Here is a 55,468-nt window from a genome sequence, read left to right as displayed (position 1 = left end):
CGTCGGCCGCCGCCTTGAACCCGGGCCGCTCGATATTCTGAAGATCGGCCAGATCGTCGACGAGGCCGAGAAGGTGCCGCCCCGCATGCGCGATATCGCCGGCATAGCGCGCATAATCGGCGCGGATCGGACCGTCGAACTGTCCTGAAATCGTCTCCGCCGTCGCGATGATGCGGCTCAGCGGCCCGCGCAGCGCGCCATCGATGCGGCGGCCGAATTGCGGGTCGGACAGCGGGAGCGATCCGAATGCCGGATCGACGAGCGTTCCACCGTCCTTCGGCTCGGCGGGCGCCTGATCTTCGGCGACGACCGCAAGCCCCCGAAAACCCGTGAAGCGCCCCGTGGCGTCGAACAAGGCTTCGCCCGCCAAGGTCATCGCGATCCCCGCCGCCTGCACGCGCTGGCTTTCAAAGCGCGACTGGCGTGCCAGCGCGCGCAAGACAGGAAAGCGCCCGTCTTCGTCGGGCTGGAGTTCGAACAGCTCCGACAGCGAGCGGCCTTCCCAACCGCCCGGAATGGCGGGCGCATCGGGCGCGGCGTGCAGTGCGACCAGGCGGAGCTGCTGGTCGCATTCCCACGTCCAGCTTTGCGGTACGGCGGCGCTGTCGGCAATCACAGGCACCTGCGGCTGCATCACCGGGCGCGTGCGCCAGTCGCTGATCTCGAGGCTCGCGCCGTCGGCATCGGGGGTGATGCGGACAAGCGCGTGGATGTCGCTGTGATCGTCGGCGGCATATAGCGGGCGGCTGATATCGCGGTGAAGCCGCTGCGCCAGCGTGACGAGCCGCGCGAGGTGCGGCAGCGCGAGCGGCTTATCGAGCCCGGCGCCCGCACGCTGTTGCAGGCGCAACAATGGCGCATCGGCGCTGACGAGCGCGCCCGACCGGTCGACCCGGCCCCGGATGATACGCTCACTCATCGTTGCTCACATCGGCCACCGCGCGCGCAGGCAGCATCACCAGCGAAGCCTCGAGCGGCGCCAGCGCCGCGTGATCGAGGCGCAGCGGTGCGAGCAGCGACGGCAGCGCGACGGTTTCGGCGGTCAGGAGCGTGATCGCCATATCGTCATAGGCGCGGCGGTGCGCCGACGCGGCGAGCGCGATCAGCGTCGGCCAATTGTGGCGTGCGATCGCGGCAGCGGCCGCGCCGGGCAACGCCGCACCCAAAATCTGGTAATAGGCCTGTCCTGCGTGCGACATGCCGGTTTCGCTGGCCTGCCGTTCGATCGCGACGCGCACCGCGTCGCCCAGATCGGCGGCGCGGCGCTTGTCCCCGCTCACCTCGGCCAGCCGCCACGCGGCGATATCGAACAACAGCGCACGGAACGTTTCGCCGTCGAGATCGGCGACCGCGAGCGCAGGGTTGCCCAGCGCATCGAAGCGGCGGCGGTCGGCGATCTGCAGCGCGAGATAGGCACGATCGACATCGGACAGCGGCACGCTCTCCGCTGGCGCATCCGCATGCGCCGTTTCGGGCTCGGACAGCACCGGCGGCGGGCTGGTTCGCTGCCCCGATTGCTCGCGCCAGCGATGCTCCTCGGCGCGCGCGAAACAAACGCCCGCGAGCCGCGCCGCGCTCGGCAATCCGCCGCGCAGCCACTCGCCCCACAAAAGGCCCGGATCGATACGGGGATCGAGCCGTGCCGCGACATCGACGACCAGTCGGCGCGCGACGCCCAGCGACAGGGCGCGCTGCTCCTCGGTCAGCCGTCCCGCCGCCGGCGCGGCCAGATAACCCGCCAGCTCGCGCAGGCGCGCCGACAGCGTCGGCGACGGCGGATCGATGCCGGGAGAGGAGACGGATTCACTCATGCGCATCCGCCAATAACAGCATGGCGTTAATAGGCCTTAAACCTTCAAGGCCATTGTTCTAGCGCCCTTCCGGGCGCCGCGCGAGCCGCAGCCAGAGCAAGATCTGGAGCAGCGCGAGCAGCGGCAGGATAGCGAACATCAATGGGGCGACCCCGAACAACAGCGCGGGGGCGAGCATGATCCACGCCTGGTCGGCGTCGGGCAGTAGCCAGTGGAACCGGCGGCGCTCGCCCGAATCCTCGTAAAGCCAACGTGCGAGCAGGATTGTCGCGGCGAGGCACGGCGCGAGCGCGGCCTCCGAAAACGGCGGCATCCGGTGCTCCGGCCCGGCAAGCGACAGCAGCCACGGAAAAATCGCGAGTAGCACCCATGCAAAGGTGCGGATCACCTCGCGCGTCCGGTCCTGCGTCGCGCTTTCGGCGCGAAACGCCGACAGGAAGCGCATCGCCGCGAGGCCAAGCCCGCCGAAGATCGCCAACAAAGCGCCTGCGGCGGCAAGCCCGGTCGCCGCCAGCAACCCGACGATCACCCACAGCAGCGCTGTGACATAGGGCAGATAGCGCGCGGTGGCAGGCGATTTGACAAGCAATGGGCCGGCAAGCCGGATCAGCGGCATCATGATCGCCGAACGGCCGAGCCCCATGCCGCCATATTCGACCTGTTGCAGGCTCGACTGCTCGATCAGCGCCGCGGTGGGACGATCGGCGACGATCGCGATCTCGCCCTGCTCGAACAGCGCTGGCTCGCAATAGAGCCGCCGTGCGCCCGATTGCACCGCGAGGCGCAGCAACGTCAGCATCATGTCCCATTCGCCGGGCATTGCGGCGAGTTCGGCGACCATCGGTTCCGAAATGCACGCGAGCCCGCCCCAGCGCCGCGTCGCGTCGATGCGTTCGAACCCCTGCGTCAGCGGCGTATCACCGGTGACGAGGATCGCCGGCGACCCGGGCCGGGCGATCGCCGCATAATGCGTCCCGCCCGCGCGAAGGCCGTCGGCGACGAGGATGATACGGTCGTCGGGCTCGACCAGTCCCATCAGGTCGGCTGCGGCGCGTATCGCGGTCACCTTCAGCCCGCGGCGACGGATGCGGTCGCACGTGGTCAGCAATTCGGCGGGGACCGCGCCGACCGCAACCGCGATATGCGTCACGCCGACGTCGGAAAGGCGCGCCGCCTGCCGCTCGATCAGCGTCTCGCCCGCCACGGTGACGAGCGCGCGGAGCGACCCGTCGGGCAGCGTTTCGCTGGCGCCGACCAGCGCAATCAGGGCCATCGGCGCCGAGGGTATTGAACAGCGGTCATCGGCGCGCAGCTTTAGGGACGACGAAGCGATTGGCAAGCCCCGCGATCGCGCCCGCTGACGTCACGCCTTCACCCCATTTTCCCGCGCTTTACGCGTCATTTCTGCGCGCAAAAAATTAGCGGAAAAATGACCGAATCGCTGGCCTTTCCGCCCACCATCGGCTAGGAAAAAATCATCTCCCGAAAAGCAGAAAAAAGGCCGGGTCTTGACCGAAGAAAATACGCCTACGCCGCCGTCCGAGGATGGCGTTTCGCCGATCAACATCGTCGACGAAATGAAGACTTCGTATCTCGATTACGCGATGAGCGTGATCGTCAGCCGCGCGCTGCCCGACGTACGCGACGGCTTGAAACCGGTACACCGCCGCATTCTTTACGCGGCGCAGGAAGGCGGCTTCATTCCGGGCCGCCCGTACAAGAAATCGGCGAAGATCGTCGGCGACGTGATGGGTAACTATCACCCCCACGGCGACAGCGCGATCTATGACGCGCTCGCGCGCATGACGCAGGACTGGTCGCTGCGCGTGCCGCTGATCGACGGTCAGGGCAATTTCGGCTCGATGGACCCCGATCCGCCGGCGTCGATGCGATACACCGAAGCGCGCCTCGCCAAGACCGCGATGGTGCTGCTGAACGATCTCGACAAGGATACGGTCGACTTCCAGCCCAACTATGACGCAAGCCGCGACGAGCCGACGGTGCTCCCGGCGCGCTTCCCGAACCTGCTCGTCAATGGCGCCGGCGGCATCGCGGTCGGCATGGCGACCAATATCCCGCCGCATAACCTCGGCGAAATCATCGACGCGACGCTCGCGATGATCGACCGCCAGCTCGCAGGCGGCGAACCGGTCACGCTCGAGGAATTGATGGCGATCGTCCCCGGCCCCGATTTCCCGACCGGTGCGATGATGCTGGGCCAGGGCGGCGCACGTAACGCTTATGCCACGGGCCGCGGCTCGATCATGATGCGCGCGACGCATATTATCGAAGAAGGCCGGAATGACCGCCAATCGATTGTTCTGACGTCGATTCCCTTCCAGGTCGGCAAGTCCGGGCTCGTCGAGAAGATCGCCGAGGCGGCGCGCGACAAGCGCATTGAGGGCGTCGCCGACATTCGCGACGAATCGAACCGCGAGGGCGTGCGCGTTGTCATCGAGCTGAAGCGCGACGCGACCGCCGAGGTCGTGCTCAACCAGCTCTGGCGCCACACCCCGGCGCAGTCGAGCTTCCCCGCGAACATGCTCGCGATCCGCGGCGGACGTCCCGAAATGATGGGGCTGAAGGACATTCTTTCGGCCTTCATCACCTTCCGCGAGGAAGTGATCACCCGCCGCTGCAAGTTCGAGCTCGCGAAGGCGCGGGACCGCGCGCACATCTTGCTCGGCCTCGTCGTCGCGGTCAGCAATCTCGACGAAGTCGTCCGCATCATCCGCGGCTCGAACTCCCCCGCCGCCGCCCGCGAAGCCCTGCTCTTGCGCGAATGGCCGATCGGCGAAATCGCTCCCTACATCCGCCTCGTCGAAGCGATCGAGGGCGAGATGGAGGAAAGCGCGACCTACCGCCTGTCCGAAGTCCAGGTGAAGGCGATCCTCGACCTACGGCTCCACCGCCTGACCGCGCTTGGCCGCGACGAAATCGGCAAGGAACTCGGTGAGTTGGCGACCGAGATTGAGGAACTGCTTTCGATCCTCGCCGACCGCGTCAAACTTTATGGCGTGATGCGTGAAGAGCTGGTCGCGGTACGCGAGGAATTCGCGACCCCGCGTCGCACCCTGCTCGCCCCCGCCGCCGACGGCATCGACGACGAGGACCTGATCGAGCGCGAGGAGATGGTCGTCACCGTCACCCTCGACGGCTATATCAAGCGCACCCCGCTCGACACCTTCCGCGCCCAGCGCCGCGGCGGCAAGGGCCGCGCCGGCATGGCGACGAAGGACGAGGATGTCGTCACCGAGCTGTTCGTCACCTCGACGCACACGCCGGTGCTCTTCTTCTCGACCGCGGGCAAGGTGTACCGCATGAAGGTGTGGCGCCTGCCCGAAGGCGGACCCGCGACGCGCGGCCGACCGATGATCAACCTGCTGCCGCTCGCGCAGGGCGAGACGATCTCGACCGTGCTGCCGCTTCCCGAGGACGAGGCCGAATGGGGCAAGCTGCACGTCATGTTCGCAACCGCGAAGGGCAGCGTTCGTCGTAACAGCATGGACGCTTTCACCAATGTGCCCTCGAACGGCAAGATCGCGATGAAGTTCGAGGGCGAGGACGAGGACGATCGCCTGATCGGCGTCGCCTTGCTCGACGAAAGCGACGATGTGCTGCTCGCGACGCGCCAGGGCAAGGCGATCCGCTTTGCCAGCGACGACGTCCGCGAATTCCAGAGCCGCAATTCGACGGGTGTCCGAGGCATGCGGCTCGCCGAGGGCGACGAGGTGATTTCGCTCTCGATCCTCCACCGCGTCGGCACCACCGGCGACGAGCGCGAAGCCTATCTGCGCGCCGCGCCGTGGAAGGATAATGAGAACGAACCGACGCTGGGCGGCGAGCGCATGGCCGAACTGGCCGCGCGCGAACAGTTCATCCTGACCATCTGCGCCAACGGCTATGGCAAATTGTCGTCGGCCTATGAATATCGGCGCACGGGGCGCGGCGGTCAGGGGATCACCAATATCGACAATATCGCGCGCAACGGCCTTGTCGTCGCCAGCTTCCCCGCGACCAAGGTGCATCAGCTGATGCTGGTGACCGACCAGGCGAAGCTGATCCGCATGGGCCTCGATTCGATGCGCGTCATCGGACGCGGATCGGCGGGCGTACGCCTGTTCGACGTCGCGAAGGACGAACATGTCGTCTCTGCGGCGCTGATCGAGGAAAGCGACGAGGAAGAGGTCGAAGGCGCCGAAGGCGAAGCCGCGGCACCCGAGGCCGAAGCACCGACCGAGGCGGCACCCGAATGACCGCCGCGACGGCCTTCAAGGTGCTGACCCAGCATCAATGGGCCGATTTCGAACGCGAACGCGTGTTCCGCGGCGCTCCGGTGGATATCGCCGATGGCTATATCCACCTGTCGACCGCCGAGCAGCTTGAAACGACGATCGCCAAATATTTTGCAGACCAAAGCTGCCTGATGATCGCCGAGGTGGACCTGATCTGCCTCGGCGACGCGGTCCGCTGGGAACCGGCGCGTGGCGGCGAACTGTTCCCGCATATCTATGCGGAGCTGCCGATACACGCGGTGGTCGGGTTGCAGAAACGCGACCAATAATCGGCGTCCCACGAAAGGGTGCGACTGTTAGAACGCGAGCGGCACCCTTTTGATCGAACGCTCGTCGGCGTTGGTCGCATCTTGCTTCGCACACCGAAAAACTCCTACCAGTGTCGGGCTTTGCACCGTCCGTGCATGGGGGAGATAGAAGATGCGCCTCGTTTTGATTGCCGCCCTGCTGGCCTCGGCCGCATCCGGTCCGGTTTATGCGCATGAAACCGCCGCCCCCGTCGCACAATCGAAACCCGTGCCCAAGGAACAGTTGCTGAAGCCGCCCGCCGACGCGGTGCAGTATGTCGTCGTGTCCGAAGCGGGCCAGCACGGCAGCCAGTGGCGCTGGCAACTCCCCGACGGCCGCACCGCCTATCGCTGGTCACAGGAATTGCGCGGCTGGATCACCGAGATGGATCAGGTGACGACCTTCGGGCCGGGCGGCGCGATCAACGCGCTGACCGTCCGCGGCGTCACCACCTCGGGCGACGCCGCCGAGGAGTTTCGCGTCGCGAACGGCCGCGCGAACTGGAGAACGGCGAATGATTCGGGCGAGGCGCCCTCCGGTGGCTGGTATATCCCCGCCGGCGGCGTCGGCATCGCGAACGCCCCGCTGATCGACGCGCTCGCGGAGGCGGGCGATGCCGGGCTGAATTTCCTGCCGAGCGGCAAGGGACGCATGACCTTCGGCCCGGTGCAGACGATCCAAGGACCCGGCGGCCCCAAGAAGGTTCAGCTCGCCTTCGTCAGCGGTATCCTGCCCTCGCCGCTCCCCATCTGGCTCGACGAGAACAAGCGCTATTTCGCCGACATCAGCTATATCTCGGTGATTCCGGCGGGATATGAGGGCGCGCTGAAGCAGCTGCGCAACGCGCAGGAAGCGGCGACCGCCGAAGCGGTTTCGGGCATCGCCAAACGCTTCCTTTCGCCCGCCGCGAAGGCCCCCGTGCTGTTCGACAATGTCCAGCTGTTCGACGCCGACAAGGGCGTGTTCCTTCCCGCCCGCGCAGTGCTCGCGCAGGACGGCAAGATTGCTGCTGTCGGCGCGGCGGGATCGCTGAAAGCGCCTCCCGGAGCGCGGGTCATCGACGGGCGCGGCAAGACGCTGGTGCCGGGCATCTGGGACAGCCATCTCCACATCGGCGATGATTGGGACGTGCTCTCGAACATGGCCAACGGGATCACCAGCTTCCGCAGCCCCGGCACGACCTTCGACCGCGCGGTCGAGGCGACCAAGCGCCGCGCCGACGGCAGCCTGCTGATGGGCGAGCCGTTCATCTCGGTCATTATCGACAAGAAAGACCCGCTTGCGGCGCAGGGCGCCGAAGTCGTCAGCAGCGCCGACGAAGCCGTCGCCGCGGTGCGGCGCGTCAAGAACGCCGGACTGTGGGGCGTCAAATTCTACACCTCAATGAATCCGGCGTGGATCGCGCCCGCCGCGGCGGAGGCGCACCGGCTCGGCCTGCATGTCCACGGCCATGTGCCCGCGACGATGAAGCCCAGCGAAGCCGTCGCTGCGGGCTATGACGAGCTCACCCACCTCAACTTCGTGGTGATGGAATCGATGCCGCGCGAGGTGATCGACAAAGCCAACACGCGGCAACGCGTCGAAGGGCCCGCGCGATATTTCAAGGATGTCGATCTCGACGGACCCGTGATGTCGCGCTTCGTGGCCGACCTTGCGGCCAAGAAAACGCTCGTCGATCCGACGATCGTCATTTTCGAGGGCATGCTCACGCAGGACGGCGGGAAACCCCAACCTGCCTACGCACCCTATATGGGCATCATTTCCCCCGTCCTTGAACGCTCGACGTTCACCGCCGGCGGCTATCCGCTGGTCGAAGGGCTGACGCGCGACGATTACCGCAAGAGTTATGCGAAAATGGTCCAGTTGGTCGGCAAGCTGCACAAGGCGGGCGTGCCCATCGTCGCCGGCACCGACGGCTGGGGGATCGAGCTGATCCGCGAACTCGAAATCTACCAGCAGGCCGGCTTCAGCCCCGCCGAAGCCATCCAGAGCGCCACCATCGTCCCCGCGCGCGTCGTCGGCGCCGACAAGCGCACCGGCTCGATCGCGGTGGGCAAGGAAGCCGACCTGGTTTTAGTCGACGGCGACCCCTCGACCGACCTCGGCGCGCTCCGCCGCGTGGTGACGGTTGTGAGCGACGGCTATGTGATGGACGCAAACGAACTGCGGAAAGCCGCGGGTTACAGCGGCACCCCAAAGTAGCGGCTGACCGCTATCGACGCCCGAACCCAAATCAGCGCTGCCGGGCCTTCCACGCGCGAACCGCCGCCATCGTCTTTTCGACATGCGCCTGCGGCTTGCTGTCGGTGTAGCTCAGCAGGATCGTTCCGTTCGGCGCGATGACATAGGATGTCCGGTTGGAAAGCGTCGTGCCGTCGGGGCGCCGCATCGTTGAATCATATTTCGCGGCGATCTTCGCACCCGGATCGGCGGCGACGGCAAATTTGTCGCGGCATTCGGATTTGGAAAATTCGGCGACGCGTTCGATGTTGCCGGCGGTGACGCCAACGACGCGGGCGCCCAGCCGGTTGAAATCGTCGCTCGATTCGGCAAACAGATGCGCTTCCATCGTACAGCCCGGCGTAAAGGCAGCAGGGAAGAAATAGAGCACGACGGGCCCCTTCTTCAGCGTCTGTTTCAATGACAGGACGAAGGGTTTGCCGCCCTGCGCAGCGTTCAGGGTGAAGTCGGGCGCCTTCGCGCCCTGCTGGAGGGCAGCGATACCCTGCGCCGGAACGACCGCGAGTGACAGACCAAGGCCAAACGACATCGCAATCTTCATCAGGGTTTTCATCTGCGGTTCTCCACCTTGGGCAAGCGCTGCCAGTGGCTCAGGATGATGGATAAATGCGGCGGCGTCTACACCGATCCCCGCCTGATCGCCGCGCCCGATTGACCCCGCGCCCCGATCGGCGCAGCATTGCGGCATGACGCTAGCCATCACCCCCAGCGGTCAGGCGTGCGGCGCACGCGTGACCGGCGTCGACCTGACGCAGCCGCTCGCCCCCGAAACCATCGCCGAAATCCGTGCGGCGTGGCTCGACCATCATGTCCTGGCCTTTCCCGATCAGAAGATGAGCGATGATGATCTGGAGCGTTTTACCGGCTATTTCGGCGGCTTCGGCGACGACCCGTTCATCCGCCCAATCGCGGGCCACGAGCATATCATCGCCGTGAAGCGCAAGGCCGACGAGACGGCGCCGCTTTTCGCCGAAAACTGGCACAGCGACTGGAGTTTTCAGGCGCGGCCGCCCGCGGGCACCTGCCTGTTCGGCATCACCGTCCCGCCGGTCGGCGGCAACACCGAATTTTCCAACCAGCACGCCGCGCTCGACGCGATGCCCGCCGACCTTCGCGGGCGCATCGAGGGGCTGCAGGCGATCCACAGCGCGCGCGCCGGCTACGCCCCCTCGGGCATGTATGGCGCGAACGACAAGGATCGGAGCATGGATATCCGATCGGGCGAGGAGGCGCTCGACACGCAGCTTCACCCATTCGTCCGCGCCCATCCCGAGACGGGTCGCCTGGGGCTGTTCGGCTGCGCGGGATATATCATCGGCTTTGACGGCCTCGATGATAGCGAAGGCCTGCCGCTCCTGTACGAAATGATCCAGTGGCAGGGGCGCGAGGAATTTCGCTACAGCCACATATGGGAACCCGACATGTTGATCATGTGGGACAATCGCTCGGTGCTTCACCACGCGACCGGGGGCTACGACGGCTACGATCGCTTGCTCCACCGCACGACGATCGCGGCGTGGGACGGATAGCGAAACTTCCGCGATAGCCCATGCGTTGCTGTCTTGAAGAAGGAGCAACAGCATGACCCTCGCCCCCAACACCCTCGTCCTCGTCGCCGATGGCCGCAAGGCTCTGTTCCTGCGTAATGAAGGCGACGCGCGGCAGATCGACCTGCGCACGACCTCGCATCAGGAACGCGAAGACCGCAAGGACAGCGACATCAAGACCGACGCTTCGGGCCAGTCGCCCGCCCCTGCCGGGACCGGCCTTCCCGGCGGCACGATGGGCGAGCCCGATTTCCACCAACAGGAGGAAGACCGCTTCGCGCGCGACCTTGCCGAAAAGGTCAACGCGATGGCGCTCGCGGGCAAGTTCGACGCGCTGGTCGTGATCGCGCCCGCGCGCACGATGGGCGAACTGCGCCCGCTCTGGCACAAGGAGGTGAGCGCCCGCCTTGTCGGCGAGCATGTCAAGGCCATGACCGACCGCCCTGTCTCGGACATCGAAGCGCTGCTCGTCGGCGAGGCGGCGCCGCCCTCCTGATCAGGCGCGCGCTTCTTTCGCCAGCGTGCTGACCACGCCCCATGCGATCAACGCCTGCCCCGCGAAATAGAGCGGCCAGACGAGCCACATCGTGACGTCCTTGGACAAAACCCCGCCCTCGCCCGCAAAGATGAAGAGATCGCTGGCAAGGAACAACATCGCGCCGATCCCTGTGCGATAGCGCGGAAAGCGGCTGGTCCATGCGGCCGCGGCCATCGCGGCGACGAACAGCGAATAGACCGCGGCATGCCACCAGCCCGGCGCGGGGCTCAGCATGCCCCAGACGATCGCCAGCGTCGCGGGCATGGTCAGCCAGCCCAGCAGCCGCTGCGACGGCGTCATCTGTGCCCGCCGGTTCATCAGATAGAGGGTGATCGCGATGACATGTCCCACCACGAACGCCACCGCACCGGTCTCGAGCCCCTTCGCATCGAGCAGATAATCGCCGAGCGCACCGAAACCGAGCGCGGCTGCGATCAGCCAGCCGTTCTTTTCGCGCGCATTCGCCGCCGCCCAAACCGCCAGCAAGCCGACGCCGCTCGTCTTCCACGCCCAGATGACCGGGCCGTCGAGCCGCAGATAGGCCGCCACGAAAAAGCTGATCCCGCCGGCCAGTGCCAATAGCCACAACCAGCGCGCCCGATCCCACCCTCTCTCCCCGCTCATCGTCATCCCTTTGCATCTTGCTTTCAACCGGCCTAGTGCGCGGCGCACGCAGGGCAAGTCAACGGATACGGTAAATGACATACGATATTCACATCATCGGCGGCGGTCTCGCCGGATCCGAGGCGGCATGGCAGCTCGCCGAGGCGGGGTTTCGCGTTCGCCTATCCGAGATGCGCGGGGGCGGCGACATGACCCCGGCGCATCAGGGCGACGCGCTCGCCGAAATGGTGTGCTCGAACAGCTTTCGTAGCGACGATGGCGACAGCAATGCCGTCGGCCTGCTCCACCGCGAAATGCGCACGCTCGGCTCGATCATCATGCGCGAGGCCGATTTCCACAAGGTGCCCGCGGGGTCGGCGCTCGCGGTCGACCGCGACCTTTTCTCGGGCGGCGTTACCCGCGCGCTCGAAAACCATCCGAATATCGTCATCGTCCGCGAACGCATAGACACACTACCGACCGAGGGGCTGACCATCGTTGCGACAGGCCCGCTCACCGCTGCCGGCCTCGCCTCGAGCATCGGCACCGCGACGGGCAAGGACGCCCTCGCCTTCTTCGACGCGATCGCCCCTATCGTCTACCGCGAGAGCATCGACATGGACATCGCGTGGATGGCGAGCCGCTGGGACAAGGTCGGGCCGATCGGCGACGGCAAGGATTATATCAACTGCCCGATGGACAAGGACCAGTATCACGCCTTCGTCCAGGGACTCGTCGACGGCGACAAGACCGAGTTCAAGGACTGGGAAAAGGACACGCCTTATTTTGAAGGCTGCATGCCGATCGAGGTGATGGCCGAGCGCGGTCCCGAAACGCTGCGCTTCGGCCCGATGAAAGGCGTCGGCCTCGATAATCCGCGCACCGGGCGCTGGCCCTATGCGGTCGTCCAACTCCGCCAGGACAATGCGCTCGGCACGCTCTGGAACATGGTCGGTTTCCAGACCAAGCTCAAACATGCCGCGCAGGTTGAGCTGTTCCGCACCATCCCTGGTCTCGAAAAGGCCGAATTCGCGCGCCTCGGCGGCCTCCACCGTAACAGCTTCATCCGCTCGCCCGAATTGCTAGACGCGCAGCTCCGCCTCAAATCGGCGCCGTACATCCGCTTCGCGGGGCAGATCACCGGCTGCGAAGGCTATGTCGAAAGCGCTGCGATCGGGCTGATCGCCGCGCGCTTTGCCGCCGCGGAGCTCGCCGGACGCGACCTCGCACCGCCGCCGCCCGAAACCGCACTCGGCGCGCTGCTTGGCCACATCACCGGTGGCGCCGATGCCGCGAGCTACCAGCCGATGAACGTCAATTTCGGTCTTTTCCCGCCGCTCGCAGAAGATGTGCGCAAGAAGGACCGCAAGCTGGGCTACACCGCGCGCGCCGGTGCTTCACTCGCGGCGTGGATCAAGCAGGCCGACGGCGTCGCTGCCTAGCAACTACACTTGGGTTTCGCCGCCTGCTTCGGCGCTGTCGTCGAGAATTCCGCGCGCGTCAGATCGCCCGACTTGTCGCCGTCCGCCCCGGCAAAGCGTTGCCCCGTCGCCGCCGCCCATTCCTCGAAGGTCAGCAGATTATTGCCGTCCTTATCGAGCTTGCGGAAGGCCGCGGTGCGCGACGACATCAGTTCGACGCGGCTGATCCGGTCGTTGCGGTCGCGGTCGAAGCGATTGAAACGCCTTTCCTCGCGCGACGCCTCCTTGGCCGCCGGTAGCGCCGGCGGTGCGGGCCCGCGCTTGGGTGCTCCCGCTGCCGCGACCGGGATCGCCGGCAAGGCGGGCGGCGGATCGGGTAGCACTTCTTCCTCGACGATCTGCGTATAGCCCTTCCACATGAAGAGCCCGCCGGTCAGCAACAGCGCGCTTGCGACGCCGCCAATCAGAAAACGGGAAACTGCCATCCGCCCCTCCGCGCCGGTTGATCGGGAATAGCTATCACGGCGACGCGGAAAACGACAATAAACGCCGCCATTATGGCCACGAATTTTAATCGGCAAACTTGTTCAAAACCGCCTCAATAATTGCTACATCCGATCAATGCACAATTACCTCCCCTCGCTGAAACAGATGCAATATCTCGTCGCGCTCCACGAACATGGCCATTTCGGCCGCGCCGCCGACGCCTGCAACGTCACCCAGTCGACGCTGTCGGCGGGCATCCGCGAGCTTGAAACGCTGCTTGGCCAGACGCTCGTCGAACGCACCCGCCGCGTCGTCCGCTTCACCGGGCTCGGCAACGCGATCGTCGAAAAGGCACACCGCGTGCTGCGCGAGGCCGAGGAACTGGCCGACATGGCCGCCGCCGCGGCCGCGCCGCTCGTCGGCGAACTGCGGATGAGCGTCATTCCGACGATCGCCCCCTTCCTCCTTCCCGGCCTCTTGCCGCGGCTTCGCAAGGAGCGCCCGTCGCTCAAGCTTTTCCTCCGCGAGGAACCGAGCGCGCAGGCGTGCGAATCGCTGCACCACGGCACCGTCGATTGCGTCCTGCTCGCGCTCCCCTACGCGTGCGGCGACGTCGAGGCTGAGAATTTGTTCGACGATGCATTGTTCGTCGCTTTTCCGGGCGACCAGTCGGAGGACCTGCCCGCGATGGTCAGCGCCGACCAGATCGACCCCGCGCAGATGCTGATGCTTGAGGATGGCCATTGCCTGAAAGACCATGTCCTCGCCGCGTGCAACCGCCCCGAACTGCGCGCCGGTGCGCGGATGATGGGAACCTCGCTGCATACACTGGTGCAGATGGTCGACAATGGGCTCGGCATCACGATGCTTCCCCAAATGGCCATCGAGGCCGGCATCCTCGACCACACCGACATCGACACCCGCCCGCTCGATTCGGAGCACGACTGGCGCACGATCGCGCTGGTGTGGCGCAAGGGCAGCCCGCGTGCCGAGGAATTCCGGATGCTCGCCGACATTTTCCGCAAACATCAGGCGGATTAAGCGCCCCATTTCTCCGCGCGCGCCTGATCGCCTTCGCGCGGTTCGACCCACTGAATGCGCCCGTCGGCAAAGGTCTCACGCTTCCACAGCATGACGTCGGTTTTCAGCCGGTCGATCAGGAACTCGCACGCCGCCAACGCCTCGGCGCGGTGCGCGCTGCTGGCGAGGATAAACACGATCGTCTCGCCCGGCACCATTGCGCCGACGCGGTGGATCAGGGTCAGCGCCGAAAGCTGCCAGCGATCGGCCGCGGCATGCGCCAGATCGGCCAGCCCCGTCGCGGTCATCGCGGGGTGATGATCGAGGAACAGCTCGGTCAGATCGCCGTCACCGCGCACCCGCCCGATAAAACTGGCGCTCGCGCCATGCCCGCCCGCATCGTGCAGGTCGAGTTCGGTGGCGATGTCGATCGCCGCCGGCTGGACCGCCACGCGGATCATCCGCCCGTCACCGGCGGAAACAGCGCGACCTCGCGCGCGCCGGCGAGCGGCGCGTCGAGGCCCATCATCACGCCGTCGATTGCGGCGCGGATGCGCTGTGGTTCGGCAAAAGCGACTTGCCCGCGCGCATCGCGCGCCGCAAGCCATGCGACCAAAGCGCCGACATGCGTGACGTTCGCCGGAAGGTCGACCGTCTCATCGGCCAGTCCCATGCGTTCGCGCACCCAGGCGAAATAGGCGATCTCCAGCGACATCCGATGTTCAATCCATATGCTTCAGGCCAACGCGCAGATAGTCCCAGCCCGTGATCAGCGTCAGCACCGCGGCGCCCCACAGCGAGGCAAGCCCGACGGTCTTGATCCACGCCATTTGCGGCAGCGCTCCCGCGAGGATCAGCGCGCCGAACGCGACGAGCTGGAACGTCGTTTTCCATTTGGCAAGCTGCGTCACGGGCATCGATACCTGCAGCGTCGCGAGGAATTCGCGGAGGCCCGACACGATGATCTCGCGCAGCAGGATCATCAGCGCCGCGATGACGTGATAACCCGATATGTCGCGCGTAAAAACAAGGAGCAGGATCACCGCCGCGATCATGATCTTGTCGGCGATCGGATCGAGGAAGGCCCCCAGCCGCGACACGATCCCGCGCGAGCGTGCAACATAACCGTCAAAATAATCGGTAATGCCCATCAGGCAGTACAAGCCAAAGGCGAGCGCATAGTCGATCGGCTTCGGCTGGTGCGACCCTTCGACCACCCCGGGCCACAGCAGAAACAGCAGGATCGGCACCGCCAGGATACGCGATAATGTCAGGATGTTGGGAAGGCTGAGCATGATCGCTGTCGGCATGTCCTTCAAATCGGCTTTGACCCCGAATGCCCTAACCGATAAGCCCCCCCGGCGACAACCGAATTGCCTGAGGCGGCAGCCGGTGTTGACATGTCGGGCTGTAAAAATGGATTTTCAATGACCGGTTCCTTTGCGCTGCTGAAACAACGCAGGTTCCTTCCGCTCTTTGTCACGCAGCTCCTCGGTGCCTTCAACGACAATCTGTTCAAGAACGCGATGGTGCTGTTCGTCGTTTACGGCGTGTTCAACGACGAAGCGTCCGAAACATTGTTCAGCGCGGTCGCAACCGGCCTGTTCATCCTGCCCTTTTTCCTGCTCTCGGCGCTCGCCGGGCAGCTCGCCGACACGCGCGACAAGGCGCGGATCATCCGCATCGTCAAATTCTGCGAGATATTGATCATGCTCGTCGGGGGCGCCGGGCTGGTGCTCGCGTGGCTGGGTTTCGCCGTCCACCTGATCGCGATCCCGCTGATGATGCTCGCGCTGTTCGCGATGGGCATCCACTCGACCTTCTTCGGCCCGATCAAATATGCGATCCTGCCGCAGCATCTGAAAAGCGACGAAGTCCTCGCGGGCACCGGGCTGGTCGAGGCCGGCACCTATATCGCAATCCTCGCGGGCACGATCCTTGCCGGGATCATCGACGTCGAATGGGCCGCGCTCGGCGTCGTGCTCGTCGCCGCGATCGGCTACTGGACCGGTCGAAAGGTGCCGCCCGCCCCGCCCGAACATGAAGAAACCGGCATCGACTGGCATATCGTCCGCTCGTCGATCACGCTCGTCCGCGGCACGATGCACATCCCGCGCCTCTATCTCGCGATCCTGTCGATCAGCTTTTTCTGGACGATCGGTGCGGTGCTGTTCATCCAGTTCCCGCCGCTGGTGAAGAACATCCTGCACGCCGACAAAAGCGTCGCCAGCCTTTTTCTCGCGATCTTCTCGATCGGCATCGCTATCGGCTCGGTCGCGGTGAACCGGCTGCTGAAGGGGCAGGTATCGGCGCGATACAGCCCCGCCAGCGTCATCGTCATGGGCGTATTCGTCGTCGCCTTCTATTGGGTCTGCCGCAACTGGGGCGCAGCGCCTGAAACGATACTCCTTGACGCAGCCTCTTGGGCATCGACCATAGCCGGGGCCCGGCCACTCCTCTACGACATCGGCGGTTTCCTCGGACACAAGGAAGTCATCCCACTCCTCGCGAGTCTGCTCGGCATCGCAATCAGCGGCGGCATGTTCGTCGTGCCGCTCTATGCCTTTCTGACGACGACCGTGCCCAAGGACCAGACCGCGCGCACGGTCGCCGCGAACAATATCGTCAATTCGGGCGCGATGGTCGGCGGATCGCTGCTGGCGCTCGGGCTCAGCATATTCGGCGTCGGCGTTGTCGACCAGTTGTTGATGAGCGCCGCGATGTGCCTGGTGTCGGCGTGGCTCGCGCAGAAGCTGCACCGCGCCTGCGATTGATCGAATTCAGATCAGAAACATCATCGTCGCGGTAAAGAAGATCGCGAAGCTCTGAAGAAACAGGCGGAAGTCATTGGCCGAAAAGATCGTGACGGGCTCACGATGTGCCGCCAGCGCGGCGCGGAGCTCGCCCTCCCAGTCCACCGGCGCGCTGAGCCGTGCGATGATCAGCTGCCGCTTGCCATGATCGCGAACGCGGCCGCGAATGTCGATTTGATCGCTCGAGTCCATGCAGGCGAAGCTAGGACCATGTTAACGAGTCGATAAGGTTAAAAGAGAGTTAACGCGGGGCCGTCCCGCGCTGGCACGCTTTGCCGGATCAGCCTTAACGCGCGGGCATCGGTCGAACGCGGATCTGGCGACCGTCTTTCGCCCCGGTCTGGAATGGCTTGCATCTAGTGGGCTTCATGCGCGGCCCCAGGCACAGCCGCACCTCGTTCAGCCATCCCTGCCGGTCGACCGACACGGCGATCATCGGCGCAGTCACCCCCGGATTGACCGCAGAAAAGGCGCGGCGAACGCTGGCTGCGGTTTGCGGCTTGGCGGCGAGTGCCTGCATGTCGGGAAAGCGCACCGCCCGGAAAATCATTTCGGCCGAGCGAAAATAGGCCGCGGGGTTCGGGCTCATGCATGTGCCGTGCTTCGCCCATTCGTGCTGGAGCAGCTGTGCCGACGGCGTCATGCACATATGCTTTTTCAGCACCGGCTGCGGCACGATTTTCGCCGGGCGGCACCATTGCGGATAGCCCGGACTATCGGTTTCGGGCCACAGTCCGTGCAGCACCCAGCCGAAACGGCCATTCTCGCCCGAACATTGAAAGCGGTCGCGCGCATCGCGCGGATTACGAACATCGGTGCAATGCTGGGGCGACCAGCTCATGGCTAACAGATAGCCGGTGATCGCCGGCTTGCGGACGGCTTCGCCGCGCTTCGGCTGTTCAAGGCGTGGAACAGGAATGCGATCGGGCAGCGAGCACGCGAGCGATTGCGCCTGCGCCGCGACCGGCATCAACGCCAGCGCGGCGGCGCTAAGCCAGCGCAAAATCGAGCCCGATGTCCGCCGCCGGCGCCGACTGGGTCAACCGTCCGACCGACACATAGGTCACTCCCGTCGCGCCAATGTCGCGGATGGTATCGAGCCGCACCCCGCCCGACGCCTCGGTCGGCACCTTGCCGCCGACCAAGGAGACGCATTCGCGAAGCTCGTCGAGGCCCATATTGTCGAGCAACAGGTGCGTCGCCCCGGCGCTCAGTGCGGGCTCGACCTGCGCGACACGATCGACCTCGACGATGATGCTTTCAATCCCGGCGGCAACCGCACGGCGCACGGCTTCCTCGACCGATCCCGCCACCGCGACATGATTGTCCTTGATCATCGCCGCGTCCCACAAGCCCATGCGATGGTTCGTCGCGCCGCCCATGCGCGTCGCATATTTCTCGAGCACGCGCAGACCCGGGATCGTCTTGCGCGTATCGAGCAGGGTCGCGCCGGTGCCGGCGAGCGCGTCGACATATTGCCGCGTCATCGTCGCGATGCCCGACAGATGCTGGACGGTATTGAGCGCCGACCGTTCCGCCGTCAGCATCGCGCGCGCGTTGCCCGACAGGCGCATCAGGTCGCTTCCCGACGCAACCTGCGCGCCCTCCTCGACCAATATCTCGATCTCCATGCCGGGTTCGAGCGCCCGAAAGAATCGCTCGGCGATCGGCAAGCCAGCAACTGTAATCGCGTCTCGGCTGTCCATCACCCCGCCAAAGCGCGCCTCGGCGGGGATCGTCGCCATCGAGGTAATATCGCCCCCCACCCCCAGATCCTCGGCCAAAGTGGCGCGGACGAAGGCATCGAGGTCGAAATCGGGCAGGGAAAATTGGGCCATGGGTCTGCGATAATCCGCCCGCCCAGCAAATCAACTTGACGTTTACGTCAACTGGCGCTGACATGCGCATAAATAAACAAATTGGAGAGGTTCCCCATGCAATCCCCGATCTGCGCAATGCTCGGCATCGAATTTCCGTTGCTCGCCTTTTCGCACTGCCGCGACGTCATCGTCGCGGTGTCGAAGGCGGGGGGCATGGGCGTCTTTGGCGCCGCCGCACTGCCGCCCGAGCGGCTCGAGGAAGAGCTCGCATGGATCGACGCACATATTGGCGGCAAGCCTTATGGCGTCGACCTGATCGTCCCCAACAGCTTCGTCGGCAAGGGTGAGGCGCCCTCCTCCGCCATCGCGAAAGTGCCCGAGACGCATCTGAACTTTGCCGCCGGTTTGCTCGAAAAACATGGTGTCGATCCAGCGGGCTTGTCAGAGGCGATGGCGGGACGGCAGAGTTTCGGCGACAATATGCACGAGGACGGCGCCGCCAGGTTGCTCGAGGTCGCGTTCCGTCACCCGATCGCGCTGATCGCCAACGCGCTCGGCGTGCCCCCGCCGTTGATGCTGGAACTCGGCAAGCGCCACGGCGTGCCCGTCGCGGCGCTCGTCGGGACGCGCGATCATGCGCTGACACAGGTCCGCGCCGGGGTCGATATCCTCGTCGTCGCGGGCGGAGAAGCGGGCGGCCATTGCGGCGAGGTCGCGACGATGGTGCTGGTGCCCGAAGTCGCCGCGGCGGTCGAAGCCATCGGCGCGAACACGCCGATCCTCGCCGCGGGCGGCATCGTCACCGGGCGGCAAATGGCGGCGGCGATGGCGATGGGCGCGCATGGCGCCTGGACCGGTTCTGTGTGGCTCACCACGGCGGAGGCCGAAACCAATCCGGTTGTGAAGGAAAAGATGCTCGCCGCGTCGTCGCGCGACACGGTGCGATCCAAGAGCCGCACCGGCAAACCCTCGCGCCAGCTTCGCTCGCCATGGACCGACGCATGGGAAGCCGAAGACGCGCCCAAACCGCTGCCGATGCCGCTGCAATCGCTGGTCAGCGAACCCGCGCTGCGCAAGGTCGATAAATTGTCCGAAGGCGGCCACGAAGGCGCGAAAGCGCTCGCGACCTATTGGGTCGGCCAGGGCGTCGGCCTGATGAACGAGGCAATGGGCGCCGGGCAGGTCGTGCAGGAGTTCAAGCAGGACTGGGTTTCCGCCTGCGAGCGGCTCAACGGCTTTATCGGCGACTAGGCAAAAAAAATCCCCGCCGAAGCGGGGATTTTCTTGGATCAGCTGACGGTCGCCTTGACGATCTTGCCGGGCTCGCGCGGCGGCTCGCCCTTGGGCAGCGCATCGACATTGTCCATGCCTTCGATCACTTCGCCCCAGACGGTGTACTGGTTGTCGAGGAAGCGCGCGTCGTCGAAGCAGATGAAGAACTGGCTGTTCGCGCTGTTCGGGTTCTGCGCGCGCGCCATCGAGCAAACGCCGCGGACGTGCGGTTCGCTGCTGAATTCCTGCGGCAGGTCGGGAAGCGGGCTGCCGCCCATGCCGGTGCCCGTCGGGTCGCCGCCCTGCGCCATGAAGCCCGGGATCACGCGGTGGAACACCACGCCGTCATAAAAGCCTTCGCTCGCGAGGCCGGTGATGCGCTCGACATGCTGCGGCGCAAGGTCGGGACGGAGGCGGATGACAACATCGCCGGTCGACAGCGAAAGGGTGAGAGTGTCGGACATGGTAGAACTCCTGCGGTCTGTGTTGGCGGTCCCATAGCCGGGGCGGCGGCCAAAGCCACGCATTAAATCGCGAAAAGCTACTCGCGACGTTGCCATCCGCGGGCCGCAGCACTAGGGGAAAGCTCGGACGCCGCAACTGTCAGGGAGGACCGCGCGATGGACAAACGCGAAGAATCCCTGCCGCCGGAAGATGTTGTCATCACCGACGATCGCGACCGTGAACAACCGGCACGCGAAACCGACACCGAACTCGACGAGGACGACCGGCTGAGGCCCGAATTCGTGCGCGACGTGATCGAGCTGGCCGAAGCCGGCGAAGGCGAAGCCGCTCGCGAACGCATCGGCCGCCTCCACCCCGCCGACATCGCCGACCTGTTCGAACTCGCGCGCGCCGACGAGCGTCCGATGCTCGCCGCGGTGCTCGGCGACATGCTGTCCGCCGACGTGCTGGCGGAAATGAACGATTATGTCCGAGAGGAACTGATCGATCTTCTCGCGCCGGAGCAAGTCGCCGAACTCGCGTCCGAACTCGATACCGACGATGCCGTCGCGATCATCGAGGATATGGAGGAGGACGAACAGCAGGCCGTTCTCCAGGCGATGGAGCCCGAAGATCGCGCCGCGATCGAGGACGCCCTCTCCTTCCCCGAGGAATCCGCCGGGCGCCTGATGCAGCGCGATCTGGTCGCGGTGCCCGAACATGTGACCGTCGGCGACGTGATCGACCGGCTGCGCGAAGATGCCGACCTCACCAGCGACTTCTGGGAAATTTACGTCGTCGACCCACGGCACCGCCCGGTCGGCACATGCCAGCTGAGCTGGATCCTCCGCACTCCGCGCGACATTGCGATCAGCGACGTGATGAAACGCGAACAGACGCTGATCCCGGTCGACATGGACCAGGAAGAGGTCGCGCTGCGCTTCCAGAAATATGCGCTGATCTCGGCCGCGGTGATCGACAAGGGCGGGCGGCTCGTCGGCATGATCACGGTCGATGACGTCGTCCACATCATTCAGGAAGAGGCAGGCGAGGACATTTTGCGCCTGTCGGGCGCCGGCGACGGCGACATCAACGAACCGATCCGCGAGACGTACAGCGCGCGCGTTCGCTGGCTGATCGCTAATCTCGGCACCGCGCTGCTCGCCTCTTCGATCGTCGGATTTTTCGGCGGCGCGATCGAGCATATGGTCGCGCTGGCGGCATTGATGCCGATCGTCGCGGGTGTCGGCGGCAATGCGGGCACGCAGACGCTGGCGGTCACCGTGCGCGCGCTCGCGATGAACCAGCTCACCGATTCGAACAGCTGGCGCGCGATCTGGCGCGAAATGAAGATCGCGCTGCTCAATGGCGGCACGATCGCGTTAATCGCGGGAACCGCAACCGCGTTGTGGTTCGGCAATCCGCAGCTTGGCGCTGTCATCGCGGCGGCGATGGTCGTGAACATATTTGTCGCGGGTGTGGCGGGAGTGGCGATCCCCTTGCTGCTCGATCGGCTCGATCAGGATCCCGCCGTCGCGAGTTCGATATTCGTCACGATGACGACCGATTCCATGGGGTTTTTGGCCTTCCTGGGCCTCGCGGTGCTCAGCGGATTGACCACACTCTGAGGGCAAGCCCCTGAAATTCAAGCGATTCAAAGCGCTCCGAAAAAAAATTCATTACTGCAATTTTTTTTCGGAACTTATCCGCCGCTTTGGTCGTTTCCCATTCGAGCAGCGGTCATCGCCCCCCCGCAGCGCTGCTCAGCAACATTGGCCCGGCCCGCATTCCCTCCCCCCCCTCGAAAGCGTGCCGGGCCATTTTGCACAAAACATCCTGAGAGGTAGAAATATGACGAGTTACCGCGCAATCCTTCTCGCCCTGATGGCAAGCTTTCTGGTCGCTGGCTGTAACACGGTAAAGGGTGCCGGTCGCGACATCGAATCTGTCGGTCAAGCTGGCAGCGATGCCATCGACTAATCGGGACTGAGACTAACTTACCCTAAGCCTCTTCGAGAGGCTCGACAGGCGCCTCTTCGGCGCCTGTTTTGCGTCGGCGCTGGGTGAACCAGATCGCGAGCAGCGACATTTCGTACAGGAACACCAAAGGCACCGCGAGCAACAGCTGGCTCAAAATATCGGGCGGCGTGAACACTGCGGCGATCGCGAACGCGGCGACGATCATATAACGCCGCGCCGACACCAGCTGCTCGCGCGTCACCAGCCCCGACCGCTCGATCAGCATCAGCAGGATCGGCAGCAGGAAAGCGATGCCGAACGCCATGATGAACTGCATCGTGAAACTCAGGTAATTGCCGACCGAGGGCAGCGCCTCCTGCGTGATCCCGCCGACATTACCCTGATATCCGAGCAGGAATTTGAGCGCGATCGGGATGGTGATGAAATAAGCGAAGCTCGCACCGATTGCGAACAGCACCGGCGTCGCGATCAGGAAAGGCAGCAGCGCACGCTTTTCCTGTTTGAACAGCCCCGGCGCGACGAACTTCCACAGCTGGTTCGCGATCACCGGAAAGGCGATCATCATCGCCGCGAACAGCGCGACCTTGATCTCGACGAAAAACGCCTCGAACAGCTGCGTATAGATCAGCTTCCCCTGCCCCGCACGAACGAGCGGCTGAACGAGAATGCCGAAGATCGGCTTGGCGTAATAAAGGCATATGCCAAAGGCGAGGCCGATCGCGATCAGCGATTTCAGCAGGCGCGAACGCAGTTCGATCAGATGATCGAGCAGCGGCATCTTGCCGCCGGCGCCGTCCTCTTCCGTCGTCACCTCTTCGGTCACGGCAGCGGGCCGTCCTTCGGCGGTATCGCATGCGTTTCGGGCGGATTGGCAGCTGCCGCTGCGTCGACCTCGGTTTCCGTCATGGGTTCGGTCTTCGTCGGCTCGGTCGAAGCAGCCTTCGCCGAAGGCGTCGCGGGCGATGCGTTCACATCGTCGATGCGCGGGAATTCGCGCATGATGGCGTCATTCTGTTCGCGCCACTGCTTTTCGAGTTCTTCGAGTTCGGCTTCGCGCATCATCGTGTCGAGCCCGGAGCGGAAATGGCGCGCCATGCCGCGCGCCTTCGCCATCCATTTGCCGACAAAGCGCATCGCTTTGGGCAGGTCCTTGGGGCCGATAACCACCAAGGCCACCACCACGACGAGCAGCAACTCGGTGGGCGCGACGTCAAACATGACCTAAAACTTCCCCCGCAGGCTGACGGCGATCAGAGCTTGTCGTGCTCGGCAGTCGGGGTCGAAATCGGGGTGGCATCGGGCGCGCGCTGACCCTCGATATGCTTGGGGGCGGGGGTCGTCGGCGCGTCGTCTTCCGACATGCCCTTCTTGAAGCTTTTGATACCCTTGGCGACATCGCCCATCATGTCCGAAAAACGGCCCTTGCCGAACAGCAGCAGGACGAGAATCCCGACCACGAGCCAGTGCCAAATGCTGAAGCTACCCATCTCAAATTCTCCTTGAGGCCGCTATCTAAGCTTCCTCGCCGTCTTTTACTAGGTCCAGTTCGCCCATCGCTTCCTCGAAAGCGAGATCGACCGGGTCGAGCAGTCCTGCCGCACGCAAATCATCGATTCCCGGCAGGTCCTTGCGGCTCGTGAGGCCGAAATGTTGCAGGAACGCGTCGGTCGTCTTGTAAATCAGCGGCCGCCCCGGCACCTCGCGCCGCCCCGCGGGCGCGATCCATTCGGCCTCCATCAGCACGTCGAGCGTGCCCTTCGACGTCTGGACGCCGCGGATCGCCTCGATTTCGGCGCGGCTGACGGGCTCATGATAGGCGACGATGGCAAGCACTTCGGCCGCCGCGCGCGACAGCTTGCGCGGATCGTCGCGTTCGCGGCGAAGCAGGTGCGCCAGATCGGCAGGCGTCTGGAAATGCCAATGCCCGCCGCGCTCGACGAGTTCGATCCCGCTTCCCGCATGGCGCGCCGCGATCGTCTGTATGATCGTACGAATCTCGCCCGGCGTCATTTCATCGCCCAGCCGCCCCGCAACCTGCCGCGCGTCGAGCGGCGTGTCGCTCGCGAACAGCATCGCTTCTATCGCGCGTTCGAGATCGTCGATCATGCTCCGGCTGCTTTCAAATAGAGAGGTTCGAACGCGCCTTCTTGCTTCAGGTCGACGCGCCCCTGCCGCGCCAGTTCGAGCGCGGCGACAAAACTCGACGCGATCGCCGAGCGGCGCAGCGGGCCGTCATAATCCGCGGGCAGGAAATCCGAAAGTTCGGCCCAGTCGAGCTTTACGCCGATCATCCGCTGGAGATGATGGAGCGCCGCGTCGAGCGTGATCACCGGGCGCCGCGACACCATATGCACGACGGGCTCGGAGCGCAGCTTGACCTGCCCATAGGCCGACAACAGGTCATAAAGGCTGGCGTCCCAGCGCCGCACCTTGATGTCGCGCAGCCCCTCGGGCTTTACCCGCAGGAAGACGTCGCGGCCGACGCGATCGCGCGCGAGTAGCCGCGCCGCGGCCTCGCGCATCGCGGCCAGCCGCTGCAACCGCAATTGCAGGCGCAGCGCCAGTTCGTCGGGCGACGGATCCTCGAGCGGATCCTTCGGAAGCAGCAGCGCCGATTTGAGATAGGCGAGCCACGCGGCCATCACGAGATAATCGGCCGCGACCTCGAGCTTCAGTTCGCGCGCTTCGGCGATGAAGGTCAGATATTGCTCGACCAGCCCCAGGATCGAAATCTGCTTGAGATCGACCTTCTGGCTGCGCGCGAGCGTGAGCAAAAGGTCGAGCGGGCCTTCCCAGCTTTCAAGCGAAAGCTGCAGGGCATCGTCGCGCTCGGGCGCTGCCGGTACGATTTCGAAATCGAGCGGCAATTCCTCCATCGGCGATCAGCCCGTCGCCAGCAGCGCGTCGCGCTGATCGACCAGCGTCGCGAACGCGCGTGCGTCGCTATCACCCGAAATCCGGTCCATCGCGCCTTCAAGGCGCGCGCGCGACACGGTGCTGATCGGATCGAGCGCGTTGGCGATGCCAACCATATCGTCCATCTTCGCCCAGCAATTGAGCGCGATGTCACAGCCAGCGGCAATCGCATCGGCGGCGCGCGAAGGCACGTCGCCCGACAATGCCTTCATGTCGAGATCGTCGGTCATCAGCAGGCCGTGAAAGCCGATCCGCTGGCGGATGACGCTGTCGATCACGATCGGCGACAGCGTCGCGGGCCGATCGGGGTCCCACGCTTCGAAGATGACGTGGCACGTCATCGCCATCGCCGCATCGCGCAGCGCCGCGAAGGGCGCCAGATCGGTTTGCAGATCGCGGTCGGCCGCCGTGACCGTCGGCAAGGCTTCATGCGTATCGAGCAGCGCGCGGCCGTGGCCCGGGATATGCTTGACGATGCCGACGACGCCGCCGGCCTGCAATCCGCCGAGGATCGCGCGGCCGAGCGCGGCAACGCGCATCGGCTCGCTGCCGAGCGCACGGTCGCCGATGACATCGCTCGCACCCGGCTGGCGCACGTCGAGCAGCGGCAGGCAGTCGACGGTAATCCCCACCTCGGACAGCATCGCCGCAAGCGCCATCGCGTTCAGCCGCGCCGCCTCGATCGCGCTGGCGGGGGCACGATCATACAGCGCATCGAACGCCGCGCCGCTCGGGAAGAGCGGCCATTCGGGCGATCGCATGCGCGCCACGCGCCCGCCCTCCTGATCGATCAGGATCGGCAGATTGGCGCGCCCGTCGAGATCGCGAAGCTCATCGGTCAGCCGCCGCAACTGCTCGCGGTTTTCGATGTTGCGGCCGAACAGGATATAGCCCGCGGGATCGCTGTCGCGAAAGAAGGCGCGCTCGTCGTCGGTGAGGGTCAGGCCCGACAGGCCGAAAATTGCCGGTATCATCGTGCATCAAACTCCATCGATCGCCGACCCCTCAGGCGATGACCAGGCGACAACCATGCCATGGCGGCGGATTTGCACCAACAGAGTCTGCGGCCAAGCGGGCCGAATCAGCGAACGACGACGCAATTTTCACCGGCAACGCGCAATTTTCCGCACAAATTCGCGGCGTTGGCCGCCGTTCCCGCCGACACGCGCAGCCGGTAAACGGTGCCGTCGCCGACTTTCGCGGGCGAAACCGATTTGTTGAGTTCGGCAAGGTAGGCAAAGCGCTTCGACAGGTTCGTCCATGCCTTCGCCGCAGCAGCGTCGCTGCTGAACGCGCCGAGCTGGATCATCGCCGCCCCCGATGCCGGCGCGGCTTTGGGAGCGTCAGCGGTTTTCACCGGAGCAGCCACAGGCTTGGCCTTGTCCGCCGGCGCCGCTTTGGTGGCAGCAGCTTTCGTTGCGGTGGCCTTGTCGGCCGCGACTTTCTTCGCCGCGGCTTCGCGTTCTGCGGGCGTCACCGCAGGCTCTTCGGGCATGCGCGTCGGGTCGACCCGGCCTGCGGGCTCGGCGCCTTCGCTGGCGGAGAAACTGGCATCGCCTTCGCCCTCGAACGCCTTGGCGCCATCATTCTTCGGCGCGACCTTATAGTCGCCCTCCTGCGCCGCGATCAGTTCGCCGTCGCTCCGCGTGCCGCCGTTCTGAACCCACCACAGGCCGCCGAGCACCACCCCGATCAGCAAGAGTCCGCCAAGCACCATCACGAGCAGACGCGCGGGCGAGACCTCGCCATCTTCCTCGAATCCGTCGGCGGCCTCTAGCCAGGGCAGACGGTCCTCGTCTTCGAGACCGAGACCTGCATCCCCCTGCTCTGCATTCTTGTCCCCGGCCATCAGTTCATCTCCTCGATCGCCTCTACCCCCATCAGGGACAGCCCATTACGGATAACCTGCCCGATTCCGTCGGCCAAATAAAGGCGCGTCGCGGTCAATTCGGGGTCATTGTCGAGAACGATGCGTGAAGCCGGGTCATCGTTGCCGAGATTATACCAGGCGTGGAACGCCGCGGCGACGTCGGCGAGGTAAAAGGCGATCCGATGCGGTTCGCGCGCCGAAGCCGCGGCTTCGACGATCCGCGGGAACTGCGCGAGCAGCTTCACCAGCCCCAATTCATGCGCGTTCAGACGCGCGGGCGCGGGCGCCGGCAACGCGATCCCTGCATCGGCGGCCTTTTTGCGCAGCCGCGAAATGCGGGCATTGGCATATTGCAGATACCAGACGGGGTTGTCGCGCGACGCCTCGACAACCTTGGCGAAGTCGAAATCCATCTGGGCGTCTGCCTTGCGCGTCAGCATCGTGAAGCGCACCGCATCCTTGCCGACCTCGTCGACGACATCGGCGAGCGTGACAAAATTGCCCGCGCGCTTCGACATTTTGAACGGCTCGCCATTTTTGAGCAGCCGCACCATCTGCACCAGTTTGACGTCGAAACGCGTCTTGCCGCCGGTGAGCGCCGCAACCGCGGCCTTGATCCGTTTGACCGTCCCCGCGTGATCGGCGCCCCAGATGTCGATCAGTTCGTCGGCATTCTGGCTTTTCTGGAAATGATAGGCGAGGTCGGCGCCGAAATAGGTCCAGCTGCCATCCGACTTCTTGATCGGGCGGTCCTGATCGTCACCGAACTGCGTCGAACGGAACAGCGGCAGTTCGACCGGCTCCCAATCCTCGGGGGTTTCGCCCTTCGGCGCCTCGAGCTGGCCGTCGTAAACGAGATCATGGTCGCGCAGCCATTTTTCGGCGGCGGCGGGTTTGCCCTCGGCCTGAAGCTCGGCCTCCGATGAGAAAAGATCGTGATGGATGCCGAGCTTGGCGAGGTCGGCACGGATCATATCCATCATCGCGCTGACCGCCTCGGCGCGGAACAGGCCGAGCCACGCGCTTTCGGGCGCGCCGACGAAGCGGTCGCCATATTCGGCCGCGAGCTTGCCCGCGATCGGCATCAGATAGTCGCCGGGATACAGTCCCTCGGGGATCGCGCCGACATCCTCGCCGAGCGCTTCGCGATACCGCATATGCACCGAGCGCGCGAGCACGTCGACCTGCGCGCCCGCGTCGTTGACATAATATTCGCGGATCACCTCGTGCCCCGCATATTCGAGCAGCGCGGCGAGCGCATCGCCGACGACCGCGCCGCGGCAATGGCCGACGTGCATCGGGCCGGTCGGGTTCGCCGAGACATATTCGACGTTGACGCGCCGTCCCTGCCCCATCGTCGAACGGCCATAGTCGCCGCCCTCGCTGAAAATCAGCGCCAGCTCGTCGCGCCAGCTGTTGTCGGCGAGGCGCAGGTTGATGAAGCCGGGACCGGCAACGCTCGCCTCGGTCACCTCATCGAGCGCGCCGAGCTCGGCGACGAGCAGGTCGGCGAGCGCGCGCGGGTTCATGCCCGCGGGTTTCGCGAGCACCATCGCGGCGTTGGTCGCGACGTCGCCATGCGCGGGATCGCGCGGCGGCTCGACGCTGATCGCGCCGCGGTCGAGGCCGCCCGGCAGGGCATCGCGGGCGGCAAGCGCATCGAGCGCGGCGCCGATATGGTCGGAAAAGCGGCTGAACAGGGTCACGGGGCTGGCCTATCTTCGATCAGGAAAGTCTTGCGCGCGCCCTATAACAGCTGGGCGGGCGCGAAAAGCCCCGCGTCGCCGATCGGCGCGCGGGGCGTGAAAATGCGAACGGCGCCGCAGCGCCGCCGCGGTTCTATCGTCGGACGTTATATTCGAGCTGTTCCTGCGTCAGCTGGAAGCCGACGAGCAGTTCGAAGCTCGCGCGCTGCACCGCCGCGCGCACTTCGGGAAGGCTCAGCGGATCGATCGCGGCGTCCTGATCGCCCGCCTTGCGTTTGCGGGTGATGCGTTCCTGGATATCTGCCGGCAGTGTCGCCGCAGCGCGATCGACATAGGCCGAAGCCTGCGCACGACCGGTGCCGCGCACCTGTCCTTCGGCAAAAGTGACGGCGACATTGCCAAGCCGCTTGGCGACAACCGCGGTGCCGCCCTGCAGGACGGTGGCGTAATAGGGCAAGGTCACGGTGCGCGCGGGTCCGGCATCGCGGCGCGTCGCGACCACGTCGAAGCTCGCGAGCTGGTAAACCTTTTCCGCGGCGTCGTTGCATACCGGCGTCACATTGGTGATCGCGGCGACGACATCGACCGCGCGCGCGTCGCGGCTCGTCGCGGGGTCGAACAGCGTGATGTCGCCGGTGTGCAGCGGAACGGCCACTGCCGGACAGGCGCTGCGCGTCGAGGTGATGCCGACACCGCCGGCGAGGTCGATTTCATTGTCCTTCGCGCAGCCCGCCACCGTCGCCATGGCCGCCGTGCCGCACAGCACGGTCAGGAACTTACGGGACGGAAACGAAATGGACATCATGATAAACGGGCTTTCCAAACAGGCGCTTTGACAGGCGTCGGGACAATTGATCCCGCTTCATGCGCGCCGCTTCTTATCGGTGCGATGAACGCGGCGCAACAAAGAGAACAAGAATGCGAAGGGGGATGAAGCGGCTTTACCCCGGATGGCTTGCTGCGCTAGAGCGCGCGCATCATGAACGCTCCCCATCCGATGACGCAAGCTGAAGGCAGCGAAGCGGCAGAACTCAAGGTTTTGATCGCGGCACCGCGCGGCTTCTGCGCCGGGGTCGACCGCGCGATCCGCATCGTCGAACTGGCGCTGCAGAAATATGGCGCGCCGGTCTATGTCCGGCATGAAATCGTTCACAATCGCTATGTCGTCGACTCCTTGAAGGCAAAGGGCGCGATCTTCGTCGAATCGCTCGATCAGGTTCCCGATGGAGTGCCCGTGGTGTTCAGCGCGCACGGCGTGCCCAAGGCGGTGCCCGCGAAAGCCGAAATGCGCGGGCTCGACTATATCGACGCGACCTGCCCGCTGGTGTCGAAAGTGCACCGTCAGGCTGAGCGCGCGCACGAAACGGGACGTCATATCGTCTTTGTCGGTCACGCCGGCCATCCCGAAGTCATCGGAACGCTGGGCCAGCTTCCCGAAGGCGCGATGACGCTGGTCGAATCGGTCGACGACGTCGCGGCGCTGTCGCCGCCCGATCCCGATATGCTGTCCTTCCTGACCCAGACCACCCTATCGGTCGACGACACACGCGACATCATCGCGGCGCTCCAGCACCGCTTTCCGGCGATCACGGGCCCGCGCGGCGAGGATATCTGCTATGCGACCTCGAACCGCCAGGATGCGGTGAAAGCGATCGCCGGGCAATGTGACCGCATGATCGTGATCGGTGCACCCAACAGCTCGAACAGTCTGCGCCTGGTCGAGGTCGCCGAGCGGCTGGGGACCCCAGCGCATCTCGTCCAGCGCGGGACCGACATCGATCCGGCGTGGCTGGCGGATATCGTCACGCTAGGCATCACGGCGGGTGCCAGCGCTCCGGAAACATTGGTCCGTGAGGTAATCGACGCGGTTGCGGCGGTTCGTCCCATCGTTGAGGATGTCGTGGTGACGGCCGAGGAGCATATGGTGTTCAAGCTGCCGCGCGGGCTCGAAGCCGCCTGATGGCCGTCTACACGCACGTCGAGCCCGACGATCTTGCCGCCCTCGTCGCCCGATACGACATCGGCACCGTCGTGTCGTGCAAGGGCATTGCCGAGGGCGTCGAGAACAGCAATTTCCTGCTCGAAACGACGGGCGGGCGCTTCATCCTGACGCTTTATGAAAAGCGGGTGAGCGAGGGCGACCTGCCCTTCTTCGTCGACCTGCTGAACCATCTCGCCAGCCAGAACTGTCCGGTCCCGGCGATGATCCGCGATCGAAGCGGCGTCGCGATCCAGCAAATCTCGGGCCGTGCGGCGTGCGTCATCCAGTTCCTGCCCGGGATTTCGCTGACCCAGCCGACCCCGGCCCAGTGCGAAGCGGCGGGCGCCGCGCTCGGCGCGATGCACCGCGCGCTCGAAGACTATGCGGGTGCGCGCGAAAACAGCATGGGTCACGCGCATTGGCGTAGCGTTGCCGAAGCGACCGGCGACCTCGATGTGGTGTTGCCGGGGCTGCAGTCGGTCGTCGACGCCGAACTGGCATATCTCGACGCCCATTGGCCGAGCGACCTGCCCGCGCATGTCATCCACGCCGACCTGTTTCCCGACAATGTGCTGATGCTCGGCGACCGGGTTACCGGCCTTATCGACTTCTATTTCGCCGCGAGCGATTTCCGCGCTTACGACCTCGTCATCACGCACGCATCCTGGGCCTTTTCCGCCGATGGAAAGCAATGCGATCCCGCGCGCGCCGAGGCGCTGATGCGCGGCTATGCGCGCGAAATCACGCTGTCGGACGCCGAAGTCGCTGCGTTGCCGCTGCTGGCGCGCGGCGCATCGCTGCGCTTCCTGCTGACGCGCGCGCACGACTGGGTGCATACGCCCGCCGACGCGCTCGTCACGCGTAAGGACCCGTCGCCCTTCCTCGCCCGCTTGCAGCGCTATAGCGCTCCTGACGCCGCCAGCCTGTTCGCCGTCGGATGAACGAAAGCACCGGCAAGACCGTGATCGTCGCAACCGACGGCGCGTGCAAGGGCAACCCCGGCCCCGGCGGCTGGGGCGCCGTGCTGCGCTGGGGAGACGTCGTGAAAAAGCTGTCGGGGGGCGAACCCGACACGACGAACAACCGCATGGAATTGATGGCCGCGATTGAAGCGCTCGCGGCGCTCAAGCGCAGCTGCAACGTCGAGCTGTCGACCGACAGCGTCTATGTCCGCGACGGCATCACCAAATGGATTTTCGGCTGGCAGAAGAACGGCTGGAAAACCGCGGCGAAAAAGCCGGTCGCCAATGCCGACCTGTGGCAGCGCTTGGTCAAGGAAAATGCGCGGCACAAGGTCGAGTGGATCTGGGTCAAGGGCCACGCGGGGCACGGCGACAATGAACTGGCCGATCAGCTGGCTAGCGACGCAGCCCTCGAAGTCGCGCGGGCGCGCAGGGCACCCGCGCGCTAAATATCATTCGGTTTCGCGGACTTCGGCGCCCGGGCCGTTCTTCAGGATCGAGTCGATGGCATTCTGTGCGGAGGCCTTGCTGCTATAGCCCTCGGTCCAGAAGATGGGTTCGCTATTATATTTGAAATAGGCGACAAATTCGCCGGCCTTGTTCTTCTTGATCTCGAAATAATGGGCCATGCCATCCTCCACAGGTCGGGCCGTGCCGGGGGTGGCACAGCCAAGCCCATGTTAATGCGGTCGTTTCGCCGCGCAAGCGGTCAGATGGGTTCAGGCAAAGCGCGATGGTGTGAAGGGCGTCGGATCGACGCGACCGATGGCTCCCCCGGGCGGCGGGGCGCCAAGCTCGGCCGCAAGCAAGGCGGCGATCGCCGGCGACGTCTGGATGCCGAAACCGCCCTGCCCCGCGCACCAGATGAAGGCGCGCTCGTACCGATCGGCGCCGAATACCGGGATACGATCGGGCGCGAAGCTGCGCAGTCCTGCCCATTTGCGCTCGACCGCAACGACCGGCCAGTCGACCACCGACTGCATCCGGTCGATCGCGAGCGCGACGTCGAGTTCTTCGGGCGCCGCGTCGTGCGGTGCGGTCGGCGTCTCGTCGTGGGGGGTCAGCCAGACGCGCCCCTCGCTCTGACCTTTGAAATAAAATTCGCCGCCGACGTGGATGACGAGCGGCAGGTCGGCGGGAACCGGAACGCCCAGCCGGACCTGCATCACCGTGCGGCGATAGGGCTGGATGCCGACCGGCGCGACGCCGCACGCGGCCGCAACCTCGTCCGCCCATGCCCCGGCGGCGTTGACGATCAGCGTGGCGCGGACCCGGCCGCCACCCAGTTCGACGTCCCAGCCGCCCGCGACACGGCGCGCCCGCCGCAACGGCGCGCGCGTGACCAGCGTCGCGCCGGCACGCTTTGCCGCGCGAAGATAGGCCGCATGCAGGCCGCCGACATCGATGTCGCGGCACGCCGCTTCATAGGCGGCTTCACTCCATTCCGGGCGAAGGCCCGGAATCATGCGGGCAACCGGCGCACCCGACATGCGCTCGACATCGACGCCTTGGGCCGCGAACTCGGCGGCGAAGGCATCAACCGCCGCAGCTTCGGACCGCTGGCCCAGCGTCAATGCCCCGCGCGGCGACAGGAAGCCATGATCGGAGAATTCGGGCGGCGGGTTGTTCAACGCCTCGAACGATGCGTGGGTCAGGGGCTGCACCCCGACCCCGCCATAGCTTTCGTGCCAAAAGGCGGCTGACCGGCCCGTCGCGTGATAGCCGGGGGCATCCTCGGCCTCGGCCAGCAGGACGCGGCGCCAGGGGGCCAGTGCCGCCGCCAGGCTTGCACCGGCGATCCCGGCGCCGACAATCAGCACATCGGTGGCGGAAGGTGGCGCGTCGGTCATGCCCGCCGCATATCGGTTGGCCCGCGGAATGCAAGCCGCAGCGTCCCCGGCGACATGGTTACTCTTTGGTAAGCCATGTTGCGTAGGAGAAAGCCGATGGAAAACGGCACAATCGCGCTCGGCCTGATGGCCATACTCGGCCTGTTGATGATTGCCGCGGCAATCAGCGACATCCGGTCGCGCACCATCTCCAACGAGCTCAACGCCGCGATGGCGCTGCTCGCTATTCCCTTCTGGATCGCGAGCGGTCTCGCGCTCTGGCCCGACGTGCCGCTTCAGCTCGGCGCCGCCTTCGCGGTCTTTCTCGTCTTTGCCGGCCTGTTCGCGATCGGCGCGATGGGCGGCGGCGATGTCAAAATGATCGGCGCGGTGATGCTGTGGATCCCGCTTCCGCTGTTCATGCCGACCCTGATGGTCATGGCGATCGGGGGCGGCATCCTGTCGGCCGCGATGCTTATCCATATGAAATTGCGCCCTTCGGACAAGCCGGTCGAGGTTCCCTATGGGGTTGCCATCGCGGCTGCGGGCCTTTGGGCGCTTCACCAACAATATCTTAACCAGTTTCAGGTTATCGGATGACCTGAGGGAAAAGCACGACCGTCTCTGGTGGGTGCAGGAGGGCGACAAATCGTCATGGATACGCGAAAGATTATGCTGATCGTCGGCGCGTTGGTGATTGCCATCAGCGCAGCGTTCGGGGTCAACCAGATGATGCGCGGAGCTGCCACTCCGCAAGCGCGCGCCGCCGCGGCGCCGGACATTACCGGTCCGATGATCCTTGTCGCGACGCGGCAGCTGCCCGTCGGTACGATTGTCGGCCCGGATAGCTTCCGCTTCCAGCCCTGGCCAAAGGAATTGGTCGAAAAGGCCTATTTCATGAAGGACAAGACCGACGTGAACACGTTGGTTGGCACCGTCGTGCGCTATCCGATCACCGCGGGTCAGCCGCTGACGCAGGGCGCGCTGGTCCATCCCGACGATCGCGGCTTCCTCGCCGCGGCGCTTGGCCCGGGCATGCGTGCCGTCACGGTGAAGGTGTCTCAGGAGCAAGGCGTCGCCGGTTTCGTCTTTCCTGGCGACCGCGTCGATGTGGTGCTGGCCCAGACTATCTCGGTCGAGGAAGGCAGCAGCTTTCCCGACAAGCAGATATTCACGGCCGAGACGATCGTTCGCAATGTCCGCATATTGGCGACCGACCAGCGTTATGATGCCGAGGATGAAACCGGAAAGACCCCGGTTCGCACCTTCGGCTCGGTGACGCTGGAAGCCACGCCGGAAATCGCCGAGAAGATCGCCGTCGCGCAGGACATGGGCAAATTGTCGCTCGCACTGCGTCCGCTGGCCGAAAGCGCTGGCGAACTCGATGCGGCCATCGCGTCTGGCGACATCAATGTGCCGGCCAAGGGCGGCTCCGTGGCGGAAAAAAGGATGCTGGCCGAAGCCGCCGCACGTCCGGTTGCCAGCCGCTCGACAGTGACCACGGGCGGCGACGTGTCGCGCTTCTGGATCCCGGTGCGCGGCCGCGTGAACTCCTCGCGGGCGCCGCAGGCGGCGACGAATGGCGGCGGCTTCATGCCGTCTAATGGGGGCGCTGTGTCCGTTCCGACCGGTCCGGTCGTGCGCGTGACTCGCGGCGACAAGATGACCGAAGTTCCGGTTGGGGGTAAGTAAGATGAACAGCACAGCCAAATTCAAGGCGGCGGCTCTGGCCCGCACCCTGGCCATCGGCCTGTTGGCAGCCACGCTGGCAGCGGCACCTTCGGCGCCCGCTATCGCCCAGGCCGTCCAGAATGCCAGCAGCAGCATCGAACTGTCGGTGGGCCGTGGCCGCCTGGTCAGCCTTCCGGCCTCCATGTCCGACGTCTTTGTCGCCAATGACCAAGTCGCCGACGTCCAGGTGCGTTCGGGACGCCAGCTCTATATCTTTGGCAAGAAGCCCGGCGAAACCAGCATCTATGCCACCGACGCCAGCGGCCGGGTCGTTTTCTCGACCGTCGCCCGCGTTGGCAACAATATAGAGACGATCGACCAGATGCTGTCGCTCGCCATGCCCGATGCCAGCATTTCGGCAAACACGATGAACGGCTTCGTGCTGCTCACCGGCACGGTCCAGTCGCCCGACGATGCCGCCGAAGCCGAACGGCTCGTCCAGGCGTTCGTCGGCGAGCCGACCAAGGTCTTGTCGCGCCTTCGCACGGCCACGCCGCTGCAAGTCAACCTGCAGGTCCGCATCGCCGAGGTAAACCGCTCGCTGGTCAAGGAAATCAGCGGCAACCTGCTGACGCGCGATACCGATGGTCCGCTGGGCAACGGCTTCCTCGGCGGCGTGTTCAGCGGCCGCAGCGCGGGTGAGATCACCAGCATCCCTGCCCCGACCGCGATTTTCCCGGGAAGCCCGGTCGCGCGGCCTTACGATCCTTCCACCGGTCTGCCGCTTCCCCCCGGCCAAACAACGCTGGGCACCAGTTACCGGTTCGACACGCCCGCCGGCAAGCGGAGCCTAGCCGGTGCCGGCCGCCTGTTCGGGCTCGACTTGATGGCTTCGCTCGACATCGGCGAGCGGTCGGGTCTGGTCGCAACGCTGGCGCAGCCCAATTTGACCGCCATTTCCGGCGAAACCGCCGACTTCCTTGCCGGCGGCGAGTTCCCGGTTCCGGTCCCCGGCAACTTTGCCGGTACGACGATCGAATATCGCAAATATGGCGTCAGCCTAGCCTACACGCCGACCGTGCTGTCGAATGGCCGGATCAGCCTGCGCGTTCGCCCCGAAGTATCCGAACTGTCGACCGAAGGCGCGATCGTGATGCAGGGGTTCCAGGTTCCCGCGTTGACGATCCGCCGCGCTGAAACGACGGTCGAGCTCGGCTCGGGCGAAAGCTTTATGATCGCCGGGTTGATGAACAATCGTTCGATCGGCGCGATCGACAAGATGCCCGGCCTCGGCGACGTTCCGCTGCTCGGCATGCTGTTCAAATCGGACAGCTTCCGCCGCGGCGAAACCGAACTCGTCATCGTCGTGACCCCCTATCTGGTCCAGCCGGTGTCGGCGAACGACATCAAACTGCCCACCGACGCCTTTCAGGATTCCGACGACCTGCAGCGGATTCTGCTCAACCAGACGAGCAACGGCGTGACGGGCGGGGACCGGCCGAAACCGCGGCTCGACACCTCGGTCGGCGACGCCGATCGCCCGCGGGGCACCGGCGACGCGTCGCCCGGCTTCAGCATCAAGTGACGCGCTGGATTTCAGGAGCAAAGTGATGAAAAAAATCGCAACTTGGACGGTCCTGGCTCTGGCCACGTCGCTCACCGGCTGCACCGGCGCGGCGGTCAGCAATCGCAGCCTCGATTCGGTCCACCAGCCTGTCGTGCGCAACGCCATCTATCAATTCGATGTTGCCGCTTCGAATGGCGAACTGCCGCCCAGCGAACAGGGCCGCCTGCAAGGCTGGCTCGATTCGATGGGGGTTCGTTATGGCGACCGCGTCGCGATCGAGGATCCATCGGCCTATGGCGCCGGCTCAGCACTGGCGACCGTCCGGTCGATGGTCGAACGCCGCGGGCTGCTGCTCAGCAGGGACGTCCCGGTAACGACCGGCGCGGTGCCGCAGGACCATCTGCGCGTCGTCGTGACGCGGGCGACGGCATCCGTGCCCGGCTGCCCCAACTGGGACAGCAAATCGTCGATCAACCCGACCAACTCGACATCGTCGAACTATGGCTGCGCGACCAACAGCAATCTCGCGTCGATGGTCGCCGACCCGAACGACCTGATCAAGGGCGCCAGCAACACGGGCAGCGATCCGACGGCGGCAACGCGCGCGATCCAGACCTATCGTACCAAACCCCAAACCGGTGCAGGCGAACTGACCAAGGCACCTACCAGCGGAGGCGGCAAGTGAACGCTCCTTTCAAATCAGCAGGCGCGCGTGATCCCTTCAACGCCTTCGTCTGCGACGACGATACGCTGGATCTGATCCGCGCTGCGGTCAACGACATGGGCTGGCCGATCGAAAAATGTAACAAGGGTGGCCTGCGCAACGCGGTGCAGTCGTTGTCGGTCTCCGCCAGCCCGAACATCCTGTTCGTCGATATGTCGGAATCGGGCGATCCGATCAACGACATCAACGCGCTGGCCGAAGTCTGCGAGCCGGGCACGGTCGTGATCGCCGCGGGCCAGGTGAACGATGTTCGCCTGTACCGCGACCTTCTGTCCAGCGGCATCCAGGATTATCTGCTGAAGCCGCTGTCGCTCGACCAGGTTCGCGAATCGCTCACCATGGCGCAAGCCATGCTGTCGGCGCCGAAGCATGCAGATATGCACGACGACAAGCCGCATCACATGATGGGCGTTGTCGGTGTACGCGGCGGCGTCGGTGCGTCGCTGGTCGCGACTTCGCTCGCCTGGGCGATCAGCGAACAGGCGGGCCGTCAGACGGCACTGCTCGATCTCGACATTCATTTCGGCACGGGCGCGCTGACGCTCGACCTCGAACCGGGCCGCGGCCTGATCGACGCCATCGATAATCCCAGCCGCATCGACGGGCTGTTCATCGAACGCGCCATGGTGCGGGCGTCGGACAAGCTCAGCCTGCTATCGGCCGAAGCGCCGATCCATCAGCCGGTGATGACCGATGGTTCGGCCTTTTTCCAGCTGGAAGAAGAACTGCGCGCCGCCTTCGAGATGACGATCGTCGACATCCCGCGCCAGGTGCTGATCCCTTTCCCGCACCTCGTGTCGGAAGCGGGTACGATCCTGCTCGTCAGCGACGTGACGCTCGCCGCGGCGCGCGACACGATCCGCCTTCTGTCCTGGTTCAAGCAGAACATCCCGGGCGCGCGCGTCATACTCGTCGCGAACAAGTTTCAGAACGCCATCGGCGAGCTGTCGCGTAAGGAATTCGAATCGTCGATCGAACGACCGATCGACATCGTCATTCCGTTCGACCCGAAGCTGGTCGCCCAATCGGCAAAGCTCGGCAAATCCTATGCCGAAACCTGCAAGGGCACCAAGTCGGCGCTGGTGTGGAGCAACCTGATGCGCATCATCCTCGACGGCGCCGATGTCGAAGCCGAGGAAGCGCAGATTGTCGCCGCAAAGAGCAAATCGGGCGGCTCGCTGCTCGGCAAGCTCGGCCTGACGAAAAAGGGCGCGAAACAGGCGGCGTGACGGCGCGCCTGACGGGCCGTCACCACCTCCAGCGATAGAAGCGGACATCAGCTGACCATGAATCTGCCAGTCATCCTTATCATCGCCGGGGCCTTTCTGGCCTTTGCCCTCCTCGTGATCCTGCTGGGCGGGCCGTCGGCAGGCCAGGCGAAAACGCGACGGCTGGCGATGGTCAAGGATCGCCATGCGGCCTCGACCGAAGCGGTGGTGGCGGCGCAGATGCGCAAGACGATCCAGTCGGGCCGCAATGGCGATTCATCGCTGACCGCGTTGCTGCCGCGCCGGGACGAGCTGGAAAAGCGCATCCGCCGGACCGGCAAGACCTGGACGCTGACGCAATATATGTTCGCGTCGATGATCGTGTTCGTCGTGGCAACCGGCGGCATGCTCATCGTGCGCGCGCCGTTCCTGATGGCCGCGTTGGTTGGATTGCTCCTCGGGCTCGGCTTGCCCTATCTTGTCGTGGGCATGACGATCAACAGGCGTGTCAAGGCGTTCAACGCCCGCTTTCCCGACGCTATCGACCTGCTGGTCCGCGGCCTGAAATCCGGTCTGCCGGTCACCGAAACTTTCCAGGTGGTGAGCCAGGAACTTCCCGGGCCCGTCGGCGAGGAATTCAAGGGCGTCGTCGAACGCATCCGTATCGGCAACACGATGGAAGCGGCGTTGCAGGAAACGGCGGAAATGCTCGGCACGCCCGAATTCCAATTCTTCTGCATCACGATCCAGATCCAGCGCGAAACAGGCGGCAACCTGGCGGAAACACTCGCCAATCTGTCCGACGTTTTGCGCAAGCGCGCCCAGATGAAGCTGAAGATCAAGGCGATGTCCTCCGAAGCAAAAGCTTCCGCCTATATCGTCGGCGCACTGCCCTTCTTTGTGTTCGGCGTCGTCTGGACAGTGAACCCCGGCTATCTGGCGGGCTTTTTTGTCGAAGAGCGCCTCATCATTGCGGGGATAGGCGGCCTGATCTGGATGAGCATCGGCGCCGGCATCATGGCCAAAATGGTCAACTTCGAAATCTGACGGGGCATAGAAATGAACAGCGGCCTCCTTCTCTCTTCGGCTTTCTCTGGCGCACAAGCCGGGCCGAAAATCCTCGGCATCGACGTCGTATGGGCCGGTACAATGCTCGCGGCGGTCGGCGTCTTTGCCGTCCTGTTCGCGATCTACAACGCGCTGACCGTTCGCAATCCGATGACCAAGCGCGTCAAGGCGCTGAACGATCGGCGCGAGCAGTTGAAGGCGGGCATCACCGCCTCGACCGCGAAACGCCGCGCACGGCTCGTCCGCAAGAACCAGACCGCCGACAAGATGCGGACCTTCCTGGGCCGGCTCCAGGTGCTGCAGGAAGAACAGGTCAAGGAGGTTCAGCAAAAGCTGGCGCAGGCCGGTATTCGGTCGAAAGATCTCGCCGTGGCGGTCATTTTCGGCCGCATGGTCCTGCCGATTCTGTTCGGCGGCCTCGCCCTTGTCCTGATCTATTGGATCGACATGTGGCCCGACATGACGTCGTTCAAGCGGTCAATGTATACGATGGGCGCCTTGATACTCGGCTACAAGGCACCCGATCTCTTTGTAAACAATAAGCGGCAAAAGCGTACCCACGCGATCCGCAAAGGCCTGCCCGACGCGCTCGATCTGCTCGTGATCTGCGCCGAAGCCGGTTTGACCGTCGACTCCGCCTTTTCGCGCGTCTCGAAGGAGTTGGGCCGCGCTTATCCCGAACTCGGCGAAGAATTTGCGCTGACGTCGATCGAGCTCGGCTTTCTCACCGAACGCCGTCAGGCTTTCGAAAACTTCGCCTATCGTGTGAATCTGGAATCGGTGAAGGGCGTGGTCACGACCATGATCCAGACCGAGAAATACGGCACGCCGCTCGCCAGCGCGCTGCGTGTCCTGTCGGCAGAATTCCGCAACGAACGCATGATGCGCGCCGAGGAAAAGGCCGCGCGCCTGCCCGCGATCATGACCGTGCCGCTGATCCTGTTCATTCTGCCGGTGCTGTTCATCGTGATTCTGGGTCCTGCGGCCTGTTCGCTGAGCGATGCAATGTCGGGCGGCAGCTTCGGCTGACAACGCGGCCGGCGATTCGGCCTTTACAAGGGGCGGGTGCAAACCCGCCCCTTTCCTTATGCGACCTGCTGTTCGATCGCGCCAAAGATGCTGTGATGCCGGTCGTCGTCCATCCAGATACGAACCGTGTCGCCCTTTTGCATGAACGGCGTCTTGGGTTCGCCCTGCTGGATCGTTTCGACCGTCCGGACTTCGGCGAGGCAGCTATAGCCGAGACCGCCGGCGGCGATCGGCTTGCCCGGCCCGCCATCGGCATCGCGGTTCGACACCGTGCCCGACCCGATGATCGTGCCCGCGCCCAGGTCGCGCGTCTTGGCCGCATGGGCGATCAGCGCGCCGAAATCGAAGGTCATGTCGACCCCGGCGTCGGCACGCCCCAGCGGCTGGCCGTTGAGGTCGACCGACAATGTGCCGTGCAGCTTGCCGTCCTTCCAGCGATCGCCCAGCGCATCGGGCGTTACGAACACCGGCGACATCGCGCTCGACGGCTTCGACTGGAAAAAGCCAAAGCCCTTGGCGAGTTCCGCCGGGATCAGGCCGCGCAGCGACACATCGTTGGTCAGCCCAACGAGCAGGATCGTCTCGCGCGCCGCGGTGGCATCGATCCCCTTGGGCACGTCGCCAGTCACGACGACCACTTCGGCCTCCATATCGCAGCCCCAGGCGGGATCGCCGAGGGGGATCGGGTCGCGCGGAGCCAGAAACGCGTCGCTGCCGCCCTGGTACATCAACGGATCGTGCCAGAAACTGTCGGGCATTTCAGCGCCGCGCGCCTGCCGCACCAGCGCGACATGGTTCACATAAGCGCTGCCGTCGGCCCACTGGTAGGCGCGCGGCAGTGGCGACGCGGCATCATGTTCGTGAAAGCGATCCTTCGGGATCGCGTCGTGGTTGAGATCCTCGGCCAGTGCCGCGAGGCGGGGAGCGGCATAGGCCCAATTGTCGAGCGCCGCCTGCATCGTCGGGGCGATCTGGCCGGCGTCGGCGTACCAGGCAAGGTCGTCCGAAACGACGACCAAGCGGCCGTCGCGGCCCTGTTTGAGCGAAGCTAGTTTCACGGGAACTCCTTTGGCTGACGATGCGGCCGAACCGACATCGCCTCAAAGGAGCGAAAATCAGCGCGTCATCGTGATCGATGCGAAACAGGTAAAGCCGCTCTGTCCCGCCTGCAAGCGCCGGATATATTGGAGATAGGCCTGCGACTGATTGTACGTCGTGCCGGGCAGCGTCTGCCCACGGAACGCGCGCTTCACTTCCTCGCCCGTGAATGGGCGCACCGAGCCCGGAAATGCGCCCTTGGTGCCCGGCGGGACCAGCTTGCCCGCGGTATCGATATATTTGCCGGCGCCCGTCGGGCCGGGAACGGGAATCTGGCAATTCATCACCGACACCGCGGTCTGCGCAAAGGCGGGGCGGATCGTCAGCGCGGCGGAAACGCCGACGGCGCCGAGCGCGAGCATCCTGCGCCGTGACGGGATGGCTTCGTCCGTCTCCACGGGATTTTCGGCGGGAATGTCGCTATTTTCCATGTCGCGCGCATAACCCAATGAAGCGCCAAGGAAAAGCAAAAGACGGGTCGCCGCCTTGCCCTTCCCGCTTTGGGACATTCGCGGCCAGGACGTTAATTGCCGTAAACATCCTTGCGCACCATCACCGCTTCGTGCGAGGCGCAATGGCGATGTTCGATCGCCTTTCCAGCCTGGTCATCGCTTTGACGCTGGTCGCCATCGCGGCGATTTTCGCCACGCTGACCGGCGGCGACCCGCTGTCGATCGCCATAATGGTGCTCGCAGGCTTTCTCGCCGCCGCCACCGTCTACAGCGCGCTTCCGGTCGCCTTGCCCGACGCGAAGGGCGTCACCCCCGAAACCGCGCCCGCCCCGCCCGTCTCCTTGCTCCGCCATCCCGATTTTGCCCATTGGGTCGATCAGGAAAAGGAGCCCTTGATCGGCACCGCCGACAATATCGTCACCATCGCCAACGACGCCGCGATCCGGTTGCTGGGCCGGCACATCGTCGGCGCCGACGTCCGCACCGCGATCCGCCATCCCGCGGCGACCGACTGGCTGTCACGGATCGACGGGCAAGACCCTCTCGAAACGGTCAATCTGATCGATTTTCCGCGCCCCGGCCAGCGCTGGACGATGCGCATCGCCGCGCTGTCGGGCAGCGAATATATCATCTTCCTGTCCGACCGGTCGGCGATCGACGCCGCCGACCGCATGCGATCCGACTTTGTGGCCAACGCCAGCCACGAACTGCGCACGCCGCTCGCCGCGATCCTCGGCTATGTCGAAACGCTCCAGGAAATGAACGGCGAGGCCGACGCGCCGACGCGCAATCGCTTTCTGTCGATCATCGATCGCGAAGCGCGGCGGATGCAGCAGCTCGTCATCGACCTTCTGTCGATTTCGCGCGTCGAGGCCGACCGTTTTCGCCGCCCAACAACGCCGGTCGATCTGGCCGTCATCGTCCAGACCACGATCGCGCAATTGTGCGATAGCGAACAGCCGCGCACCAAAGACATCGTCGCCCGGCTGGGCGACGCCCCGCAACCGGTGCTCGGCGACGAGGCGCAGTTGGGGCAGCTCGCGCACAATATCATTTCGAACGCGATGAAGTACGGCCACGCGGGAACGCCGGTAACGGTCGAACTGGTGCGCGAGGGCGGCCGTGTGCGGCTTGCGGTCAGCGATCAGGGCGACGGCATCGCGCCCGATCATCTGCCGCGCCTGACCGAACGCTTCTATCGCGTCGACGAAGCGCGCAGCCGTTCGGTGGGCGGCACGGGTCTCGGCCTCGCCATCGTCAAACACATCAGCGAGCGTCATCAGGGACAGCTCGACATCGACAGCGAAGTCGGCAAAGGCACGCGCGTTTCGGTGGCCTTTCCCCTGCTCGCGCAGGCATGACGGCGCGCGAATCCAAGCCTATCCTTGACTTTTCATAGCTCAAGCCCCATCTTCAGCAGGCTATCGTCGCCTACGACGGATTTTTTTGCCTGATTGGCGGACACTTCCATCCTCACGCTACCTGGCGCCATCGGCATATGGCCGGTGGTAAATCCGATTCCGTGAAAGGAACGACCCCATGCCGATCGGCACCGTAAAATTCTTCAACACCGAAAAAGGTTATGGCTTCATCGCGAACGAAGACGGTTCGGGCGACAATTTCGTCCACATCACCGCCCTCGAACGCGCCGGGATGACGACGCTGAACAAGGATCAGCGCGTTTCCTATGATCTGGAAACCGACCAGCGCGGCAAAACCGCCGCTGTCAACATCCAGTCGGCCTGATCTTTTGGCCAAAGAGGAACTACTGACCCTCGACGGCCAGATCGATGAAATCCTTCCCGACGGACGCTTCGGCGTCATTCTGGAAAATGATCATCGGATCATCGCTTACACGGCAGGCCGGATGCGACGTTTTCGCATCCGGTCGGTCGTAGGCGACGCCGTACGCGTCGAAATGACGCCTTACGACCTCACCAAGGGCCGCATCGTTTATCGCGATCGCGGCGCCGGTCCGGCCGGAGGCGGCCCCCGCAAGGGCAATCGACGCTGAATACCCAACCAGAACAAAACAATGATTACAGGATATTATGAACTTTAATTTGAATGCATTTCCCTCCCTTCTTCGGCCCTATTCCGCGATCGATGCGCGGGCCGAAAAGCCAGCGCGGCGATCGCCGACGCTGACGCGGCGCGAACTTCGCCGCCTGATCGCCCAAATGGTCGACTGACCTCTCCGGTTCAAACCGACCTTCAACACCCTAACCCTAAGGATTTCCGCCATGTCGAACACCAGCGATTTCTACCTGATCCAGGCAGACAAATGCGCGGCCGACGCGGCGGAAAGCACATTGTCGCAAGTCCGCGACCGCAATCTGCGCGCCGAACAGGCGTGGCGCACGATGGCCGAGCGGCTGATCCAGACCGAAGCCACGCGCGCGCGGCAAGTCGCGGCGGCAGCCGCCAAGGCGGAAGCCAACGTCGCCGCCGACTGACGGCTATTCCCGTCAGTCGATGCGGCCCAGCAATTCGGCAATCTTCCCGAACATCTCGTCAATCTGCGTCTTTTCGACGATCAGCGGCGGCGATAGCGCAATGATGTCGCCCGTCGCGCGAACAAGCAAACCATTGTCGAAGCAGGCGTGGAACAGTTCCATCGCGCGCGCCGTCGGCGCTCCTGCACGCGGCTCGAGTTCGATGCCCGCAACCAGCCCGATCGTGCGAATATCGATGACATGGCGCGCGCCTTTCAGGCCGTGCGCCGCGTCCTCCCAATAGCTGCCGAGTTCGGTCGCGCGGTCGAACAGGCCATCGCGCGCATAAAGATCGAGCGTCGCAAGCCCTGCGGCGCTCGCAAGCGGATGCCCCGAATAGGTGTAGCCGTGGAACAGCTCGATCCCACCGGGCACGCTGTCGATCACCGCATCGTGGAGGTCGCGTTTCACCGCGACCGCGCCCATCGGCACCGCCGCGTTGGTCAGCCCCTTTGCCATCGTGATGATGTCGGGCGTCACACCCCAGGTCCCCGCCGCGGTCGCGCCGCCCACTCGGCCGAACGCGGTTATGACCTCGTCAAAGATCAGGATGATACCGTGCTTGTCGCAGATTTCGCGCAGGCGCCGAAGATAGCCGACCGGCGGCACAAGCACCCCGGTCGAGCCCGCCATCGGCTCGACGATCACCGCCGCGATCGTGTCGGCGCCGTGCAGGTCGACCAGCCGCTGGAGATCGTCCGCCAGTTCCGCGCCATGCTGCGGAAAACCACGCGCGAAGGCGTTGCGTTCGATGTCGTGCGTGTGGCGAATATGGTCGACGCCGGGCAGCCCGCCACCGAAGGTGCGGCGGTTGTTGACGAGGCCGCCGACGCTGATCCCGCCAAAGCCCGTGCCATGATAGCCACGCTCGCGCCCGATCAGCCGCGTCCGCGTTCCCTGCCCCCTGGCCCGCTGGATATTGAGTGCAATTTTCAGCGCCGTATCAACCGATTCAGAACCGCTGTTGGTAAAGAATATCCGATCGAGCCCGTCGGGCATCAGCGCGGCAAGCCGCTGCGCCAGTTCGAACGGCAATGGGTGACCCAGCTGGAAAGTCGGCGCAAAATCGAGCGTCGCCGCGGCATTGGCGATGGCTTCGGTGATCTCGGGCCGGCAATGCCCCGCATTGCTGCACCAGAGGCCCGACGTGCCATCGAGAATCGTCCGCCCATCGGCGCTTTGGTAATGCATGCCGCTCGCGGAGACGAGCTGGCGCGGGTTCGCCTTATACGCGCGGTTGGCGGTAAACGGCATCCAGAAGGACGCTAGATGGTCGTTTTCTCCCCGCATCGCCTCACTCTCCTTCCAGCATATTCAAATGCGACTATCGCGCGGCGCCGAGGATGCGGCGGATGCAGGGTCAAGTCCAGTATGACGAAGATGACGGGGCGCCGATTTCGCGCAAGCAAAGAATCCGGCATGAAATGATACCGAAGATGGGCGGATAACCGCCCCCTCTGGCGCTTCGTCCAACCTTGCGATACGCTGCCCTTTCCACAGACGGGCCGAGCCTCGGCCCAATCGGGGGCGCATGTCAGTCAATCTGGAACAATGGATCAGCGACCATAAAATCGACGAAGTCGAATGTATCGTCCCCGACATCAACGGGGTCCAGCGCGGCAAGGTGCTGCCGGCCAAGAAGTTCCTGTCATCGGTGAAGGACAAGTCGCTGCGCATCCCGGGCAGCGTCTTCATCTGCACGATCGACGGTCATTATCCCGAGGATATCGACGATATCTGGGACAAGGATCCCGACAAGATATTGATCGCTGACCCGACCACGATCTGCGTCGCGCCGGGCTTCACCTCGCCCACCGCCTTCGTGATCGCCGATGCGTTCAACGGCGACGGGACCGAGGTCGATATCGCCCCGCGCACCATCCTGAAAAAGGTGCTCGGCCTCTACGCCGAAAAGGGCTGGAAGCCGATCATCGCGCCCGAGGTCGAATTCTACCTCGTCTCGCAGAACGCCGACCCCGATTTCCCGTTGACCCCGCCCGTCGGCCAGTCGGGACGCAGCGAAACCGCGAGCCAGCCCTATGGGCTCGAGGCAATGAACGAATATGAGGATATCATCGATCATATCTATGACGATTGCGAGCTGATGGGGCTCGATATCGACACGATGATCCACGAAATGGGCGCCGCGCAGCTCGAGGTCAATTTCGAACATGGCGACCCGCTGCGCCTCGCCGACGAGGTCTTCCTGTTCAAGCGCGTCGTGCGCAATGTCGCAAAGCAGCACGACGTCTACGCGACCTTCATGGCGAACCCGATGGCGGGGCAGCCGGGCAGCGCGATGCATATCCACCAGTCGGTCGTCGATGCGGTGACCGGCAAGAATCTGTTTTCGGTCGCCAACGGCCGCGATAGCGCGATGTTCCGCAGCTATATCGCCGGACTCGTGCGCTACATGCCGCAAATCTCGCCGCTATGGGCGCCCAATGTGAACAGTTTCCGCCGCATGCGTCCTGACAGCGCGGCGCCGATCAACGTCCAGTGGGGCGAGGATAATCGCTCGTGCGGCTTCCGCGTTCCGATCTCCGACAAGAACAACCGCCGCGTCGAAAACCGCCTGCCCGGCGCCGACAGCAACCCCTATCTCGCGATCGCCGCCTCGCTGATCTGCGGCTATATCGGGATGGTCGATCGGATGGTGCCCGCCAAGCCGATCGCCGGCAGCGCCTACAACCGCGCCCGCACCCTGCCGCGCACACTCGAAGCCGCGCTCGATCGTTTCGCTTCGTGCAAGAAGGTTCGCAATCTGCTTGGCGACGACTTCTTCGAAATCTTCTTTGCGGTGAAGGATTATGAGCTGTTCAACTACCAGTCGGTCGTGTCGAGCTGGGAACGCGAACATCTGTTGATGCGGGTCTGACCCGCACCCTGGCCATGACCGACCCGCTCGCCAACAGCTATTATGCCGCGACCGCGCATCGGTGGCGTTCGACATATGAAATAAGTGAAGAGCTTTCGTTCGATGTCGCAGTCATCGGCGGCGGCTTCACGGGGCTGTCCGCTGCCCTCGCCTGCGCCGAGCGCGGCTTTTCGGTGATCCTGATCGAGCGCGAACATGTCGGCTTCGGTGCGTCGGGCCGTAACGGCGGACAATTGATCCCCGGCCTTCGCTGGTCGGCGTCCGAGCTTGAGGGCGAATTCGGCCGCGACCGCGCCGATGCGCTGTTCGACCTGTGCTGGCGCGCGAATCCCGTGAAAGCGCGCATCGAAAAACATCGCATCAATTGCGACCTGAAAGCCGGACATCTCGAGTCCGCGTGGACGCCGAAGGATTTCGACGCGATGAAGCGCGAGGCCGAGTTTCTGGCGACGCGCTTTGCCTACCCGAGCCACGTCATCGAGAAGAACGACATGGGCGCGCATATCGCCAGCCCGCTTTACCACGGCGGCATCCACGATCCGCAGGGCGGGCATTTCCATCCGCTGAACTATGCGATCGGCCTTGCACGGGCGGCCGAAGCAGAGGGCGTCTGCATCTGGGAAGGTCAGAGCGCACACAGGATCACCGATACGCCCGATGGCCTCGGCGTGATGACCGACCAAGCGCATGTCGCCGCGCGCTTTGTCATCGACGCCACCGATAGCTGGATCGGCGAAGTCGAGCCCGACCTCGGCCGCTACACCGTGCCGATTATGAACTATAACATCGCGACCGCGCCGCTCACGAACGCCGACGCACTGTTACCGAGCGACGCCGCCGTCGCCGACAGCCGCTTCGTGCTCAACTATTTCCGCCTGTCGGCCGACAAACGCCTGATTTTCGGCGGCGGCGAGCGTTACTCGCAGACCCCGCCGCGCGATATCGCGGCTTTCGTCCGGCCCTTCATGGCGGAGGTCTTTCCGCAGGTCGCCGATGCGAAAATCGACTATGGCTGGGGCGGCGCGGTCGCGGTGACGATGAACCGCCTGCCGCATATCGGGCGGCGCGGGAATGTCTTTTACGCGCACGGCTTTTCGGGGCACGGCGCTCTGGTCACGACGTTGGCGGGCGAATTGATTGCCGAGGCGATGGCGGGGACCGCCGAACGCTTCGACGTGCTGGCGAACCTTCCTTCGAAGCCTTTCCCCGGCGGCAAATGGCTACGCCAGCCGCTCGCAACGCTCGGGCTGCTCTACTATGCGATGAAGGACAAGCTCGGGTGATATCGGGCGCCGCCATCGCCCGCGTCGCGAGCCGTGAGGCCGAACGTTTCCGCGCCGCCAGTCCGCGCGCTTTTGCGCATCACGCGGCCGCGAAGGGCTGGTTCCAGTCGGTCCCCTTCCACTGGATGCGTGACTGGTCCAGCCCCGTGCCGATCGTCGCCGCATCGGCGAAAGACGCGACGCTGACGAGCATCGACGGGCAGCGCTACGACGATTTCTGCCTCGGCGACACGGCGAGCCTGTTCGGCCATTCGCCGCCCGCGCTCGCCGCTGCGCTCGCGAAGCAGGCGGCCGAAGGGCTGAGCTATATGCTTCCGACCGAGCGCGGCGCGGCGCTGTCGCAGCGGCTCGCGGCGATGTTCGGCCTGCCTTTATGGCAGGTCACGACGACCGCCAGCGAAGCCAATCGCGCCGTGATCCGCTGGTGCCGCGGGATCAGCGGGCGCCCCAAAATCCTGACTTTCAATGGCGCCTATCATGGCGCGGTCGATGACGCCTTTGTCGACCTGAAGGGCGGCGCGCCCACTATGCGGGCCAGCCTGGTCGGACAGGTCCACGACTTATGCGACACCACCACGGTAATCGAGTTCAATGACGAGCCGGCACTGGCGACGGCGCTGCGCGGCGGCGACATCGCGTGCGTGCTCGCCGAGCCCGTGATGACCAACGTCGGCATGGTGCGCGATGCGCCGGGCTTTCTGGCGACGCTCCGCCGACTTTGCGACGAGACCGGCACTTTGCTGATCTTCGACGAAACGCATACCATTTCCTCGGGATATGGCGGCCATGGCGTCACGCACGGCCCCGCACCCGACCTGATCGTCGTCGGCAAGTCGATCGGCGGCGGCGTTCCCTGCGCAGTCTATGGATTTTCGGCAGCAGTCGCCGATCGAATGGCGGCGCTCAACGCTTCACGCCCCGCCGGCCACAGCGGGATCGGGACGACGCTCTCCGCCAACGCGCTCGCCATCACCGCGATGGATGCGATGCTGTCCGACGTCATCACGTCCGCCGCCTATGATCGCATGCTGTGCGGAGCGGCGCGGCTCGTTGCCGGGCTGGAGCAGGAAATCGCCGCCGCCAATCTCGACTGGCACGTCACCCAGGTCGGCGCCCGCGTCGAATTCCTCACCTGCCCCACCCCGCCCCGCAACGGCGGCGAGGCGAAGGCGGCGATGCATCCCGAACTCGAAGCGGCGACCCACCTCTTCCTCGCAACGCGCGGGATTTTGCTGGCGCCGTTTCACAATATGATGTTGGTGAGCCCGGTTACCGCGGACGACCAGATCGACCGGCTGGTCGGCGCATTCGCCGACTGCGTGTGTGCATTGAAGGAGTAGTGGGGCGATGTCGAAGTCATCGGGCGTGATCGCGGGCCGTGCGGAGGCGGAAGCCTTTTTCAAGGCGAACCCCGAGGTCGATTCGATCGAGATGATCTACACCGACTTCGGCGGCGTGCCGCGCGGTAAGCGGCTGCGCCAGCACGAGGTGCTCGCCGTGTATGAGAGCGGGCGCATGTTCCCGGGCTCGATCACGGTTGTCGATATCACCGGGCAGGACACGGTCGAAACCGGCCTTGTCTGGGAGGATGGCGACGCCGATCGCTCGATGAAGCCGATCCCCGGCACGCTCGTCCGCACCCCATGGGGCGGCGACAACGCCGCGCAATTTCTCGTCGATTTCTACGAGCTCGACGGCACGCCGCACGATCTCGATCCCCGCCATGTGCTTGGCGGCGTGATCGACCGCTTTACCGCCGACGGGCTAACTCCTGTGCTCGCCGTCGAGCTCGAATTTTACCTCGTCGATCCGCGCCGCGCCCGCGATGGCGGCATCCGGCCCGCCCGCCCCGGCTACAGCCGCGATACGCCCCGTAATGTCGAGGTTTACGGTCTGCGCGAACTCGACGACTTCCGCCCCTTTTTCGATGCGCTCTATGCCGCGACCGACGTTCAGGGCCTGCCGCTCGAAAGCGCGATCTCCGAATTCGCACCGGGCCAGTTTGAACTCACCCTGCGCCACAAGCCCGATGCGCTGCGGGCGTGCGACGATGCGATCATGTACAAAAGGCTCGTCAAGGCGATCGCGCAGCAACATGGCCTCGAGGCCACCTTCATGGCCAAACCCTTCGCCGAGCAGGCGGGCAGCGGCATGCACATCCATGTGTCGGTCAACGACAGCAAGGACACCAACATCTTCGCCAGCGACGATCCCGAAGGCACGCCCGCGCTGCGTCACGCGATCGGCGGCATGATCGGCACCGTCGGCGACGCGTTTGCGCTCTTCGCGCCGCACGCGAACAGCTATCGCCGCTTCAAGGCGAACAGCTATGCCCCCGTCGCGCCGACCTGGGGCGTCAACAACCGCACCGTATCCTTCCGCATCCCCGCCGGCCCACCACCGAGCCGCCATGTCGAGCATCGCGCGTGCGGCGCCGATGCCAACCCCTATCTTGCGGTCGCGGCGGTCCTTGCGGGCATGCACCACGGCATGACGAACACGATCGATCCCGGCACGGCGGTCGTCGGCAATGGCTACGACCGCGACAACAGCGGCGACGACAAGCCGCCGTCGAACTGGTTCGCCGCGGTCGACCGCTTCCATGCGTCGAAGCTGATGCGCGACTATCTCGGCACCCGTTTCGTCGACATGTTCAGCATCGTGAAGCGCGTCGAGCAGGACCGCTATTTCGGCGTCGTCCCGACGCTCGATTACGATTGGTATCTGCGCAACGCATGAAAGTTTCAAAGAAACTTGGTGCGGCGCAAAAAAGCTCTTTCCAAGCCGACTTTATTGAGTCAGCTTGACGTCACATACAGGGAGGCTGCGACATGGATCCGTTCGAACTGATCAAGCAAACCCGCGGGCGCCGCTCGCTTCTGCAAGCGATGGGGGTCGCTGCAATCGGCATCAGCTTCGGCGGCCTGGCGGCGTGCAGCAAGGAGGGCGGCAAGAAGCTCTCGAATGGTGAGGAAGCCAAGCTCAACTTCTACAATTGGGACACCTATATCGGCGAGAATACGCTCGACAATTTCAAGGAAGCGACGGGCGTCGACGTCACGATGGACCTGTTCGACAGCAACGACGTGCTATTCGCGAAATTCAAGGCGGGAAACCCCGGCTACGACGTGATCGTGCCATCGAACGATTTTGTTGAACGGATGCACAAGGCCGGCATGCTGCTGCCGCTCGACCATGCGCAAATCCCGAACAAGAAGAATATCGATCCGGCCTACATCAACGTCGAATATGACCTGCAGCGCAAATTTTCGATGCCCTACACCTGGCTCGCGCTCGGCATCGGCTACCGCAAATCGAAAGTGTCGGCAAAGCCCGACAGCTGGAAGGTCCTGTTCGACAGCCCCGAATATGCGGGGCGCATCGCCTGGCTGTCGGAAGCCGGCGACATGTTCCGCCTCTACGGAAAATATCTCGGCAAATCGGTCAACGCGCTGACCCCGGCGGACATTGCGACGATCGAAAAGATGATGATCAAGCAAAAGCCCAATGTGAAGAAGTTCCACGAGGACGACGGGCAGGATCTGCTGCTCAAGGGCGATGTCGACGTCGTGCTCGAATATAATGGCGACATCGCGCAGGCGATGGTCGAGGATGCCGACATTGATTTCGTTGTGCCCAAGGAAGGCAGCCAGCTCAATTCGGACAATCTGTGCATCCCGAAGGGCGCGCCGCATCCGAAGAATGCGCACGCCTTCATCAACTACATCCTCGACGCCAATGTCGACAAGGAAATCACCGAGACGATCCTCTATCCGACGCCCAACGCGGCGGCAAAGGCGTTGATGCCTGACAGCTACAAGAACAACCCGGTGATCTTCCCGCCTCCCGAAGCGCTCGCGAAATGCGAATATGCGCGCTTCAATCCCGAGTTGCAGCCGCTGTACGAGGAAGCCTTCACGCGGGTCCGGGCGGCCTGACGGTCTGAAGGGGGCATCGGGGGGTGGCCGAACAGGACTGGAAAGCGAATAAGGGAGTCTTTGCGGCGGTATCGCTACCGACGCTGTTCTGGATTATCCTCTTCTTCCTCGTCCCCATGGCGATCGTCTGGCTCTACAGCTTCGGCGAGAACAAGGGGCTGACCGAAATCGACATTTCGGGCACGCTCGACAATTACAAGCGCGCGACCGAGTGGCTGTACCTGACCATTTTCGGCAAGAGTTTCGCGGTCGCGGCGCTCGTCACCCTGATCTGCCTGATCATCGGCTTTCCTGTCGCGATGGCAATCACCTTCGCCAGCGAGAAATGGCGGCCGTGGCTGCTGCTCGGCATCATGCTGCCCTTCTGGACCAATTTGCTCATCCGTACCTATGCGCTGATGATGCTTCTCGGCACGCAGGGCTTCGCCAACAAAGGGCTTGGCGCCTTGTGGGAGGGAACGAGCTGGATCAAAACGCTGGTCGGGCTCCAGCCGCTCCCGACATGGGAGCCGGTGCAGCTGCTCTTCAACAATTTCGCGGTCGTCTTCGGGCTCGTCTACGTCCACCTGCCCTTCATGGTCCTTCCGCTCTACGCCGCGCTCGACCGCCTCGACCGCAGCCTGATCGAAGCGAGCCTCGACCTCGGCGCGGGGCATTTCCGCACGATCATGCGCATCGTCGTGCCGCTCGCCGCGCCGGGTATCGTTGCCGGCGTGATGATCACGCTGATCCCCGCGCTCGGCGCCTATCTCACGCCCGACCTGATGGGCGGGACCGACAGCCAGATGATCGCCAACGTCATCGAGCGCCAGTTCAAGAAAGCGAACGACTGGCCCTTCGGCGCCGCGCTCTCATTCTTGCTGATATACGCGATGTTCGCGCTGATCGCGATCCAGTCGATGCGCAAAAAAGTGCCCGAGGTCCGCTGATGGCTCTCTTCGCCCGCACGCCTGTAGCACCGCTCGAATATAGCCGCACCCTGTGGATGCGCCTCTGGGTCGGCGCGGTGATGGTCTTCCTCTATGCGCCGCTAATCGTGCTGATGATCTTCAGCTTCAACGACAGCAAGCGCAACGTCGTGTGGCGCGGTTTCACGACCAAATATTATGAAAAGGCGCTCGGCAACGACCAGCTCGTCGAAGCGCTGATCAATTCGCTGACGATCGCGGCGTTGGCAACGATCGTCAGCCTCGTGCTCGGCGCGGTCGCCGCGGTGATGCTGTGGCGCTTCCGCTTCCCGCTCAAAAGCGCGGTCGACGGCACGATCTCGCTGCCGATCATCGTTCCCGAAATCTGCCTTGGCGTGGCTTTCCTGATGTTTTTCGCCGCGGTGAACTGGCCGACCGACCTGATCTGGCCGTTCAACCTCGGCGCGATCACCGTCGCGCACATCACCTTCTGCTTCCCCTTTGTGACGATGGTCGTGCGCTCGCGCCTCGCGACCTTCAACCGCGAGCAGGAAGAAGCCGCGAAGGATCTGGGTGCCAGCGAATGGCAGGTGTTCCGCGACGTGCTGATCCCGCATATCAAGCCCGCGCTCGTCGCCGGCGCCTTGCTGTCGTTCACGCTCAGCCTCGACGATTTCGTCATCACCTATTTCACCAGCGGCCCCGACACGATCACCTTCCCGGTGAAGGTCTATTCGATGGTCCGCTTCTCGGTGACGCCCGAGGTGAACGCCGCCTCGACGCTGCTCATCATCCTCACCGTCGCCCTGACCTTCGTCGCGCTCAAACTTCAGGGCGTGAAAGCCATTGCGGAAACCCACTGACCATGACCGAAACCGCACGCCCGATCATCCAGATCCAGAACGTCTCGAAACGCTTCGGCAAGGTGACCGCGGTCGACAATGTCACCCTCGACATCAATGCGGGTGAATTCTTCGTACTGCTTGGCCCGTCGGGGTGCGGCAAGACGACGCTGCTGCGGATGATCGCGGGCTTCGAGCTGCCGTCCGAAGGCAAGATATTGATCGACGGGCAGGATATGGCGGGCATCCCGCCGAACAAGCGCCCGGTGAACATGGTCTTCCAGAGCTACGCCGTGTTTCCGCACATGAGCGTCGCCGACAATGTCGCTTATGGCCTGAAGATTGCGGGGGTGAAGGGCAGCGAGATCAAGGATCGCGTTGCCGAGGCGCTCGAACTGGTCAAGCTCGGCGGGTTCGAGACGCGGATGCCCGACCAGATGTCGGGCGGCCAACGCCAGCGCGTC

60 protein-coding genes (2 of these 60 only partly in view) are annotated in these 55,468 nt (G+C 64.5%); 33 read left to right on the top strand and 27 right to left on the bottom strand.

The annotated features are described in order from the left end of the window. The 3 genes in view from FG91_RS12600 to FG91_RS12590 are tightly spaced (at most 58 nt apart) and all read right to left on the bottom strand, a layout consistent with a single transcriptional unit that may run on beyond the window. Positions 1-919: the 5' portion of a sensor histidine kinase gene (locus FG91_RS12600; protein ID WP_037515348.1), read on the bottom strand. It extends 452 nt beyond the left edge of the window; the window shows 919 of its 1,371 coding nt (coding positions 1-919); it begins with the start codon at positions 917-919; its stop codon lies off the left edge, out of view. Beyond that, complete coding sequence (locus tag FG91_RS12595; protein ID WP_037515510.1) at positions 912-1,811, bottom strand: hypothetical protein; 900 nt, start codon at positions 1,809-1,811, stop codon at positions 912-914. Before FG91_RS12595 ends, FG91_RS12600 begins: the two co-directional genes overlap by 8 nt. Before the next feature lie 58 nt (positions 1,812-1,869). After that, complete coding sequence (locus tag FG91_RS12590; protein WP_037515346.1) at positions 1,870-3,084, bottom strand: hypothetical protein; 1,215 nt, start codon at positions 3,082-3,084, stop codon at positions 1,870-1,872. Positions 3,085-3,388: 304 nt separating this feature from the next. On the opposite strand from FG91_RS12590, the gene gyrA reads away from it, so the two are divergent. The 3 genes from gyrA to FG91_RS12575 all read left to right on the top strand — a co-directional run bounded on the left by gyrA (position 3,389) and on the right by FG91_RS12575 (position 8,596). Beyond that, positions 3,389-6,067 carry a DNA gyrase subunit A gene (gyrA, locus tag FG91_RS12585; protein WP_235212030.1) on the top strand — a complete coding sequence of 893 codons (2,679 nt, stop codon included), beginning with the start codon at positions 3,389-3,391 and terminating at the stop codon, positions 6,065-6,067. Beyond that, positions 6,064-6,375, top strand: a complete 312-nt coding sequence (locus FG91_RS12580; protein ID WP_037515342.1) for a DUF952 domain-containing protein — start codon at positions 6,064-6,066, stop codon at positions 6,373-6,375. Before gyrA ends, FG91_RS12580 begins: the two co-directional genes overlap by 4 nt. A gap of 151 nt (positions 6,376-6,526) precedes the next feature. Continuing rightward, on the top strand, positions 6,527-8,596 hold the full coding sequence (locus FG91_RS12575) for an amidohydrolase family protein (RefSeq protein ID WP_037515338.1): 2,070 nt from the start codon (positions 6,527-6,529) through the stop codon (positions 8,594-8,596). Between the two features lie 31 nt (positions 8,597-8,627). Here FG91_RS12575 and FG91_RS12570 read toward each other — a convergent pair whose 3' ends face one another. Beyond that, complete coding sequence (locus FG91_RS12570) at positions 8,628-9,188, bottom strand: peroxiredoxin (RefSeq protein WP_037515335.1); 561 nt, start codon at positions 9,186-9,188, stop codon at positions 8,628-8,630. A 133-nt stretch (positions 9,189-9,321) separates the two neighbouring features. On the opposite strand from FG91_RS12570, the gene FG91_RS12565 reads away from it, so the two are divergent. Next, on the top strand, positions 9,322-10,164 hold the full coding sequence (locus FG91_RS12565; protein ID WP_037515332.1) for a TauD/TfdA dioxygenase family protein: 843 nt from the start codon (positions 9,322-9,324) through the stop codon (positions 10,162-10,164). 52 nt (positions 10,165-10,216) lie between these two features. Then, the gene (locus tag FG91_RS12560) at positions 10,217-10,678 is read left to right on the top strand and encodes a host attachment family protein (RefSeq protein WP_037515330.1); all 462 of its coding nucleotides are present in this window, start codon (positions 10,217-10,219) and stop codon (positions 10,676-10,678) included. Here the strand turns inward: FG91_RS12560 and FG91_RS12555 are convergent, their stop codons facing one another. Continuing rightward, a complete protein-coding gene (locus tag FG91_RS12555) occupies positions 10,679-11,344 on the bottom strand; it encodes a lysoplasmalogenase (protein ID WP_037515509.1) in 666 nt (221 codons plus the stop codon). Positions 11,345-11,418: 74 nt separating this feature from the next. On the opposite strand from FG91_RS12555, the gene trmFO reads away from it, so the two are divergent. Further along, entirely contained in the window at positions 11,419-12,765 is a 1,347-nt protein-coding gene (gene trmFO, locus FG91_RS12550) for a methylenetetrahydrofolate--tRNA-(uracil(54)-C(5))-methyltransferase (FADH(2)-oxidizing) TrmFO (protein ID WP_037515327.1), read from the top strand. Here trmFO and FG91_RS12545 read toward each other — a convergent pair. Beyond that, entirely contained in the window at positions 12,762-13,229 is a 468-nt protein-coding gene (locus tag FG91_RS12545) for a hypothetical protein (protein ID WP_037515324.1), read from the bottom strand. The two genes, trmFO and FG91_RS12545, sit on opposite strands and share 4 nt — an antisense overlap. A 136-nt stretch (positions 13,230-13,365) precedes the next feature. On the opposite strand from FG91_RS12545, the gene FG91_RS12540 reads away from it, so the two are divergent. After that, positions 13,366-14,271 carry a hydrogen peroxide-inducible genes activator gene (locus tag FG91_RS12540; RefSeq protein ID WP_037515322.1) on the top strand — a complete coding sequence of 302 codons (906 nt, stop codon included), beginning with the start codon at positions 13,366-13,368 and terminating at the stop codon, positions 14,269-14,271. Here the strand turns inward: FG91_RS12540 and FG91_RS12535 are convergent. From FG91_RS12535 to pgsA, 3 genes are read right to left on the bottom strand one after another with little or no spacing between them, the layout of a single operon-like run. Then, positions 14,268-14,711 (bottom strand): molybdenum cofactor biosynthesis protein MoaE, encoded by a 444-nt coding sequence (locus tag FG91_RS12535; protein WP_037515320.1) that lies wholly within the window; start codon positions 14,709-14,711, stop codon positions 14,268-14,270. The two genes, FG91_RS12540 and FG91_RS12535, sit on opposite strands and share 4 nt — an antisense overlap. Continuing rightward, positions 14,708-14,965 carry a molybdopterin converting factor subunit 1 gene (gene moaD / locus FG91_RS12530; RefSeq protein WP_037515318.1) on the bottom strand — a complete coding sequence of 86 codons (258 nt, stop codon included), beginning with the start codon at positions 14,963-14,965 and terminating at the stop codon, positions 14,708-14,710. Before moaD ends, FG91_RS12535 begins: the two co-directional genes overlap by 4 nt. 7 nt (positions 14,966-14,972) lie before the next feature. Beyond that, positions 14,973-15,545 carry a CDP-diacylglycerol--glycerol-3-phosphate 3-phosphatidyltransferase gene (gene pgsA, locus FG91_RS12525; protein ID WP_037515508.1) on the bottom strand — a complete coding sequence of 191 codons (573 nt, stop codon included), beginning with the start codon at positions 15,543-15,545 and terminating at the stop codon, positions 14,973-14,975. 132 nt (positions 15,546-15,677) lie between these two features. Here pgsA and FG91_RS12520 point away from each other — a divergent pair, with 132 nt between their 5' ends. Continuing rightward, positions 15,678-17,024: an MFS transporter gene (locus FG91_RS12520; protein WP_037515317.1), complete on the top strand. Its 1,347-nt coding sequence runs from the start codon at positions 15,678-15,680 to the stop codon at positions 17,022-17,024. A 6-nt stretch (positions 17,025-17,030) separates the two neighbouring features. Here the strand turns inward: FG91_RS12520 and FG91_RS12515 are convergent, their stop codons facing one another. From FG91_RS12515 to nadC, 3 genes are all read right to left on the bottom strand, one after another. Beyond that, positions 17,031-17,255: a hypothetical protein gene (locus FG91_RS12515; RefSeq protein WP_037515315.1), complete on the bottom strand. Its 225-nt coding sequence runs from the start codon at positions 17,253-17,255 to the stop codon at positions 17,031-17,033. 94 nt (positions 17,256-17,349) lie between these two features. Further along, entirely contained in the window at positions 17,350-18,066 is a 717-nt protein-coding gene (locus FG91_RS12510) for a ribonuclease T2 family protein (protein WP_052187542.1), read from the bottom strand. Next, positions 18,053-18,901 carry a carboxylating nicotinate-nucleotide diphosphorylase gene (gene nadC / locus FG91_RS12505; protein ID WP_037515311.1) on the bottom strand — a complete coding sequence of 283 codons (849 nt, stop codon included), beginning with the start codon at positions 18,899-18,901 and terminating at the stop codon, positions 18,053-18,055. The genes FG91_RS12510 and nadC overlap by 14 nt, the downstream gene beginning before the upstream one ends. A gap of 96 nt (positions 18,902-18,997) precedes the next feature. Between nadC and FG91_RS12500 the strand changes: the two genes are divergently transcribed. Then, on the top strand, positions 18,998-20,134 hold the full coding sequence (locus FG91_RS12500; RefSeq protein WP_037515309.1) for an NAD(P)H-dependent flavin oxidoreductase: 1,137 nt from the start codon (positions 18,998-19,000) through the stop codon (positions 20,132-20,134). A gap of 38 nt (positions 20,135-20,172) precedes the next feature. Here the strand turns inward: FG91_RS12500 and FG91_RS12495 are convergent, their stop codons facing one another. Continuing rightward, positions 20,173-20,619, bottom strand: a complete 447-nt coding sequence (locus FG91_RS12495; RefSeq protein WP_037515307.1) for a peptidylprolyl isomerase — start codon at positions 20,617-20,619, stop codon at positions 20,173-20,175. A 156-nt stretch (positions 20,620-20,775) separates the two neighbouring features. Here FG91_RS12495 and mgtE point away from each other — a divergent pair, with 156 nt between their 5' ends. Together mgtE and FG91_RS12485 are read left to right on the top strand one after the other, a co-directional pair. Further along, positions 20,776-22,227: a magnesium transporter gene (gene mgtE / locus FG91_RS12490; protein ID WP_200878441.1), complete on the top strand. Its 1,452-nt coding sequence runs from the start codon at positions 20,776-20,778 to the stop codon at positions 22,225-22,227. Between the two features lie 223 nt (positions 22,228-22,450). Next, positions 22,451-22,579 (top strand): entericidin A/B family lipoprotein, encoded by a 129-nt coding sequence (locus tag FG91_RS12485; RefSeq protein ID WP_037515306.1) that lies wholly within the window; start codon positions 22,451-22,453, stop codon positions 22,577-22,579. A gap of 22 nt (positions 22,580-22,601) precedes the next feature. Here FG91_RS12485 and tatC read toward each other — a convergent pair whose 3' ends face one another. The 9 genes from tatC to FG91_RS12440 all read right to left on the bottom strand — a co-directional run bounded on the left by tatC (position 22,602) and on the right by FG91_RS12440 (position 29,876). After that, a complete protein-coding gene (tatC, locus tag FG91_RS12480) occupies positions 22,602-23,357 on the bottom strand; it encodes a twin-arginine translocase subunit TatC (protein WP_037515505.1) in 756 nt (251 codons plus the stop codon). A 41-nt stretch (positions 23,358-23,398) separates the two neighbouring features. Beyond that, positions 23,399-23,797, bottom strand: coding sequence for a Sec-independent protein translocase protein TatB (gene tatB / locus FG91_RS22545; RefSeq protein WP_037515305.1), 399 nt, complete (start codon positions 23,795-23,797; stop codon positions 23,399-23,401). Positions 23,798-23,829: 32 nt separating this feature from the next. Continuing rightward, on the bottom strand, positions 23,830-24,066 hold the full coding sequence (locus FG91_RS12470) for a twin-arginine translocase TatA/TatE family subunit (protein ID WP_037515303.1): 237 nt from the start codon (positions 24,064-24,066) through the stop codon (positions 23,830-23,832). A 25-nt stretch (positions 24,067-24,091) separates the two neighbouring features. After that, on the bottom strand, positions 24,092-24,685 hold the full coding sequence (gene scpB, locus FG91_RS12465) for an SMC-Scp complex subunit ScpB (RefSeq protein ID WP_037515302.1): 594 nt from the start codon (positions 24,683-24,685) through the stop codon (positions 24,092-24,094). After that, positions 24,682-25,455 (bottom strand): segregation and condensation protein A, encoded by a 774-nt coding sequence (locus tag FG91_RS12460; protein WP_037515299.1) that lies wholly within the window; start codon positions 25,453-25,455, stop codon positions 24,682-24,684. The genes scpB and FG91_RS12460 overlap by 4 nt, the downstream gene beginning before the upstream one ends. A 6-nt stretch (positions 25,456-25,461) precedes the next feature. Continuing rightward, the gene (gene nagZ / locus FG91_RS12455) at positions 25,462-26,469 is read right to left on the bottom strand and encodes a beta-N-acetylhexosaminidase (protein ID WP_037515298.1); all 1,008 of its coding nucleotides are present in this window, start codon (positions 26,467-26,469) and stop codon (positions 25,462-25,464) included. Positions 26,470-26,576: 107 nt separating this feature from the next. Then, positions 26,577-27,344 (bottom strand): SPOR domain-containing protein, encoded by a 768-nt coding sequence (locus tag FG91_RS12450; protein ID WP_037515297.1) that lies wholly within the window; start codon positions 27,342-27,344, stop codon positions 26,577-26,579. Beyond that, entirely contained in the window at positions 27,344-29,071 is a 1,728-nt protein-coding gene (gene argS / locus FG91_RS12445; RefSeq protein WP_037515296.1) for an arginine--tRNA ligase, read from the bottom strand. The genes FG91_RS12450 and argS overlap by 1 nt, the downstream gene beginning before the upstream one ends. Before the next feature lie 133 nt (positions 29,072-29,204). After that, complete coding sequence (locus FG91_RS12440) at positions 29,205-29,876, bottom strand: hypothetical protein (protein WP_081940579.1); 672 nt, start codon at positions 29,874-29,876, stop codon at positions 29,205-29,207. A 174-nt stretch (positions 29,877-30,050) separates the two neighbouring features. Between FG91_RS12440 and ispH the strand changes: the two genes are divergently transcribed. From ispH to rnhA, 3 genes are read left to right on the top strand one after another with little or no spacing between them, the layout of a single operon-like run. After that, a complete protein-coding gene (gene ispH, locus FG91_RS12435) occupies positions 30,051-31,031 on the top strand; it encodes a 4-hydroxy-3-methylbut-2-enyl diphosphate reductase (protein ID WP_235212024.1) in 981 nt (326 codons plus the stop codon). Next, a complete protein-coding gene (gene thrB / locus FG91_RS12430) occupies positions 31,031-31,993 on the top strand; it encodes a homoserine kinase (protein WP_037515292.1) in 963 nt (320 codons plus the stop codon). The genes ispH and thrB overlap by 1 nt, the downstream gene beginning before the upstream one ends. After that, complete coding sequence (gene rnhA, locus FG91_RS12425) at positions 31,990-32,463, top strand: ribonuclease HI (RefSeq protein ID WP_037515290.1); 474 nt, start codon at positions 31,990-31,992, stop codon at positions 32,461-32,463. Before thrB ends, rnhA begins: the two co-directional genes overlap by 4 nt. A 3-nt stretch (positions 32,464-32,466) precedes the next feature. Here rnhA and FG91_RS21460 read toward each other — a convergent pair whose 3' ends face one another. Continuing rightward, positions 32,467-32,643, bottom strand: a complete 177-nt coding sequence (locus tag FG91_RS21460; RefSeq protein WP_081940566.1) for a YegP family protein — start codon at positions 32,641-32,643, stop codon at positions 32,467-32,469. Between the two features lie 90 nt (positions 32,644-32,733). Next, positions 32,734-33,864 (bottom strand): NAD(P)/FAD-dependent oxidoreductase, encoded by a 1,131-nt coding sequence (locus FG91_RS12420; RefSeq protein ID WP_037515288.1) that lies wholly within the window; start codon positions 33,862-33,864, stop codon positions 32,734-32,736. Positions 33,865-33,960: 96 nt separating this feature from the next. Here FG91_RS12420 and FG91_RS12415 point away from each other — a divergent pair, with 96 nt between their 5' ends. Genes FG91_RS12415 through FG91_RS12385 form a run of 7 tightly spaced genes read left to right on the top strand, consistent with a single transcriptional unit; the run spans position 33,961 to position 41,110 of the window. Beyond that, a complete protein-coding gene (locus FG91_RS12415) occupies positions 33,961-34,443 on the top strand; it encodes an A24 family peptidase (protein ID WP_052187541.1) in 483 nt (160 codons plus the stop codon). 54 nt (positions 34,444-34,497) lie between these two features. Continuing rightward, entirely contained in the window at positions 34,498-35,535 is a 1,038-nt protein-coding gene (cpaB, locus tag FG91_RS12410) for a Flp pilus assembly protein CpaB (protein ID WP_037515285.1), read from the top strand. A 1-nt stretch (position 35,536) separates the two neighbouring features. Beyond that, positions 35,537-37,099: a type II and III secretion system protein family protein gene (locus tag FG91_RS12405; protein ID WP_037515283.1), complete on the top strand. Its 1,563-nt coding sequence runs from the start codon at positions 35,537-35,539 to the stop codon at positions 37,097-37,099. A gap of 25 nt (positions 37,100-37,124) precedes the next feature. After that, positions 37,125-37,766: a CpaD family pilus assembly protein gene (locus FG91_RS12400; RefSeq protein ID WP_037515281.1), complete on the top strand. Its 642-nt coding sequence runs from the start codon at positions 37,125-37,127 to the stop codon at positions 37,764-37,766. Continuing rightward, positions 37,763-39,034: a pilus assembly protein CpaE gene (locus tag FG91_RS12395; protein WP_037515280.1), complete on the top strand. Its 1,272-nt coding sequence runs from the start codon at positions 37,763-37,765 to the stop codon at positions 39,032-39,034. The genes FG91_RS12400 and FG91_RS12395 overlap by 4 nt, the downstream gene beginning before the upstream one ends. A 57-nt stretch (positions 39,035-39,091) precedes the next feature. Next, positions 39,092-40,060 carry a type II secretion system F family protein gene (locus tag FG91_RS12390; protein WP_037515279.1) on the top strand — a complete coding sequence of 323 codons (969 nt, stop codon included), beginning with the start codon at positions 39,092-39,094 and terminating at the stop codon, positions 40,058-40,060. A 12-nt stretch (positions 40,061-40,072) separates the two neighbouring features. After that, positions 40,073-41,110: a type II secretion system F family protein gene (locus FG91_RS12385; RefSeq protein WP_052187540.1), complete on the top strand. Its 1,038-nt coding sequence runs from the start codon at positions 40,073-40,075 to the stop codon at positions 41,108-41,110. Between the two features lie 56 nt (positions 41,111-41,166). Here FG91_RS12385 and FG91_RS12380 read toward each other — a convergent pair whose 3' ends face one another. Both FG91_RS12380 and FG91_RS12375 read right to left on the bottom strand, forming a co-directional pair. Continuing rightward, the gene (locus FG91_RS12380; RefSeq protein WP_037515277.1) at positions 41,167-42,168 is read right to left on the bottom strand and encodes a fumarylacetoacetate hydrolase family protein; all 1,002 of its coding nucleotides are present in this window, start codon (positions 42,166-42,168) and stop codon (positions 41,167-41,169) included. A 57-nt stretch (positions 42,169-42,225) separates the two neighbouring features. Next, entirely contained in the window at positions 42,226-42,639 is a 414-nt protein-coding gene (locus tag FG91_RS12375; RefSeq protein ID WP_037515497.1) for a hypothetical protein, read from the bottom strand. Positions 42,640-42,788: 149 nt separating this feature from the next. Between FG91_RS12375 and FG91_RS12370 the strand changes: the two genes are divergently transcribed. From FG91_RS12370 to FG91_RS12355, 4 genes are all read left to right on the top strand, one after another. Then, entirely contained in the window at positions 42,789-44,021 is a 1,233-nt protein-coding gene (locus FG91_RS12370) for an ATP-binding protein (protein WP_037515496.1), read from the top strand. A 178-nt stretch (positions 44,022-44,199) separates the two neighbouring features. After that, complete coding sequence (locus FG91_RS12365; protein ID WP_037515275.1) at positions 44,200-44,406, top strand: cold-shock protein; 207 nt, start codon at positions 44,200-44,202, stop codon at positions 44,404-44,406. A 4-nt stretch (positions 44,407-44,410) separates the two neighbouring features. After that, the gene (infA, locus tag FG91_RS12360) at positions 44,411-44,674 is read left to right on the top strand and encodes a translation initiation factor IF-1 (protein ID WP_037515274.1); all 264 of its coding nucleotides are present in this window, start codon (positions 44,411-44,413) and stop codon (positions 44,672-44,674) included. A 229-nt stretch (positions 44,675-44,903) separates the two neighbouring features. Next, complete coding sequence (locus FG91_RS12355) at positions 44,904-45,116, top strand: hypothetical protein (protein WP_037515273.1); 213 nt, start codon at positions 44,904-44,906, stop codon at positions 45,114-45,116. 12 nt (positions 45,117-45,128) lie between these two features. On the opposite strand, the gene FG91_RS12350 is transcribed toward FG91_RS12355, so the two are convergent. Beyond that, entirely contained in the window at positions 45,129-46,445 is a 1,317-nt protein-coding gene (locus FG91_RS12350) for an aspartate aminotransferase family protein (RefSeq protein ID WP_037515272.1), read from the bottom strand. 241 nt (positions 46,446-46,686) lie between these two features. Between FG91_RS12350 and FG91_RS12345 the strand changes: the two genes are divergently transcribed. From FG91_RS12345 to FG91_RS12310, 8 genes are all read left to right on the top strand, one after another. Next, on the top strand, positions 46,687-48,033 hold the full coding sequence (locus FG91_RS12345) for a glutamine synthetase family protein (protein WP_037515271.1): 1,347 nt from the start codon (positions 46,687-46,689) through the stop codon (positions 48,031-48,033). Between the two features lie 14 nt (positions 48,034-48,047). Continuing rightward, positions 48,048-49,316 carry an NAD(P)/FAD-dependent oxidoreductase gene (locus tag FG91_RS12340; protein WP_037515270.1) on the top strand — a complete coding sequence of 423 codons (1,269 nt, stop codon included), beginning with the start codon at positions 48,048-48,050 and terminating at the stop codon, positions 49,314-49,316. Continuing rightward, positions 49,313-50,656 (top strand): aspartate aminotransferase family protein, encoded by a 1,344-nt coding sequence (locus tag FG91_RS12335; protein ID WP_037515269.1) that lies wholly within the window; start codon positions 49,313-49,315, stop codon positions 50,654-50,656. Before FG91_RS12340 ends, FG91_RS12335 begins: the two co-directional genes overlap by 4 nt. Before the next feature lie 7 nt (positions 50,657-50,663). Then, a complete protein-coding gene (locus tag FG91_RS12330; RefSeq protein WP_037515268.1) occupies positions 50,664-52,055 on the top strand; it encodes a glutamine synthetase family protein in 1,392 nt (463 codons plus the stop codon). 92 nt (positions 52,056-52,147) lie between these two features. After that, entirely contained in the window at positions 52,148-53,254 is a 1,107-nt protein-coding gene (locus tag FG91_RS12325; RefSeq protein ID WP_052187539.1) for an ABC transporter substrate-binding protein, read from the top strand. Positions 53,255-53,277: 23 nt separating this feature from the next. Then, positions 53,278-54,183: an ABC transporter permease gene (locus FG91_RS12320; RefSeq protein WP_037515267.1), complete on the top strand. Its 906-nt coding sequence runs from the start codon at positions 53,278-53,280 to the stop codon at positions 54,181-54,183. Then, on the top strand, positions 54,183-55,025 hold the full coding sequence (locus FG91_RS12315) for an ABC transporter permease (RefSeq protein ID WP_037515266.1): 843 nt from the start codon (positions 54,183-54,185) through the stop codon (positions 55,023-55,025). The genes FG91_RS12320 and FG91_RS12315 overlap by 1 nt, the downstream gene beginning before the upstream one ends. A gap of 2 nt (positions 55,026-55,027) precedes the next feature. Beyond that, positions 55,028-55,468 carry the 5' end (the start) of an ABC transporter ATP-binding protein gene (locus tag FG91_RS12310; protein WP_037515265.1) on the top strand. The gene runs 690 nt beyond the window's last position, so 441 of the gene's 1,131 nt are visible here — the first part of the coding sequence; the start codon lies at positions 55,028-55,030; the stop codon falls past the right edge of the window.

It is taken from the genome of Sphingopyxis sp. LC81, assembly GCF_000756375.1.
GTDB lineage: Bacteria > Pseudomonadota > Alphaproteobacteria > Sphingomonadales > Sphingomonadaceae > Sphingopyxis.
This window is presented reverse-complemented; position numbering and strand designations above follow the sequence as displayed.

Excerpts from the sequence above, each read along its gene's own strand:
- FG91_RS12595 (WP_037515510.1), bottom strand. The coding sequence starts at position 1,811 with ATGAGTGAATCCGTCTCCTCTCCCGGCATCGATCCGCCGTCGCCGACG.
- FG91_RS12590 (WP_037515346.1), bottom strand. The coding sequence starts at position 3,084 with ATGGCCCTGATTGCGCTGGTCGGCGCCAGCGAAACGCTGCCCGACGGG.
- gyrA (WP_235212030.1), top strand. The coding sequence starts at position 3,389 with ATGAAGACTTCGTATCTCGATTACGCGATGAGCGTGATCGTCAGCCGC.
- FG91_RS12580 (WP_037515342.1), top strand. The coding sequence starts at position 6,064 with ATGACCGCCGCGACGGCCTTCAAGGTGCTGACCCAGCATCAATGGGCC.
- FG91_RS12575 (WP_037515338.1), top strand. The coding sequence starts at position 6,527 with ATGCGCCTCGTTTTGATTGCCGCCCTGCTGGCCTCGGCCGCATCCGGT.
- FG91_RS12570 (WP_037515335.1), bottom strand. The coding sequence starts at position 9,188 with ATGAAAACCCTGATGAAGATTGCGATGTCGTTTGGCCTTGGTCTGTCA.
- FG91_RS12565 (WP_037515332.1), top strand. The coding sequence starts at position 9,322 with ATGACGCTAGCCATCACCCCCAGCGGTCAGGCGTGCGGCGCACGCGTG.
- FG91_RS12560 (WP_037515330.1), top strand. The coding sequence starts at position 10,217 with ATGACCCTCGCCCCCAACACCCTCGTCCTCGTCGCCGATGGCCGCAAG.
- FG91_RS12555 (WP_037515509.1), bottom strand. The coding sequence starts at position 11,344 with ATGAGCGGGGAGAGAGGGTGGGATCGGGCGCGCTGGTTGTGGCTATTG.
- trmFO (WP_037515327.1), top strand. The coding sequence starts at position 11,419 with ATGACATACGATATTCACATCATCGGCGGCGGTCTCGCCGGATCCGAG.
- FG91_RS12545 (WP_037515324.1), bottom strand. The coding sequence starts at position 13,229 with ATGGCAGTTTCCCGTTTTCTGATTGGCGGCGTCGCAAGCGCGCTGTTG.
- FG91_RS12540 (WP_037515322.1), top strand. The coding sequence starts at position 13,366 with ATGCACAATTACCTCCCCTCGCTGAAACAGATGCAATATCTCGTCGCG.
- FG91_RS12535 (WP_037515320.1), bottom strand. The coding sequence starts at position 14,711 with ATGATCCGCGTGGCGGTCCAGCCGGCGGCGATCGACATCGCCACCGAA.
- moaD (WP_037515318.1), bottom strand. The coding sequence starts at position 14,965 with ATGTCGCTGGAGATCGCCTATTTCGCCTGGGTGCGCGAACGCATGGGA.
- pgsA (WP_037515508.1), bottom strand. The coding sequence starts at position 15,545 with ATGCTCAGCCTTCCCAACATCCTGACATTATCGCGTATCCTGGCGGTG.
- FG91_RS12520 (WP_037515317.1), top strand. The coding sequence starts at position 15,678 with ATGACCGGTTCCTTTGCGCTGCTGAAACAACGCAGGTTCCTTCCGCTC.
- FG91_RS12515 (WP_037515315.1), bottom strand. The coding sequence starts at position 17,255 with ATGGACTCGAGCGATCAAATCGACATTCGCGGCCGCGTTCGCGATCAT.
- nadC (WP_037515311.1), bottom strand. The coding sequence starts at position 18,901 with ATGGCCCAATTTTCCCTGCCCGATTTCGACCTCGATGCCTTCGTCCGC.
- FG91_RS12500 (WP_037515309.1), top strand. The coding sequence starts at position 18,998 with ATGCAATCCCCGATCTGCGCAATGCTCGGCATCGAATTTCCGTTGCTC.
- FG91_RS12495 (WP_037515307.1), bottom strand. The coding sequence starts at position 20,619 with ATGTCCGACACTCTCACCCTTTCGCTGTCGACCGGCGATGTTGTCATC.
- mgtE (WP_200878441.1), top strand. The coding sequence starts at position 20,776 with ATGGACAAACGCGAAGAATCCCTGCCGCCGGAAGATGTTGTCATCACC.
- FG91_RS12485 (WP_037515306.1), top strand. The coding sequence starts at position 22,451 with ATGACGAGTTACCGCGCAATCCTTCTCGCCCTGATGGCAAGCTTTCTG.
- tatC (WP_037515505.1), bottom strand. The coding sequence starts at position 23,357 with ATGCCGCTGCTCGATCATCTGATCGAACTGCGTTCGCGCCTGCTGAAA.
- tatB (WP_037515305.1), bottom strand. The coding sequence starts at position 23,797 with ATGTTTGACGTCGCGCCCACCGAGTTGCTGCTCGTCGTGGTGGTGGCC.
- FG91_RS12470 (WP_037515303.1), bottom strand. The coding sequence starts at position 24,066 with ATGGGTAGCTTCAGCATTTGGCACTGGCTCGTGGTCGGGATTCTCGTC.
- scpB (WP_037515302.1), bottom strand. The coding sequence starts at position 24,685 with ATGATCGACGATCTCGAACGCGCGATAGAAGCGATGCTGTTCGCGAGC.
- FG91_RS12460 (WP_037515299.1), bottom strand. The coding sequence starts at position 25,455 with ATGGAGGAATTGCCGCTCGATTTCGAAATCGTACCGGCAGCGCCCGAG.
- nagZ (WP_037515298.1), bottom strand. The coding sequence starts at position 26,469 with ATGATACCGGCAATTTTCGGCCTGTCGGGCCTGACCCTCACCGACGAC.
- FG91_RS12450 (WP_037515297.1), bottom strand. The coding sequence starts at position 27,344 with ATGGCCGGGGACAAGAATGCAGAGCAGGGGGATGCAGGTCTCGGTCTC.
- FG91_RS12440 (WP_081940579.1), bottom strand. The coding sequence starts at position 29,876 with ATGATGTCCATTTCGTTTCCGTCCCGTAAGTTCCTGACCGTGCTGTGC.
- ispH (WP_235212024.1), top strand. The coding sequence starts at position 30,051 with ATGAACGCTCCCCATCCGATGACGCAAGCTGAAGGCAGCGAAGCGGCA.
- thrB (WP_037515292.1), top strand. The coding sequence starts at position 31,031 with ATGGCCGTCTACACGCACGTCGAGCCCGACGATCTTGCCGCCCTCGTC.
- rnhA (WP_037515290.1), top strand. The coding sequence starts at position 31,990 with ATGAACGAAAGCACCGGCAAGACCGTGATCGTCGCAACCGACGGCGCG.
- FG91_RS21460 (WP_081940566.1), bottom strand. The coding sequence starts at position 32,643 with ATGGCCCATTATTTCGAGATCAAGAAGAACAAGGCCGGCGAATTTGTC.
- FG91_RS12420 (WP_037515288.1), bottom strand. The coding sequence starts at position 33,864 with ATGACCGACGCGCCACCTTCCGCCACCGATGTGCTGATTGTCGGCGCC.
- FG91_RS12415 (WP_052187541.1), top strand. The coding sequence starts at position 33,961 with ATGGAAAACGGCACAATCGCGCTCGGCCTGATGGCCATACTCGGCCTG.
- cpaB (WP_037515285.1), top strand. The coding sequence starts at position 34,498 with ATGGATACGCGAAAGATTATGCTGATCGTCGGCGCGTTGGTGATTGCC.
- FG91_RS12405 (WP_037515283.1), top strand. The coding sequence starts at position 35,537 with ATGAACAGCACAGCCAAATTCAAGGCGGCGGCTCTGGCCCGCACCCTG.
- FG91_RS12400 (WP_037515281.1), top strand. The coding sequence starts at position 37,125 with ATGAAAAAAATCGCAACTTGGACGGTCCTGGCTCTGGCCACGTCGCTC.
- FG91_RS12390 (WP_037515279.1), top strand. The coding sequence starts at position 39,092 with ATGAATCTGCCAGTCATCCTTATCATCGCCGGGGCCTTTCTGGCCTTT.
- FG91_RS12385 (WP_052187540.1), top strand. The coding sequence starts at position 40,073 with ATGAACAGCGGCCTCCTTCTCTCTTCGGCTTTCTCTGGCGCACAAGCC.
- FG91_RS12375 (WP_037515497.1), bottom strand. The coding sequence starts at position 42,639 with ATGGAAAATAGCGACATTCCCGCCGAAAATCCCGTGGAGACGGACGAA.
- FG91_RS12370 (WP_037515496.1), top strand. The coding sequence starts at position 42,789 with ATGTTCGATCGCCTTTCCAGCCTGGTCATCGCTTTGACGCTGGTCGCC.
- FG91_RS12365 (WP_037515275.1), top strand. The coding sequence starts at position 44,200 with ATGCCGATCGGCACCGTAAAATTCTTCAACACCGAAAAAGGTTATGGC.
- FG91_RS12355 (WP_037515273.1), top strand. The coding sequence starts at position 44,904 with ATGTCGAACACCAGCGATTTCTACCTGATCCAGGCAGACAAATGCGCG.
- FG91_RS12350 (WP_037515272.1), bottom strand. The coding sequence starts at position 46,445 with ATGCGGGGAGAAAACGACCATCTAGCGTCCTTCTGGATGCCGTTTACC.
- FG91_RS12345 (WP_037515271.1), top strand. The coding sequence starts at position 46,687 with ATGTCAGTCAATCTGGAACAATGGATCAGCGACCATAAAATCGACGAA.
- FG91_RS12340 (WP_037515270.1), top strand. The coding sequence starts at position 48,048 with ATGACCGACCCGCTCGCCAACAGCTATTATGCCGCGACCGCGCATCGG.
- FG91_RS12330 (WP_037515268.1), top strand. The coding sequence starts at position 50,664 with ATGTCGAAGTCATCGGGCGTGATCGCGGGCCGTGCGGAGGCGGAAGCC.
- FG91_RS12325 (WP_052187539.1), top strand. The coding sequence starts at position 52,148 with ATGGATCCGTTCGAACTGATCAAGCAAACCCGCGGGCGCCGCTCGCTT.
- FG91_RS12315 (WP_037515266.1), top strand. The coding sequence starts at position 54,183 with ATGGCTCTCTTCGCCCGCACGCCTGTAGCACCGCTCGAATATAGCCGC.